58 protein-coding genes and 1 pseudogene (1 of these 59 running past the window's edge) are annotated in these 54119 nt (G+C 73.0%); 24 read left to right on the forward strand and 35 right to left on the reverse strand.

Features of this window, described 5'->3' with window-relative positions; genetic code table 11:
- Positions 1-324: 324 nt before the first annotated feature.
- Complete coding sequence (locus ACF1ED_RS10690; RefSeq protein ID WP_391758777.1) at positions 325-987, reverse strand: DNA-3-methyladenine glycosylase; 663 nt, start codon at positions 985-987, stop codon at positions 325-327.
- Positions 988-1074: 87 nt separating this feature from the next.
- On the opposite strand from ACF1ED_RS10690, the gene ACF1ED_RS10695 reads away from it, so the two are divergent.
- The 3 genes from ACF1ED_RS10695 (at position 1075) to ACF1ED_RS10705 (ending at position 3084) form a co-directional block, all read left to right on the forward strand.
- A complete protein-coding gene (locus ACF1ED_RS10695) occupies positions 1075-1857 on the forward strand; it encodes a sporulation protein (protein ID WP_391758779.1) in 783 nt (260 codons plus the stop codon).
- A gap of 22 nt (positions 1858-1879) precedes the next feature.
- Positions 1880-2419 carry a YbhB/YbcL family Raf kinase inhibitor-like protein gene (locus tag ACF1ED_RS10700; RefSeq protein ID WP_391758781.1) on the forward strand — a complete coding sequence of 180 codons (540 nt, stop codon included), beginning with the start codon at positions 1880-1882 and terminating at the stop codon, positions 2417-2419.
- Positions 2420-2577: 158 nt separating this feature from the next.
- On the forward strand, positions 2578-3084 hold the full coding sequence (locus tag ACF1ED_RS10705) for an HNH endonuclease (RefSeq protein ID WP_391758783.1): 507 nt from the start codon (positions 2578-2580) through the stop codon (positions 3082-3084).
- Between the two features lie 59 nt (positions 3085-3143).
- Here the strand turns inward: ACF1ED_RS10705 and ACF1ED_RS10710 are convergent, their stop codons facing one another.
- The 4 genes from ACF1ED_RS10710 to ACF1ED_RS10725 all read right to left on the reverse strand — a co-directional run bounded on the left by ACF1ED_RS10710 (position 3144) and on the right by ACF1ED_RS10725 (position 6385).
- Positions 3144-3911, reverse strand: a complete 768-nt coding sequence (locus ACF1ED_RS10710) for a sulfite exporter TauE/SafE family protein (RefSeq protein WP_391758785.1) — start codon at positions 3909-3911, stop codon at positions 3144-3146.
- 108 nt (positions 3912-4019) lie between these two features.
- Positions 4020-4967, reverse strand: coding sequence for an SPFH domain-containing protein (locus tag ACF1ED_RS10715; protein ID WP_391758787.1), 948 nt, complete (start codon positions 4965-4967; stop codon positions 4020-4022).
- 94 nt (positions 4968-5061) lie between these two features.
- Positions 5062-5490, reverse strand: a complete 429-nt coding sequence (locus ACF1ED_RS10720; protein ID WP_391758789.1) for an NfeD family protein — start codon at positions 5488-5490, stop codon at positions 5062-5064.
- A gap of 103 nt (positions 5491-5593) precedes the next feature.
- Positions 5594-6385, reverse strand: coding sequence for an ABC transporter ATP-binding protein (locus tag ACF1ED_RS10725; protein WP_391758791.1), 792 nt, complete (start codon positions 6383-6385; stop codon positions 5594-5596).
- A gap of 144 nt (positions 6386-6529) precedes the next feature.
- Here ACF1ED_RS10725 and ACF1ED_RS10730 point away from each other — a divergent pair, with 144 nt between their 5' ends.
- Complete coding sequence (locus ACF1ED_RS10730) at positions 6530-7312, forward strand: hypothetical protein (protein ID WP_391758793.1); 783 nt, start codon at positions 6530-6532, stop codon at positions 7310-7312.
- A gap of 67 nt (positions 7313-7379) precedes the next feature.
- Here the strand turns inward: ACF1ED_RS10730 and ACF1ED_RS10735 are convergent, their stop codons facing one another.
- The 3 genes from ACF1ED_RS10735 to ACF1ED_RS10745 form a co-directional block, all read right to left on the reverse strand.
- Positions 7380-7622, reverse strand: a complete 243-nt coding sequence (locus ACF1ED_RS10735; RefSeq protein ID WP_043219578.1) for a chaplin — start codon at positions 7620-7622, stop codon at positions 7380-7382.
- A 154-nt stretch (positions 7623-7776) separates the two neighbouring features.
- Positions 7777-8421 (reverse strand): response regulator, encoded by a 645-nt coding sequence (locus tag ACF1ED_RS10740; RefSeq protein ID WP_391758795.1) that lies wholly within the window; start codon positions 8419-8421, stop codon positions 7777-7779.
- Positions 8414-9559 (reverse strand): GAF domain-containing sensor histidine kinase, encoded by a 1146-nt coding sequence (locus ACF1ED_RS10745; RefSeq protein ID WP_391758797.1) that lies wholly within the window; start codon positions 9557-9559, stop codon positions 8414-8416. The genes ACF1ED_RS10740 and ACF1ED_RS10745 overlap by 8 nt, the downstream gene beginning before the upstream one ends.
- 603 nt (positions 9560-10162) lie before the next feature.
- On the opposite strand from ACF1ED_RS10745, the gene ACF1ED_RS10750 reads away from it, so the two are divergent.
- Entirely contained in the window at positions 10163-10945 is a 783-nt protein-coding gene (locus tag ACF1ED_RS10750) for a transglycosylase SLT domain-containing protein (RefSeq protein WP_391758799.1), read from the forward strand.
- 72 nt (positions 10946-11017) lie between these two features.
- Here ACF1ED_RS10750 and ACF1ED_RS10755 read toward each other — a convergent pair whose 3' ends face one another.
- Positions 11018-13609, reverse strand: a complete 2592-nt coding sequence (locus ACF1ED_RS10755) for an FHA domain-containing protein (protein WP_391758801.1) — start codon at positions 13607-13609, stop codon at positions 11018-11020.
- A 217-nt stretch (positions 13610-13826) separates the two neighbouring features.
- On the opposite strand from ACF1ED_RS10755, the gene serB reads away from it, so the two are divergent.
- The gene (serB, locus tag ACF1ED_RS10760; RefSeq protein ID WP_391758803.1) at positions 13827-15068 is read left to right on the forward strand and encodes a phosphoserine phosphatase SerB; all 1242 of its coding nucleotides are present in this window, start codon (positions 13827-13829) and stop codon (positions 15066-15068) included.
- Between the two features lie 115 nt (positions 15069-15183).
- Here the strand turns inward: serB and ACF1ED_RS10765 are convergent, their stop codons facing one another.
- From ACF1ED_RS10765 to ACF1ED_RS10780, 4 genes are all read right to left on the reverse strand, one after another.
- Positions 15184-15702, reverse strand: coding sequence for a SixA phosphatase family protein (locus ACF1ED_RS10765; RefSeq protein ID WP_391758805.1), 519 nt, complete (start codon positions 15700-15702; stop codon positions 15184-15186).
- Between the two features lie 35 nt (positions 15703-15737).
- A complete protein-coding gene (locus tag ACF1ED_RS10770; RefSeq protein ID WP_391758807.1) occupies positions 15738-15941 on the reverse strand; it encodes a hypothetical protein in 204 nt (67 codons plus the stop codon).
- A 192-nt stretch (positions 15942-16133) separates the two neighbouring features.
- Positions 16134-16250 (reverse strand): SGM_5486 family transporter-associated protein, encoded by a 117-nt coding sequence (locus tag ACF1ED_RS10775; RefSeq protein WP_391758809.1) that lies wholly within the window; start codon positions 16248-16250, stop codon positions 16134-16136.
- A gap of 17 nt (positions 16251-16267) precedes the next feature.
- Positions 16268-17641: a CynX/NimT family MFS transporter gene (locus tag ACF1ED_RS10780; protein ID WP_391758811.1), complete on the reverse strand. Its 1374-nt coding sequence runs from the start codon at positions 17639-17641 to the stop codon at positions 16268-16270.
- 88 nt (positions 17642-17729) lie between these two features.
- Between ACF1ED_RS10780 and ACF1ED_RS10785 the strand changes: the two genes are divergently transcribed.
- The gene (locus ACF1ED_RS10785; RefSeq protein ID WP_391758813.1) at positions 17730-18431 is read left to right on the forward strand and encodes a FadR/GntR family transcriptional regulator; all 702 of its coding nucleotides are present in this window, start codon (positions 17730-17732) and stop codon (positions 18429-18431) included.
- Here the strand turns inward: ACF1ED_RS10785 and ACF1ED_RS10790 are convergent.
- The 3 genes from ACF1ED_RS10790 to fabG form a co-directional block, all read right to left on the reverse strand.
- Positions 18379-18783 (reverse strand): hypothetical protein, encoded by a 405-nt coding sequence (locus tag ACF1ED_RS10790; protein WP_391758815.1) that lies wholly within the window; start codon positions 18781-18783, stop codon positions 18379-18381. The genes ACF1ED_RS10785 and ACF1ED_RS10790 overlap by 53 nt on opposite strands.
- A 189-nt stretch (positions 18784-18972) precedes the next feature.
- Positions 18973-19749, reverse strand: a complete 777-nt coding sequence (gene fabI / locus ACF1ED_RS10795; protein ID WP_391758817.1) for an enoyl-ACP reductase FabI — start codon at positions 19747-19749, stop codon at positions 18973-18975.
- A 5-nt stretch (positions 19750-19754) separates the two neighbouring features.
- A complete protein-coding gene (fabG, locus tag ACF1ED_RS10800; RefSeq protein ID WP_391758819.1) occupies positions 19755-20474 on the reverse strand; it encodes a 3-oxoacyl-[acyl-carrier-protein] reductase in 720 nt (239 codons plus the stop codon).
- 207 nt (positions 20475-20681) lie between these two features.
- Here fabG and ACF1ED_RS10805 point away from each other — a divergent pair, with 207 nt between their 5' ends.
- The 3 genes from ACF1ED_RS10805 (at position 20682) to tyrS (ending at position 24993) form a co-directional block, all read left to right on the forward strand.
- Positions 20682-22193: a TldD/PmbA family protein gene (locus tag ACF1ED_RS10805; protein WP_391759750.1), complete on the forward strand. Its 1512-nt coding sequence runs from the start codon at positions 20682-20684 to the stop codon at positions 22191-22193.
- A gap of 91 nt (positions 22194-22284) precedes the next feature.
- The gene (locus ACF1ED_RS10810; RefSeq protein ID WP_043219552.1) at positions 22285-23676 is read left to right on the forward strand and encodes a metallopeptidase TldD-related protein; all 1392 of its coding nucleotides are present in this window, start codon (positions 22285-22287) and stop codon (positions 23674-23676) included.
- A 51-nt stretch (positions 23677-23727) separates the two neighbouring features.
- The gene (gene tyrS / locus ACF1ED_RS10815) at positions 23728-24993 is read left to right on the forward strand and encodes a tyrosine--tRNA ligase (RefSeq protein ID WP_391758821.1); all 1266 of its coding nucleotides are present in this window, start codon (positions 23728-23730) and stop codon (positions 24991-24993) included.
- 76 nt (positions 24994-25069) lie between these two features.
- Here the strand turns inward: tyrS and ACF1ED_RS10820 are convergent, their stop codons facing one another.
- Positions 25070-25345 carry a GlsB/YeaQ/YmgE family stress response membrane protein gene (locus ACF1ED_RS10820; protein WP_391758823.1) on the reverse strand — a complete coding sequence of 92 codons (276 nt, stop codon included), beginning with the start codon at positions 25343-25345 and terminating at the stop codon, positions 25070-25072.
- Between the two features lie 169 nt (positions 25346-25514).
- Here ACF1ED_RS10820 and ACF1ED_RS10825 point away from each other — a divergent pair, with 169 nt between their 5' ends.
- Positions 25515-25859: a DUF3099 domain-containing protein gene (locus ACF1ED_RS10825; protein WP_391758825.1), complete on the forward strand. Its 345-nt coding sequence runs from the start codon at positions 25515-25517 to the stop codon at positions 25857-25859.
- A gap of 227 nt (positions 25860-26086) precedes the next feature.
- Positions 26087-26317, forward strand: coding sequence for a hypothetical protein (locus ACF1ED_RS10830; RefSeq protein WP_391758827.1), 231 nt, complete (start codon positions 26087-26089; stop codon positions 26315-26317).
- Here ACF1ED_RS10830 and moaA read toward each other — a convergent pair.
- The 3 genes from moaA to ACF1ED_RS10845 form a co-directional block, all read right to left on the reverse strand.
- A complete protein-coding gene (gene moaA / locus ACF1ED_RS10835; RefSeq protein ID WP_391758829.1) occupies positions 26300-27289 on the reverse strand; it encodes a GTP 3',8-cyclase MoaA in 990 nt (329 codons plus the stop codon). The two genes, ACF1ED_RS10830 and moaA, sit on opposite strands and share 18 nt — an antisense overlap.
- Positions 27290-27454: 165 nt before the next feature.
- On the reverse strand, positions 27455-29107 hold the full coding sequence (locus ACF1ED_RS10840) for a cation acetate symporter (protein WP_391758831.1): 1653 nt from the start codon (positions 29105-29107) through the stop codon (positions 27455-27457).
- Positions 29104-29478 carry a DUF485 domain-containing protein gene (locus ACF1ED_RS10845; RefSeq protein ID WP_391758833.1) on the reverse strand — a complete coding sequence of 125 codons (375 nt, stop codon included), beginning with the start codon at positions 29476-29478 and terminating at the stop codon, positions 29104-29106. The genes ACF1ED_RS10840 and ACF1ED_RS10845 overlap by 4 nt, the downstream gene beginning before the upstream one ends.
- Before the next feature lie 275 nt (positions 29479-29753).
- Between ACF1ED_RS10845 and ACF1ED_RS10850 the strand changes: the two genes are divergently transcribed.
- Together ACF1ED_RS10850 and ACF1ED_RS10855 are read left to right on the forward strand one after the other, a co-directional pair.
- Positions 29754-31298 (forward strand): S8 family serine peptidase, encoded by a 1545-nt coding sequence (locus ACF1ED_RS10850; protein WP_391758835.1) that lies wholly within the window; start codon positions 29754-29756, stop codon positions 31296-31298.
- An 89-nt stretch (positions 31299-31387) separates the two neighbouring features.
- Complete coding sequence (locus ACF1ED_RS10855; RefSeq protein WP_391758837.1) at positions 31388-32686, forward strand: CoA transferase; 1299 nt, start codon at positions 31388-31390, stop codon at positions 32684-32686.
- On the opposite strand, the gene ACF1ED_RS10860 is transcribed toward ACF1ED_RS10855, so the two are convergent.
- From ACF1ED_RS10860 to ACF1ED_RS10880, 5 genes and pseudogenes are all read right to left on the reverse strand, one after another.
- Positions 32676-33719 (reverse strand): zinc-dependent alcohol dehydrogenase family protein, encoded by a 1044-nt coding sequence (locus ACF1ED_RS10860; RefSeq protein WP_391758839.1) that lies wholly within the window; start codon positions 33717-33719, stop codon positions 32676-32678. The two genes, ACF1ED_RS10855 and ACF1ED_RS10860, sit on opposite strands and share 11 nt — an antisense overlap.
- Positions 33720-33734: 15 nt before the next feature.
- Positions 33735-34367, reverse strand: a complete 633-nt coding sequence (locus ACF1ED_RS10865) for a lysoplasmalogenase (RefSeq protein WP_391758841.1) — start codon at positions 34365-34367, stop codon at positions 33735-33737.
- On the reverse strand, positions 34364-35242 hold the full coding sequence (locus tag ACF1ED_RS10870; RefSeq protein ID WP_391758843.1) for a sterol desaturase family protein: 879 nt from the start codon (positions 35240-35242) through the stop codon (positions 34364-34366). The genes ACF1ED_RS10865 and ACF1ED_RS10870 overlap by 4 nt, the downstream gene beginning before the upstream one ends.
- A gap of 112 nt (positions 35243-35354) precedes the next feature.
- On the reverse strand, positions 35355-36065 hold the full coding sequence (locus ACF1ED_RS10875) for a VIT family protein (protein WP_391758845.1): 711 nt from the start codon (positions 36063-36065) through the stop codon (positions 35355-35357).
- Positions 36066-36168: 103 nt separating this feature from the next.
- Positions 36169-36792: pseudogene (locus ACF1ED_RS10880) on the reverse strand (amidohydrolase family protein); the annotation flags it as partial.
- Here ACF1ED_RS10880 and ACF1ED_RS10885 point away from each other — a divergent pair.
- From ACF1ED_RS10885 to ACF1ED_RS10910, 6 genes are all read left to right on the forward strand, one after another.
- Entirely contained in the window at positions 36739-37032 is a 294-nt protein-coding gene (locus ACF1ED_RS10885; RefSeq protein WP_391758847.1) for a hypothetical protein, read from the forward strand. The pseudogene ACF1ED_RS10880 and the gene ACF1ED_RS10885 overlap by 54 nt on opposite strands.
- A complete protein-coding gene (locus ACF1ED_RS10890) occupies positions 37029-38003 on the forward strand; it encodes a DEDDh family exonuclease (protein ID WP_391758849.1) in 975 nt (324 codons plus the stop codon). The genes ACF1ED_RS10885 and ACF1ED_RS10890 overlap by 4 nt, the downstream gene beginning before the upstream one ends.
- A 64-nt stretch (positions 38004-38067) precedes the next feature.
- Positions 38068-38301, forward strand: coding sequence for a hypothetical protein (locus tag ACF1ED_RS10895; protein ID WP_051787423.1), 234 nt, complete (start codon positions 38068-38070; stop codon positions 38299-38301).
- 122 nt (positions 38302-38423) lie between these two features.
- Positions 38424-39290, forward strand: coding sequence for an SURF1 family protein (locus tag ACF1ED_RS10900; protein ID WP_391758851.1), 867 nt, complete (start codon positions 38424-38426; stop codon positions 39288-39290).
- 34 nt (positions 39291-39324) lie between these two features.
- Positions 39325-41109, forward strand: a complete 1785-nt coding sequence (locus tag ACF1ED_RS10905; RefSeq protein WP_391758853.1) for a glycoside hydrolase family 15 protein — start codon at positions 39325-39327, stop codon at positions 41107-41109.
- Between the two features lie 4 nt (positions 41110-41113).
- Positions 41114-41869: an SDR family oxidoreductase gene (locus ACF1ED_RS10910; RefSeq protein WP_391758855.1), complete on the forward strand. Its 756-nt coding sequence runs from the start codon at positions 41114-41116 to the stop codon at positions 41867-41869.
- A gap of 12 nt (positions 41870-41881) precedes the next feature.
- Here the strand turns inward: ACF1ED_RS10910 and amaP are convergent, their stop codons facing one another.
- From amaP to ACF1ED_RS10935, 5 genes are read right to left on the reverse strand one after another with little or no spacing between them, the layout of a single operon-like run.
- The gene (amaP, locus tag ACF1ED_RS10915; RefSeq protein WP_391758857.1) at positions 41882-42481 is read right to left on the reverse strand and encodes an alkaline shock response membrane anchor protein AmaP; all 600 of its coding nucleotides are present in this window, start codon (positions 42479-42481) and stop codon (positions 41882-41884) included.
- Positions 42482-42486: 5 nt separating this feature from the next.
- Complete coding sequence (locus ACF1ED_RS10920) at positions 42487-43149, reverse strand: DUF6286 domain-containing protein (RefSeq protein ID WP_391758859.1); 663 nt, start codon at positions 43147-43149, stop codon at positions 42487-42489.
- Positions 43146-43505 (reverse strand): hypothetical protein, encoded by a 360-nt coding sequence (locus ACF1ED_RS10925; protein WP_391758861.1) that lies wholly within the window; start codon positions 43503-43505, stop codon positions 43146-43148. Before ACF1ED_RS10925 ends, ACF1ED_RS10920 begins: the two co-directional genes overlap by 4 nt.
- A gap of 6 nt (positions 43506-43511) precedes the next feature.
- The gene (locus ACF1ED_RS10930) at positions 43512-43703 is read right to left on the reverse strand and encodes a hypothetical protein (protein ID WP_190224429.1); all 192 of its coding nucleotides are present in this window, start codon (positions 43701-43703) and stop codon (positions 43512-43514) included.
- A 48-nt stretch (positions 43704-43751) separates the two neighbouring features.
- Positions 43752-44207 (reverse strand): Asp23/Gls24 family envelope stress response protein, encoded by a 456-nt coding sequence (locus tag ACF1ED_RS10935; protein WP_391758863.1) that lies wholly within the window; start codon positions 44205-44207, stop codon positions 43752-43754.
- Positions 44208-44300: 93 nt separating this feature from the next.
- Here ACF1ED_RS10935 and ACF1ED_RS10940 point away from each other — a divergent pair, with 93 nt between their 5' ends.
- On the forward strand, positions 44301-44972 hold the full coding sequence (locus tag ACF1ED_RS10940) for a hypothetical protein (RefSeq protein WP_391758865.1): 672 nt from the start codon (positions 44301-44303) through the stop codon (positions 44970-44972).
- A gap of 20 nt (positions 44973-44992) precedes the next feature.
- On the opposite strand, the gene ACF1ED_RS10945 is transcribed toward ACF1ED_RS10940, so the two are convergent.
- The 3 genes from ACF1ED_RS10945 to ACF1ED_RS10955 all read right to left on the reverse strand — a co-directional run bounded on the left by ACF1ED_RS10945 (position 44993) and on the right by ACF1ED_RS10955 (position 48067).
- A complete protein-coding gene (locus ACF1ED_RS10945; protein ID WP_391758867.1) occupies positions 44993-45793 on the reverse strand; it encodes an enoyl-CoA hydratase/isomerase family protein in 801 nt (266 codons plus the stop codon).
- Positions 45794-45925: 132 nt separating this feature from the next.
- A complete protein-coding gene (locus tag ACF1ED_RS10950; protein ID WP_006123601.1) occupies positions 45926-46147 on the reverse strand; it encodes a helix-turn-helix domain-containing protein in 222 nt (73 codons plus the stop codon).
- 321 nt (positions 46148-46468) lie between these two features.
- Entirely contained in the window at positions 46469-48067 is a 1599-nt protein-coding gene (locus ACF1ED_RS10955; RefSeq protein ID WP_391758869.1) for an ABC-F family ATP-binding cassette domain-containing protein, read from the reverse strand.
- 279 nt (positions 48068-48346) lie between these two features.
- Between ACF1ED_RS10955 and ACF1ED_RS10960 the strand changes: the two genes are divergently transcribed.
- Together ACF1ED_RS10960 and ACF1ED_RS10965 are read left to right on the forward strand one after the other, a co-directional pair.
- A complete protein-coding gene (locus ACF1ED_RS10960) occupies positions 48347-49240 on the forward strand; it encodes a neutral zinc metallopeptidase (protein WP_391758871.1) in 894 nt (297 codons plus the stop codon).
- A gap of 67 nt (positions 49241-49307) precedes the next feature.
- Positions 49308-49709, forward strand: a complete 402-nt coding sequence (locus ACF1ED_RS10965) for a VOC family protein (protein ID WP_391758873.1) — start codon at positions 49308-49310, stop codon at positions 49707-49709.
- A 36-nt stretch (positions 49710-49745) separates the two neighbouring features.
- On the opposite strand, the gene ACF1ED_RS10970 is transcribed toward ACF1ED_RS10965, so the two are convergent.
- Both ACF1ED_RS10970 and ACF1ED_RS10975 read right to left on the reverse strand, forming a co-directional pair.
- Complete coding sequence (locus ACF1ED_RS10970) at positions 49746-51194, reverse strand: hypothetical protein (RefSeq protein ID WP_391758875.1); 1449 nt, start codon at positions 51192-51194, stop codon at positions 49746-49748.
- Between the two features lie 133 nt (positions 51195-51327).
- A complete protein-coding gene (locus ACF1ED_RS10975) occupies positions 51328-52437 on the reverse strand; it encodes an alpha/beta hydrolase (protein WP_391758877.1) in 1110 nt (369 codons plus the stop codon).
- A gap of 450 nt (positions 52438-52887) precedes the next feature.
- Here ACF1ED_RS10975 and ACF1ED_RS10980 point away from each other — a divergent pair, with 450 nt between their 5' ends.
- On the forward strand, positions 52888-54119 hold the 5' portion of the coding sequence (locus ACF1ED_RS10980) for an anion permease (RefSeq protein WP_391758879.1). The gene runs 49 nt beyond the window's last position; the window shows 1232 of its 1281 coding nt (coding positions 1-1232); the start codon lies at positions 52888-52890; its stop codon lies beyond the right edge, outside the window.

Here is a 54119-nt window from a genome sequence, read left to right on the forward strand (position 1 = left end):
TTTTGGCACGCTGTTGAGTTCTCAAGGTGCGGACGCTTCCTTCGTTCCCGTTTCCGGGCCCTCCGGGCGCTTCCTTCGTTTCCGACTCTATCAGATCTTTCCGACCCGATTTCCTCGGTGCTTTCCGGTCCCGAATTTGTTTTCCTCGGGGCCTTCCGGCGTGTCCACTACTTTAGCCGATTTCCCTGGTGACTCATAATCGAGCCATTTGGAATCTATTTCGGCATGCCGAAATAGGCCCCGTAGGGATTCGTCGCTGTGAAGTGGATGGCCGCTCTCGGGGTGCTTGAACAAGCACCACCGTCTCAAGCGGCTCGGGCCACGTTACGCCTCCGTTCGGGCCGGGTCAAGTCGGCGTTTCCGGGGCGTGTGGGGACGGTACGGACTGACGGTGGGGTCCTCGGCGATCCAGAAGCGCCAGGGGTGCGGGGCGCCGTCGCCGCCGACGCCGGTGCGCGGGCCCGTACGGATGCGGGACGGGGCCGGCGGGGTGCCGGTGAGGACGGCGAGGGGGGCGTCCGGGCCGGCGCAGACGTCGGTGCCGTTCAGGGAGCCGGGTACGTCGAGGGCGGTGGCGAGGCGGGCCGGGCCCTTCGCCAGTTCGGCGTCCTTGCGGGCCGAGCGGCGGCGGGGGCGGGCCAGCTCCGCGCCACGCAGGATTTCGCCCGCGCGGAGCAGTACGCCGCTCGCCTCGCCCTCGGGGCCGCACACCAGGTTCAGGCAGTGCCACATGCCGTAGGTGAAGTAGACGTACGCGTGGCCGGGCGGGCCGAACATGGAGGCGTTGCGGGGCGTGCGGCCCCGGAAGGCGTGCGAGCCGGGGTCGATCGCTCCGGCGTACGCCTCCACCTCGGTGAGTCTCAGTTCGATGCGGCCCTCGTCGGTCGTCCGCACCAGGGTGCGGCCGAGGAGGTCGGGGGCGACCTCCAGGACGGGGCGGTCGAAGAAGCTCCTCGGGAGCGGCGTACGGTCGGGGCTCTCGCTCATGGCGTCCGAGCGTAACGGGGAGCGCGGTGGAACCCGCTACGGTCGTCGCGCGTATGTAGGGGACAGGAACGAGAAGGAGAGAGTGGCATGGGATTCAAGAAGCTGCTGGCCAGCCTGGGTGCCGGTGGGGCGACCGTCGAGACGGTGCTCACCGAGGAGAACGTCGTCCCGGGCGGTGTCGTCCAGGGTGAGGTCAGGATCCAGGGCGGCAGCGTCGACCAGCAGATCGAGGGCCTGTCCGTCGGTCTCCAGGCGCGCGTGGAGGTCGAGGGCGGCGACCAGGAGCACAAGCAGGACGTCGTGTTCGTGAAGACCCGGCTCGGCGGTGCGTTCGAGGTGAAGGCCGGCGCGGTGCACGTGGTGCCCTTCGGCCTGGAGATCCCGTGGGAGACCCCGGTCAACACGATCGGCGGGCAGCGTCTGCACGGCATGGAGATCGGCGTCAGCACCGAGCTGGAGATCGCCCGCGCGGTGGACTCGGGCGACCTCGACCCGATCAACGTGCACCCGCTGCCGGCGCAGCAGGCGATCCTCGACGCCTTCATCCAGCTGGGCTTCCGCTTCAAGAGCGCGGACATGGAGCGCGGGCACATCCGGGGCACCCGCCAGCGGCTCCCCTTCTACCAGGAGATCGAGTTCTTCGCGCCGCAGCAGTACCGCGGCCTGAACCAGGTCGAGGTCAGCTTCGTCGCCGACGACCGCGAGATGGACGTCGTCCTGGAGATGGACAAGAAGCCGGGGCTGTTCACCGAGGGCAGCGACTCCTTCCGGGCGTTCAAGGTGGGTCTGAACGACTACCAGGGCACCGACTGGAACGCTTACCTCAACCAGTGGCTCGCCGAGGTCGGCGGCCGTCGCAACTGGATGTAGCAGGACGAAGCGGAGGTACGACATGTCCGAGGGCCAGAGGGCACCGCTCCCCCACGCCTTCCACCCGCCGGTGGCGGAGTTCGCGGTGACGAGCGACGACGTGGCGCCCGGCGGGGTGCTGAAGGACGCCCAGGTGTACGCGGAGGGGAACCTCTCTCCTCAGCTGCGGTGGGACGGGTTCCCGGCGGAGACCAAGAGCTTCGCCGTGACCTGCTTCGATCCGGACGCGCCGACGGGCAGCGGGTTCTGGCACTGGGTGCTCTTCGACATCCCGGCGTCGGTCACCGAGCTTCCCGCGGGCGCCGGCTCGGGCGGTTTCGAGGGGCTGCCGGCCGGTGCGGTGCACGCGCGGAACGACTACGGGTCGAAGGACTTCGGCGGGGCCGCCCCGCCGGCCGGGGACCCGGCGCACCGCTACGTGTTCACGGTCTACGCGGTGGACACGGAGAAGCTGGGGCCGGACGCGGACGCCTCGCCGGCCGTGGTCGGGTTCAATCTGCGCTTCCACACGCTGGGCCGGGCCCAGTTGACGGGTGAGTACGCGGCTCCCGCGGAAGGCTGATCGTTCGTTTGTTGTTTGCCCGCTTCTGGTCTTGGAGAGATCAGAAGCGGGCATCTTTTGTTGCGCAGGAAATTGCGTTGTCCGACCCCGGCCTGCCCGGCCATCGTTTGATCCAAGCTCACCAGGGGGGTGGGCCGGCACAACGGGAGGTGGGCACAATGCGGGACACGCTGGTACTGAACGCGAGCTTCGAGCCGCTGTCGACGGTGACACTCAACCGTGCGGTGGTGCTTGTCCTGCAGGACAAGGCCGTCGTGGAGCAGTCCCACCCCGACCTGCGGGTGCGTGCCGCCGCCGTCGACCTTCCGGTGCCGCGGGTGATCAGGCTCTGCCGTTTCGTCCGGGTGCCGTTCCGAAGACAGGCTCCGTGGTCGAGGAGGGGGGTGCTGGTCAGGGACCAGCACCGGTGCGCGTACTGCGGGAGGCGCGCGACGACCGTGGACCACGTGGTGCCGCGGGCGCAGGGTGGTGGGGACAGTTGGCTGAATACGGTCGCTTCCTGCGCGGAGGACAACCACAGGAAGGCCGACCGGACGCCGGAGCAGGCGGGGATGCCCTTGCTCTTCGAGCCGTTCGAGCCGACGCCGGCGGACGCGATGCTGCTGGCGATGCGGGCGGGTGAGCGCTCGCAGCTGCCGGAGTGGCTGGCCCGTAGCGCCGCCTGATCCGTACGGACGTGGAGGGCCCGGCCCTGTCGGGGGCGGGCCCTCACGTCATGCCGGGGTCACTTCAGGGTGAGCTGGAGGATGGCGACGACGCCGACGGCGATGATCACGCCGCGCAGGACGGCGGGCTTGAGGCGGCGGCCGACCTTGGCGCCGATCTGGCCGCCGAGGGTGGAGCCGACGGCGATGAGGAGGACGGCGGTCCAGTCGAAGTCTGCGACGAAGAGGAAGAAGACGGCGGCGACGCCGTTGACGAGGGCGCCGAGGACGTTCTTGACCGCGTTGATCCGCTGGAGGTCGTCGTCGAGGAGGAGGCCCATCAGGGAGAGGTAGAGGACTCCCTGGGCGGCGCCGAAGTAGCCGCCGTACATGCTGGCGAGGGTGAGGCCGGTGAGGAGGACGGGGCCGCCGTCGGGGTGGGACTCGCTGCCGGTCCGCTCGCGGCGGCGCTGGACGGCGGCGGCGATGCGGGGCTGGAGGAGGACGAGGAGGAGCGCCAGTCCGATGAGGACGGGGACGATCGCGTCGAACGCCTCGGTGGGCAGGGCGAGCAGCAGGATCGCGCCGATCAGGCCGCCGACGAGGGCGGCGGCGCCGAGGCGGAGCACCCGGCGGGTCTGGCCCTTGAGTTCGCGGCGGTAGCCGATGGCGCCGCTGATGGAGCCGGGGACGAGGCCGAGGGCGTTGGAGACGTTCGCGGTGATCGGAGGGAGTCCGGTCGCGAGGAGGACCGGGAACGTGATGAGCGTCCCCGATCCGACGATGGTGTTGATGGCGCCGGCGCCGATGCCGGCGGCGAAGACCGCCAGGGCTTCCCAGATGGACAAAGCCGTTTCCTCACATGGTCAGTGGCTCGCCTCCCCGCCCTGCGTGCGGCAGGGTCGAGGGGCTCGCACCGATCATGCACGGAGTTACGTGTACGTGTCAGCAATCGGTCAGTCGACGGTGGGTTCTTCTCGCCTGGCGGACGGGACGTCCTTGGAGAAGGAGGGGGCGGGGGCGCCGCCCTGGCCCAGGCCGCCGCCGAGGGCGCCGGAGAGGCCCTTGAGGGCGTCGCCGATCTCGCTGGGCACGATCCAGAGCTTGTTGGCGTCGCCCTCGGCGATCTTCGGGAGCATCTGGAGGTACTGGTACGAGAGGAGCTTCTGGTCCGGGTCGCCGGCGTGGATGGCCTCGAAGACGGTGCGGACGGCCTGGGCCTCGCCCTCCGCCCTGAGGGCCGCGGCCTGGGACTCGCCCTCGGCGCGGAGGATCGCGGACTGCTTCTCGCCCTCGGCGCGGAGGATCTCGGACTGTCGGACGCCCTCGGCCTGGAGGATGGCGGCGCGCTTGTCGCGGTCGGCGCGCATCTGCTTCTCCATCGAGTCCTGGATGGAGGTCGGCGGCTCGATGGCCTTGAGCTCGACGCGGTTGACGCGGATGCCCCACTTGCCGGTGGCCTCGTCGAGGACGCCGCGGAGGGCGGCGTTGATGTCCTCGCGGGAGGTGAGGGTCCGCTCCAGGTCCATGCCGCCGATGATGTTGCGCAGGGTGGTGACGGTGAGCTGCTCGATGGCCTGGATGTAGCTGGCGACCTCGTAGGTCGCGGCCCGCGCGTCGGTCACCTGGTAGTAGATGACGGTGTCGATGTTGACGACCAGGTTGTCCTGGGTGATCACCGGCTGGGGCGGGAAGGGGACGACCTGCTCGCGGAGGTCGATGCGGTTGCGGATCGTGTCGATGAACGGGACGACGATGTTGAGGCCGGCGTTGAGGGTGCGGGTGTAGCGGCCGAAGCGCTCCACGATCGCGGCGCTGGCCTGCGGGATGACCTGGATCGTCTTGATCAGGGCGATGAAGACGAGCACCACCAGAATGATCAGGACGATGATGACTGCTGACATCGTGTTCCCCGTGCCCTTCGCTGCCGGTTGTCTGCCGGGTTTCTTCCGATGATCGAGTTTCCCACGCCGCCGGGGCGCCGGGGGCGGGCTTCGGTCAGATGACGACCGCGGTCGCTCCTTCGATCTCGACGACGTCGACCTCGTCGCCCGGCTCGAAGACGCGGCCGGCGTCGAGGGAGCGGGCCGACCAGATCTCTCCGGCGAGCTTGATGCGGCCGCCCTCGGCGTCGACCCGTTCCAGAACCCGGGCCTGACGGCCCTTCAGGGCGTCGATGCCGGTGGCGTGGGCGGGGGTGCCGGTGCGGTGCCGGACCGCGATGGGGCGCACCACGGCGACGAGCGCGACGGAGACGATCACGAAGACGATCACCTGTGCGGTGACGTCGAAGCCGAGGGCGGCGGTGACCGCTCCGGCGACCGCGCCGACGGCGAACATGCCGAACTCCGGCATGGCGGTGAGGACCAGGGGAATGCCGAGCCCCACCGCGCCGATCAGCCACCAGATCCATGCGTCGATGTCCACAGGGTCATGGTAGGGCGGGTGGGGCCGGATCGGACAGGGCGCGGTGCGGTACCGGTGCCGTGGCTGTGCGGGTCACGGCGGGTCACGGCCCTGTCGGGCGGGGCTACTTGAGGGGTAGGCCCTGGGCGGTCCAGCGGTCGCCGACGCGCTCGACGACGAGCGGGAGGCCGAAACAGCGGGAGAGGTTGCGGGAGTTGAGCTCGTCCTCCATGGGTCCCGCGGCGAGCACCTTGCCCTGACGGATCATCAGGACGTGGGTGAAGCCGGGGGCGATCTCCTCGACGTGGTGGGTGACCATGATCATGGAGGGGGCGTACGGATCCCTGGCCAGGCGGCCGAGGCGGCGGACCAGGTCCTCGCGGCCGCCGAGGTCGAGACCGGCGGCGGGCTCGTCGAGGAGGAGGAGCTCCGGGTCGGTCATCATCGCGCGGGCGATCAGGGTCCGCTTGCGCTCGCCCTCGGAGAGGGTGCCGAACCTCCGGTCCAGGTAGTCGTTCATGCCGAGGCGGTCGAGGAAGGCGCGGGCGCGGGCCTCGTCGACCGGGTCGTAGTCCTCGTGCCAGGTGGCGGTCATGCCGTACGCGGCGGTGAGGACGGTCTGCAGGACGGTCTGGCGCTTGGGGAGCTTCTCCGCCATGGCGATGCCGGCCATGCCGATGCGGGGGCGCAGCTCGAAGACGTCGACGCCGCCGAGGCGCTCGCCGAGGATGGTGGCGGTGCCGGAGGTGGGGTAGAGGTAGCTGGAGGCGAGGTTGAGGAGGGTGGTCTTGCCGGCGCCGTTCGGGCCGAGGATGACCCAGCGCTCCCCTTCCTTGACCGACCAGGAGACCCCGTCCACCAGAGCGCGTCCGTCGCGGACCACGGATACGTCCACCAGCTCCAGTACATCGCTCATGAGCGCGTTGTCTCCCCTTGCCGTCGAGTCGCGTGGGCTCGTGTCGTCGCCTTGGGCCGCGGGCGCGGCGTCCACGGGAAAACCTACGTCATCGGCGGGGCGGGCCGGTCCCTAGGGCGTCGTTCGGGTCCTTACTCTGGGGGGATGCTTTCGGAACCACGTTCAGGACGCCTGGCCGCCTGGGGCAACGCCCTGCTGGCCGGGGAGGTGTCGCCGGACGACGCGGCGCTTGCGATTGTCGGGGAGGACGCGGTGCACCGCGTGGCGGGGCTGCCGGGCGAGACGGGCCCGGTGGGGCTGACGCTGGCGCTGGGGCGGCTGCGGCGGCTCGGGGTGACCGGGTGGCGGGTGGCGCTGCCGGCGCCGGGGCATCCGCTGGGGCTGAGCGGTCCGCCGGACTTCAACGCGCGCGCGTTGGAGGCGGAGGAGGCGGTGGTCGGGTACGGCGCGCCGTACGGGCTGGTGCCCGAGGTCTCGGAGGCGGGGCCGCGCGGGGACGTGCACGTCGAGGTGGTGTGGCACTGCCTGGCGGTACGGGAGGCCCCGCCGGCCGACGTGCCGTCGCTGGGCGAGGCGGAGCGGGAGCTGGCGGAGGCGCTGCGGGACGCGACGGCGGCGCTGACCCGGCTGGACGTGGCGGCGTCGGGGCCGGCGGCGGAGGCGGCGCGGGACGCGTACCGGGCGCGGGCGGAGGCCGGCCGCGAGGTCCTGGCCCCCGGCTACCCGCCGCGGGCGGTCCGGGTCCTGGAGCTGGCGCAGCGCGTCGGGCTGATGGTCGGCCTGGCGTACGGGAACGGGCACGGGGGCGCGGTGAGCGCGTCGGAGATGGCGGCGCGGGGTGCCGCGCTGGCTCCGGTGGAGCGGGTGGCTCGGCGGGCGCAGGTCGCGGCGTACAACGCGTGGGTGGAGGAGCGGGAGCGGGGCTGAGGGGTGCGGGCCGCGAACGAGGGGACGGCCCCCGGAAGGGGTCTCCGGGGGCCGTGGGTGGAGCTGGTCAGCCGTTGAGGGCGTGGTTGCCGAAGGCCGGGTTGAGCAGGCCGATCACGTTGACCGTGTTGCCGGAGACGTTCACGGGGACGTGGACCGGGACCTGCACCAGGTTGCCGGAGGCGACGCCCGGGGAGTTGAGGGCCTTGCCGTCGGCCTCGGCGCCGTGGGCGGAGGCGACACCGGCACCGGCGGCGACGATGCCACCGGCGACCATGGTGAGGGCAGCGGCCTTCTTGAGGTTCTTCACTTGGTACTTCCTCCTGGTCATCGCTGCGGCCGGTCCGCCGCAGCACGCCCTGGAGAACGTCCGCGTCCTCGCGGGGTTGCGCCGAATGGGGGATGTGCACCCGGGGGGATGACCTTCTGAACGGGCGTGCGCCCCGGCGCGTGGACGGAGCGTTTCAGGTGGTGAGGCCGTGGCGGACCGCCCAGAGCGCCGCCTGGGTGCGGTCGGCCAGGTCCAGTTTCATGAGGATGTTCGAGACGTGGGTCTTCACCGTCTTCTCGGAGAGGACCAGGGCGCGGGCGATCTCGCGGTTGGAGCGCCCGTCGGCGATGAGGCCGAGGACCTCGCGCTCGCGCTCGGTGAGGGTGGTGCCCCGGCCCGTACCGCCCTGGGGGTCGTCCTGGGCGAGGAGGGCGCCGGCCACCTCGGGCTGGAGCAGGATGTGGCCGGCGTGGACGGAGCGGATGGCGCCGGCCAGGGCGTCGGGGTCGACGTCCTTGTAGACGTACCCGGAGGCGCCGGCGCGCAGGGCGGGGACGACGGTGCGCTGCTCGGTGAAGCTGGTGACGATGAGGACCTTCGCCGGGTTGGCGAGGGCCCGCAGCCGCTTGAGGGCCTCGATGCCGTCGGTGCCGGGCATCTTGACGTCCATGAGGACGACGTCGGGGCGGAGCTCCTCCGCGCGGGCGACGCCCTCGGCGCCGTCGGCGGCCTCGCCGACGACCTCTATGTCGTCCTGGACCTCCAGGAAGGTGCGCAGGCCGCGGCGGACGACCTGGTGGTCGTCGACCAGGAGCACGCGGATGGGCTTGTCAGCCACCGGGGACCTCCATCTCGATGGTGGTGCCCCGGCCGGGGGCCGAGGTCACGGTGAGGGCGCCGCCGACTCCGGCGGAGCGGTCGCGCATGGACACCAGGCCGAGGTGGCGGCCGGCGCTGCGGACCGTCCTCGGGTCGAAGCCGCGGCCGTCGTCCGTGACGGTGAGCCGGGCGCCCTGGCCGTGCCGGGTGAGGGCGACGGTGACCAGGGCGGCGTCGGCGTGCCGCAGCGCGTTGTGCAGGGCCTCCTGGGCGACCCGCAGGACGGCCTCCTCCTGGGCGGCGGGCAGGGCGCGGATGCCGGGGCTGTCGAAGACGACCGTGGCCGTGTGGGCGCGGTCGAGGACCTGGACCTGGGTGCGCAGGGTGTGGACGAGGCCGTCCTCGTCGAGGGCGGCGGGGCGGAGCTCCACGACGGCGGCGCGCAGCTCGTCGGCGGCCTCGGCGGCGAGCGCGGCGACCTGCTGGAGCTCGACCTTGGCCCGGGCCGGGTCGCGGTCGACGAGGGCGGCGGCGGCCTGGGCGGTGAGCCGGAGGGAGAAGAGCTTCTGGCTGACGGCGTCGTGCAGCTCGTGGGCGAGCCGGGAGCGCTCCTCGGCGATGGTGAGCTCGCGGCTGCGCTCGTACAGCCGGGCGTTGGTGAGGGCGATGGCGGCGTGCTGGGCGAGGATGCCGAGCAGCTCCTCGTCCTCGGCGGTGAAGCCGCAGCCGCCCTCGGGCCTGGGGCAGCGCTTGTTGGCGAGGAAGAGGGCGCCCAGGGTCTCGTCGCCGTCGCGGACGGGAAGGCCGAGGAAGTCGGAGAGCTCGGGGTGGGCGTCGGGCCAGCCGCCGAAGCGGGGGTCCTCGCGGACGTCGGCGAGCCGCTCGGGCTCGGCCTTGTGGAGCATCGCGGCGAGGACGCCGTGCTGCCGGGGCAGCGGGCCGATGGCCTTCCACTGTTCGTCGGAGACGCCGTCGACGACGAACTGGGCGAAGCCCCCGTGGTCGTCGGGGACGCCCAGGGCCGCGTACTCGGCGTCGAGGAGCTCGCGGGCGGAGGCGACGATCGTCTTGAGGACGTCGCGGACCTCCATCTGCCGGCTCATCGCCAGGAGTGCGGTGCTCACGGCGGCGAGGCCGGAGCTCGGTCGGTGGCTCATGGCTTCACCGTACCGGCGGGGCGTGACGGTCCGTATGGGGCCGTGGACGGCGCCGGAGGGGTCTCGGGACCTAGGTCGAAGTGCCCCCGCCCCCCCGACCCCGGGGGCGGGGGCTCGGGCCTCCGGAGCGTGGGGCCCCGGGGTCCCTGGTGCGGTCCGGGGCGTCGGGGTGGAAGGGGAAGGGGAGCACGCGCGCGCGTGCGTGAGGGGGCGGGCGCGTACGCCGTGGTGGGGAGGGGGTTCTCCGTCGGGAGGAGTCCGGGGGCGGGCGTCTCCTCCTTGCGGCGGAGGAGGCTCACCGTGTGCATTGCTTGAGCAACCCCGAGTGAGTTCGTCACGCCGCCCATGTGAGCCCTCGCATAGGACGCAGGTCACTTACGAAGCTCCCTAGTGGAGCGGTCTGGGGTGGTTTGGTGCGGGACGAACCGGCCCAGAAGGCCGGTCTCGGGCACGTACACGAGTCCCTGATCCACTACCCGGGATCGTACGTCACACCTTTGCCACCGGATTTTGCTGCCGCTAAGAATTGCCCCCGTCGCCGCCGAGCAGGCGCAGCGCCGCCCCGGCCCAGCGACCCCCAGCGATTCGAAGAGGTAGTCCTGCATGTCTCAGAACACCCCTGGCCACAGTCGTGGTCTGAAGAAGACCCACAAGGCCACGATCGCCGGTGTCGCCGCCCTGGGCGCTGCCGCGCTCACCCTCTCCCTCGTGCCGGGCAACGGCTCCACGGAGACCGAGCCGCAGGCGCTGAACACGAGCCAGCGGGTCGCGTGGTCCTATGACGCCGCCAGCCCGCAGGCCAAGGCGCTGGCCGCGAGCGTGACCGACCAGCACACCACCATCGGCCTGCAGGCCAAGCTGGACGCCGCGGCGAAGGCCAAGGCCCAGGCCGCGGCCAAGGCGAAGGCCGCGAAGGCGAAGGCCGCCGCCAAGGCGAAGGCCGATGCCGCCGCGAAGAAGCGGGCCGCCGAGGCGAAGGCCGCGGCGAAGGCGAAGGCCGCCGCGAAGAAGCGCGCCGCGACGAAGACGGCCGCGAGCCGGTCCGTCACCCGGACCCCGGTCTTCGCGAACAACCTCGACGGCTGGATCCGCGAGGCGCTGTACATCATGGACAAGCACGACATCCCGGGCTCGTACCACGGCCTGCACAAGAACATCATGCGCGAGTCCAGCGGCAACCCGTACGCGATCAACAACTGGGACATCAACGCCATCAACGGCGTCCCGTCCAAGGGCCTGCTCCAGGTCATCTACCCGACCTTCAAGGCGTACCACGTCAAGGGCACGAAGTTCGACCAGTACGACCCGGTCGCCAACATCGTCGCCGCCGCCAACTACGCGGCCGACCGGTACGGCTCGATCGACAACGTCAACAGCGCGTACTGAGCCGCCGACGCGAACGCCGGAGGGCGGCACCCCTGTGCGGGGTGCCGCCCTCCGGCGCGTGCGCGCGGGTCGTTACTTGCGCATGACCTCGGGCTCGTGGCGGCGCAGCAGGCGGGCGACGAGGACGCCGAGGACGACGGTCATGAACAGCAGCACGCCGATGTTGAAGCTCCACTGGCCGACGCTGTGCTCCCACAGGGGGTCCAGGTCGGTGGGGTTCTTCGGGTCCCACGGCGCCATCAGGTGGGCCAGGTCGAGCGTGGTGCCGGCGCCGGCGATGGCCCAGCGGGAGGGCATGAGCCAGGCGAACTGCTCCAGGCCGGGCGAGCCGAAGACCTTGAAGAGGATGCCGGTGAAGACGACCTGGACGATCGCGAACATGACGAGCAGCGGCATGGTCTTCTCGGCGGTCTTCACCAGCGCGGAGATGACCAGGCCGACCATCATCGAGGTGAGGCCGAGCGCGATGACGGTGAGGCAGAGCTCGACGGCCGGCGGCATGAGCAGGCCCTCGGCGGGCAGGTCGCGGATGGCGAAGCCGATGCCACAGAGGATGACGCCCTGGAAGGCGGTGATGACGCCGAGGACGATCACCTTGGACATCAGGTAGGCCGAGCGGGACAGGCCGGTGGCGCGCTCCCGCTCGTAGATGACCCGTTCCTTGATCAGCTCTCGGACCGAGTTGGCCGCGCCGGAGAAGCACATGCCGACCGTGAGGATCAGCATGATGATGCCGGCGTCGCCGTTGAAGCGGGACGGCGGCGTGGGCGGGGCCAGGCCGAAGTCGGACGGGATGACGACGGAGACCGAGCCGATGACCGCGGGGAGCATCACCATCAGGGCGAGGAAGCCCTTGTCGGAGGCGATCACCGAGGTGTAGCGGCGGATCAGGGTCCACAGCTGGGAGCCCCAGCCCTGCGGCTTGGGCGGGCGGGACATCGCCTGCTGCGGCATGTGGACGGGCTGGGCGGCGACGGCGTCGATGTCGGCGGCGTACAGCTGGTAGTGCTGCGAGCCCTTCCAGCGGCCGGCCCAGTCGTAGTCGCGGTAGTTCTCGAAGGCCGAGAAGACGTCGGCCCAGGAGGTGTAGCCGAAGAAGTTCAGCGCCTCGTCCGGCGGGCCGAAGTACGCCACGGAGCCGCCGGGCGCCATCACCAGGAGCTTGTCGCACAGGGCGAGCTCGGCGACGGAGTGGGTGACGACGAGGACCGTGCGGCCGTCGTCGGCGAGGCCGCGGAGCAGCTGCATGACGTCGCGGTCCATGCCCGGGTCGAGGCCGGAGGTCGGCTCGTCCAGGAAGATCAGCGAGGGCTTGGTCAGCAGCTCCAGGGCGACCGAGACGCGCTTGCGCTGGCCGCCGGAGAGGGAGGTGACCTTCTTCTCCTTGTGGATGTCGAGCTTGAGCTCGCGCAGCACCTCGTCGATGCGGGCCTCGCGCTCGGCGGTCGCGGTGTCGCCGGGGAAGCGGAGCTTGGCGGCGTAGCGGAGGGCCTTCTGGACGGTCAGCTCCTTGTGCAGGATGTCGTCCTGCGGGACCAGACCGATGCGCTGGCGCAGCTCGGCGAACTGCTTGTAGAGGCTGCGGTTGTCGTAGAGGACGTCGCCCTCGTTGGCGGGCCGGTAGCCGGTGAGCGCCTTGAGGAGGGTGGACTTGCCGGAGCCGGAGGGGCCGATGACGCCGATGAGCGACTTCTCGGGGACGCCGAAGGAGACGTCCTTGAGGATCTGCTTGCCGCCGTCGACGGTGACCGTGAGGTGGCGGGCCGAGAAGGAGACCGAGCCGGTGTCGACGAACTCTTCCAGCTGGCCGCCGACGATCCGGAAGGTGGAGTGGCCGACGCCGACGATGTCCTGCGGGCCGAGGAGGGCGGTGCCGCCCTTGGGGATCGGCTGGCCGTTGACGTAGGTGCCGTTGTGCGAGCCGAGGTCGCGGATCTCCATGCGGCCGTCGGGCGTGGCGTGGAACTCGGCGTGGTGGCGCGAGACCTGGAGGTCGGAGACGACCAGTTCGTTCTCGAGCGCGCGGCCGATGCGCATCACGTGCCCGAGGGCGAGCTGGTGGAAGGTGGTCGGGCTGCGGTCGGAGTAGGCCGACGACGCCCCCGCGGCGCCGTTGGTCTTCTGGGCCGGCTGCTCGACCGGACCGCCCCCCTGGTGGGGCACCTGCGGCGGGACGTGACCGCCGTGCTGCTGTCCGCCGTGCTGCTGGGGGGCGGGCTGCTGCCAGCCCCCGTGCTGGGGCGGCGGGGCGTCGTGGGTGGCCCACTCGGCCTGCGGCGCGGCCGGTTGCTGCTGCGCGGGCGGGACCGGGGCGGCGCCCTGCTGTCCCGCGTGGGCCGGCTGTCCGGCGTGCGCGGCCTGTCCGGCGGACAGGTTCAGGCGCGGGCCGTCCGTCGGGTTGCCGAGGTGCACGGCGGTCCCGGGGCCGATCTCCAGCTGCTGGATCCGCTGCCCGGCGACGAAGGTGCCGTTGGTGGAGCCGTGGTCCTCGATGGCCCAGCTCCGGCCGTTCCAGCTGATCGTGGCGTGCCGCCACGAGACCCTGGCGTCGTCGATGGCCAGGTCCCCCTGCGGGTCGCGGCCCAGGGTGTACGACCGGGACGGCTCCAGCGTCCAGGTCCTGCCGTTGAGTTCGAGTACGAGTTCTGGCACTCCATGCCCCACTGTGTGTCCCCCGATGCGCCCCCGTCGCGGGGGGCCTAGGGATGGCGAATCATCCTGGGGAACTATTTCAGGCCGGGTCCCCGATCCGAAAGTCGGGCGGCGTGAAGAGCCGGGGGAGGGCCGCCGGGCCCGCCGGGGCGGTGATCGGCCGGCCGGGTGTCCGCTACGCGGGACGGGGCGCCGGACGGCGTCGGGCGCCCGATACGGTGGGAGCACCATGAGCGCATCGCAGACACCGGACGTTCCCGCCGTTCCCGCCGCGGACGTGCCCACGCTTCTCGTCAAGATCTTCGGGAAGGACCGGCCCGGAATCACCGCCGGTCTCTTCGACACCCTGGCCGCCTTCTCCGTGGACGTCGTCGACATCGAGCAGGTCGTCTCGCGGGGCCGGCTCGTGCTGTGCGCGCTGGTCACCGAGCCGACCGTCGCCTCCCAGGGCGAGCTGCGCGCCACCGTGCACAGCTGGGCGGAGTCGCTGAAGCTCCAGGCCGAGATCATCTCGGGCACCGGCGACAACCGTCCGCGCGGCGAGGGCCGCTCGCACGTGACGGTGCTGGGGCACCCGCTGACGGCCGAGCAGACGGCGGCCATAGCGGCCAGGATCGCCGGTTCGGGCGGCAACATCGACCGCATCTTCCGGCTGGCGAAGTACCCGGTGACGGCGGTCGAGTTCGCGGTCTCCGGCTGTGCGACGGAGGCGCTGCGGACGGCGCTGGCCATCGAGGCGCACACCATCGGCGTGGACGTGGCCGTGGTCTCGGCCGGGCTGCACCGGCGAGCGCAGCGGCTGGTCGTCATGGACGTGGACTCGACGCTGATCCAGGACGAGGTCATCGAGCTCTTCGCGGCGCACGCGGGGTGCGAGGAGAAGGTCGCCGAGGTGACGGCGGCGGCGATGCGCGGCGAGCTGGACTTCGAGCAGTCGCTGCACGCGCGGGTGGCGCTCCTGGAGGGCCTGGACGCGTCGGTGGTGGACAAGGTGCGGGCCGAGGTGCGGCTCACGCCGGGCGCGCGGACCCTGATCCGCACCCTCAAGCGGCTCGGCTACCAGGTGGGTGTGGTCTCGGGCGGCTTCACGCAGGTCACCGACGATCTGAAGGAGCGGCTCGGGCTGGACTTCGCCCAGGCCAACACCCTGGAGATCGTGGACGGGAAGCTCACGGGCCGGGTGACGGGCGAGATCGTGGACCGGGCGGGCAAGGCGCGGCTGCTGCGCCGGTTCGCGGCGGAGGCCGGGGTGCCGCTGGCGCAGACGGTGGCGATCGGCGACGGCGCCAACGACCTGGACATGCTGAACGCGGCCGGGCTCGGGGTGGCCTTCAACGCCAAGCCGGTGGTGCGCGAGGCGGCCCACACGGCGGTGAACGTGCCGTTCCTCGACACGGTCCTGTACCTGCTGGGGATCACCCGCGAGGAGGTCGAGGCGGCGGACGACGGCGCGGAGGAGTCGCTCCACTGAGCCGTGGGTCCGTGCGCCCGGAAGGACGTACGGGTACGGGAAGGGGCCCGGCCGTCGGGAGGACGGCCGGGCCCCTTCGCGTACGCCCGCGCGGGCGGTCGCTCGGGTGCGCGGGTCAGTCGTGGGGGGTCCAGAACTCGACGAGGCGGGCGGCGCCGTGCTCGACGGACTTCCAGGTGCCGGTGAAGGTGAGGACGGCGTAGGCGGCGGTCGGGTAGCCGCTGCGGGTCATCCGGGCGAGGGCGTCGCCCTCGGCCTCGCCGGCCAGCACGTCGGCCAGGCCGTGGATGCCGGGGTTGTGGCCGATGACGAGGACGTCGTCCACGTCCTCCGGGACCTCGTTGAGCAGGGCGATGAGCTCGCCGGGGGACGCCTCGTAGATCCGCTCCTCGTAGACCGTCCGGGGCCGCTCGGCCAGTTCGTGGACGGCGAGCTTCCACGTCTCGCGGGTGCGCGCCGCGGTCGAGCAGAGGGCCAGGTCGAAGTCGATGCCGGACTGGGCGAGCCGGCGGCCCGCCATGGGTGCGTCCTGACGGCCGCGCTCGGTCAGCGGCCGCTCGTGGTCGGTCTCCTGGCCCCAGTCTGCCTTCGCGTGCCGGAGCAGCACGATCCTGCGGATTGTTTCGACGCTCATGGTCCACAGCTTGGCACGGATCGGCCCGTCCTGACTCAGAGAGCGAGGGTTTGCCCGATGCGCTGGAGGAGGTGTCCCATCCCGCCGTCCCCGCCCGCCGCAGCGGCCTCACCGGGCCCGGTGACCAGCAGCAGGAGGACGGTGAAGGCGGCCACCGGGAGGGCGAGGGCCCACCAGGGCAGCCGGGTGTCGACGCCGGCGGGGGTGGTCCGGCCGCCGGTGCGGGTGAGGGCCGTCATGACCGCCTCCGTGGGGGGGGTGCCCCGGGACGCGGTCCTCGGGGGAGGGTGGACACCGCGGGAACCGCGGCGTGTCTCCACGGTAGGGAGCGCGGGGGCCGCGGCCCATCCGGTGATCCACCTACTCACCCCTGAGACTTCCCCCTAGGGGATGCGGGGGTTGTCCCTACCCCCCTTCCTCCGGGGGCGGGGTCACGGGGAGGCGATCGAGGCGATGACGGCGATGACGACCGTGATGCCGATCATCGCGCCGAAAACGAGGAGCAGCTTCTTCTGGCCGCCCTGGGGATTGGGTTCGAGAACGGGCATGGGCACAGTCTCGCATCTCAGGATTCGTCCTCGACCGTCCGGTCCCGTCCGGCGAGGACGCCCACGATCATCTGCGGCACCATCAGGCCGCCCATGAGGGCGATCGGCACGCCCCAGCCGCCGCTGTGCTGGTAGAGCACGCCGACGAGCAGGGGGCCGGGGATGGAGATGAGGTAGCCGACGCTCTGGGCGAAGGCGGAGAGGCGGACGACCCCGGCACCGGTGCGCGAGCGCATGCCGATCATGGTGAGGGCGAGCGGGAAGGAGCAGTTGGAGATGCCGAGGAGCACGGCCCAGACCCAGGCGCCCCCGGCCGGGGCGAGGAACAGGCCGGTGTAGCCGACGAGGCCGCAGGTGCCGAGGGCGACGGCGATCGGGCCCTGCTGCCGCATCCGGGTGGCGAGGCGCGGGATGACGAAGGCGAGCGGGACGCCCATGACCATGGTGACCGCGAGCAGGACCCCCGCGGTGGAGGCGGGGACGCCGGAGTCGCGGAAGATCTGCGGCATCCAGCCCATGGTGATGTACGCGCCGGTGGCCTGGAGGCCGAAGAAGCAGGCCAGGGCCCAGGCGGTGCGGCTGCGGTGGATCGGCCGGGGCGCGGTCCCGGCGGAGGGCGTGGCGGAGGCGGGCGCCGCCGGGGCGGCGGGGGCGGAGGAGGCCGCGGGCGCCGGGGCGGCGGGGGCGGTCCTCGCGGTGGCGCGGGGCGTGGCGCCCGGTTCCGTGCGGGCGGCGCCGGTGCGGTCCTTGACGAGCGGGAGCCAGGGCAGGACGGCGAGGGCCGCGAGGACCGCCCAGACGCCGAGGCCGAGGCGCCAGTCGCCGCCGAGGGCGTCGGTCATCGGGACGGTGAGGGCGGCGGCGAGCGAGGTGCCGAGCGCGAGGGCCATGGAGTACAGGCCGGTCATGGAGCCGATGCGGTCGGGGAAGTACCGCTTGACGATCACCGGCATCAGGACGTTGCTGACCGCGATGCCCATGAGGGCGAGGGCGCTGGCGGCGAGGAAGCCGGCGGTGCCGGTCGCGAAGGGGCGCAGCAGCAGGCCCGCGAAGATGGCGGCCATGCCGGCGCAGACGACGGCGGCGGGGCCGAAGCGGCGGGCCAGGCGCGGGGCGGTGATGCCGAAGACCGCGAAGCAGAGCGGGGGCACGGAGGTGAGGACGCCGGCGACGGTGCCGCTCATGTGCAGGCCGGCGCTGACCTCTTCGAGGAGGGCCCCGAGGCTGGTGATCGCGGGGCGCAGGTTGAGCGCGGCGAGGACGAGGCCGACGGAGACGAGGCCGAGGGTCCAGCGGGCGCCGCGGCCGGTCTCCGGGGTGGATGTCGGGTCCCGCGGGGCGGAGGAGGGCCGTACGGGGGCGGCGTCGAGGGTCTTCGGCTCGTCTGACATGAAGCCATCATAGAATCATGGGATGATTGGTTGTCCAATCATGAACGATCCCGTCTCCGACGATCACGCACGTGAAGGCGAGTCCCCCATGGCCCTCGGGCACCCCCGGCGCACCGGTCTGACCGACCAGGTGATCGCCGAGCTGCGGAACCAGATCACCTCCGGCGAGTGGCCGGTCGGCTCCCGCATCCCGACCGAGCCCGAGCTGGTCGAGCAGCTCGGCGTGGCCCGCAACACCGTCCGCGAGGCGGTCCGCGCCCTCGCCCACAACGGGCTCCTCGACATCCGGCAGGGCTCCGGCACCTATGTGGCGGCCACGAGCGAGCTGGCCGGGGTGATGCACCGGCGGTTCGCGGACTCCGACCCGCGGCACGTGGCCGAGCTGCGCTCCACCCTGGAGTCGGCCGCCGCGCGGTTCGCGGCGGGGCGGCGCTCCGAGCGGGACCTGGGGCAGCTGGACGCGCTGCTGGTCCGGCGCGAGGAGGCGTGGGAGTCGGGGGACGCGGAGCGGTTCGTGACGGTGGACGCGGCCTTCCACCACGCCGTGGTGGCGGCGTCCGGCAACGACGTGCTCACGGAGCTCTACGCGGACCTGGGCGACCTCCTGCGCCAGTGGCTGCGCGACGACGTGGGGCAGGAGCTGCGGCCGGAGAACCACATGGACCACGCGCGTCTGGTGGAGGCGATCCGGGCCGGGGACGCGGAGCGGGCCGCCGAGGAGGCGGCGGGCTATCCGTTCATGTGCCTGGGCGGGCGGAAGGAGCAGGATCCGCCGCCGGTTCGTGGGTGACCCAGGCGGAGCGGACCTCCTTCCAGCAGCGGGCGGTGAGCGTCGCGTAGTCGGCGGGCGCGACGTCCACGGGCGCGCTGTCGGTGTCCAGGTCCCACCAGGGGTCGCACTCGACGTGGAGCCGTATGCGGTCGGTCCGCGGGTAGGGGTTCCGGCAGTGCGCGGTGACCCGGGTGCCCTCGACGACCGTGTGACAGGAGGAGCCGAAGTCCCCGGGGCCCTCGGCGGCCGGGACGGAGGCGACGGGTTCGGCGGGGGCGGGGGCCGCGTGGACCTCCGCGGCGACGGCGGTCCCGAGGAGCAGGGCGGCGACCGAGGCGTGGGCGGCGAAGCCGCGGTGGAGCGCGCGCATGCCCGTACCTCCTCCCCGTGAGTAGCCGGAACGACACGCTCCGACCAGTCTGCGGCGATCGGCCGGACTTTTCGACTCGGGGCGGTGGACCCCCCGGAGGGCACGGAAACGGCCGGGGCCGGGTGCGGTCCCCGGGAGGACGCGCACCCGGCCCCGGCCGGCGTACGGAAGGAAGGCGGTGCGGAGCGGTCAGGCGCCGATCGCGTGCAGGCCGCCGTCGACGTGGACGATCTCGCCCGTGGTCTTCGGGAACCAGTCGGAGAGCAGGGCCACGATGGCGCGGCCGGCCGGCTCCGGGTCGGACAGGTTCCACTCCAGCGGGGAGCGGCTGTCCCAGACGCTCGCCAGCTCGGAGAAGCCCGGGATGGACTTCGCGGCCATCGAGCCCAGCGGGCCGGCGGAGACCAGGTTGCAGCGGATGTTCTGCTTGCCCAGGTCACGCGCCATGTAGCGGCTGGTGGCCTCCAGGGCGGCCTTGGCCGGGCCCATCCAGTCGTACTGCGGCCAGGCGAACTTCGCGTCGAAGGTGAGGCCGACGACCGCGCCGCCCTCGCTCATCAGCGGCAGCAGCGCCATGGTCAGGGACTTCAGGGAGAAGGCCGAGACGTGCATGGCGGTGGCGACGGACTCGAACGGCGTGTTGAGGAAGTTGCCGCCGAGCGCGTCCTGCGGGGCGAAGCCGATGGAGTGCACGACGCCGTCGAGGCGGTCGCCCAGGTGCTCGCGGACCTGGCCCTCCAGGCGGGCGAGGTGCTCGTCGTTGGAGACGTCGAGCTCCAGGACCTTTACCTTCTCCGGGTGGGGGAGCTTCTTGGCGATGCGCTCGGTCAGCGTCGGCCGGGGCCAGGCGGTGAGGATGATCTCCGCGCCCTGCTCCTGGGCCAGCTTCGCGGCGTGGAAGGCGATGGAGGACTCCATCAGCACACCGGTGATGAGGATCTTCTTGCCCTCGAGGATTCCAGCCATGGTGATCAGTGACCCATTCCCAGTCCGCCGTCAACCGGAATGACGGCTCCAGTGATGTACGAGGCGTCGTCGGAGGCGAGGAACCTCACGGCCGCGGCGATCTCCTCCGGCTGCGCGTAGCGGCCGAGCGGGACCTGGGACACGATGCCCGCGCGCTGCTCGTCGGTGAGCACGGAGGTCATGTCGGTGTCCACGAAACCGGGCGCGACGACGTTGAAGGTGATGTTCCGCGAGCCGAGCTCACGGGCGAGCGAGCGGGCGAAGCCGACCAGACCGGCCTTGGAGGCGGCGTAGTTGGCCTGGCCCGCGGAGCCCAGCAGGCCGACGACCGAGGAGATCAGGACGACGCGGCCCTTCTTGGCGCGGAGCATGCCGCGGTTGGCGCGCTTCACGACCCGGAAGGTGCCGGTGAGGTTGGTGTCGACGACGGAGGTGAAGTCCTCCTCCGACATGCGCATCAGGAGCTGGTCGCGGGTCACGCCGGCGTTGGCCACCAGGACCTCGACCGGGCCGTGCTTCTCCTCGATCTCCTTGTACGCCTGCTCCACCTGCTCGGCGTCGGTGATGTCGCACTTGACGGCCAGGCAGCCCAGCTCGGTCAGCGCGGCCGGCGGCTCGCCGGAGCGGTACGTGAACGCGACCTGGTCGCCGGCCTCGGCGAACGCGCGGGCGATGGCGAGGCCGATGCCCCGGTTTCCTCCGGTGACGAGAACCGAGCGGCTCAACGGATCACCCTTTCGATCAGCGGTCTGGTACGTCGAAAACCTATCGGTCCGTTCCTCGATCCGCGGAATCGGGCCCTGACAGTGGCGTACGGATGTCACTGTCGGGTCCCTACAGAAATCCCTGGGCATTCCGGCCCGAAGCGCGACATGATCGGGACGACCGGTCGCACACGACAGGAGACAGCTGTGCCATCTGAGGCCCATTCCATCGATCCGGCCTTCACGGCCCTGCCGCTGAGGGCGCTCGCCGACGCGGCGCTCGCGCGGGCGCGGGCGCTCGGCGCCGAGCACGCGGACTTCCGGCTCGAAAGGGTGCGCAGCGCCGCGTGGCGGCTGCGGGACGCCAAGCCCGCCGGGTCCTCGGACACCACCGACCTCGGGTACGCGGTGCGGGTGGTGCACGGCGGGGCCTGGGGCTTCGCCTCCGGGGTCGACCTGACCATGGACGGGGCGGCGAGGGTCGCCTCGCAGGCCGTGGCCATGGCGCAGCTGTCGGCGCGGGTCATCGCCGCGGCCGGCTCCGACGAGCGGGTCGAGCTGGCGCCGGAGCCGGTGCACGCGGACAAGGTGTGGATCTCCTCGTACGAGATCGACCCGTTCTCCGTGCCGGCCGAGGAGAAGAGCGCGCTGCTCGCCGACTGGTCCGGGCGGCTGCTGCGGGCCGACGGGGTGGCGCACGTGGACGCCTCGCTGCTCACGGTCTTCGAGAACAAGTTCTACGCCGACACGGCGGGCACCGTCACCACCCAGCAGCGGGTGCGGCTCCACCCGCAGCTCACCGCGACCGCCGTGGACGGCACGACCGGCGAGTTCGACTCGATGCGGACGATCGCGCCGCCGGTCGGCCGGGGCTGGGAGTACCTGACCGGGACCGGCTGGGACTGGGACAAGGAGCTGGAGGAGATCCCGGAGCTGCTCGCGGAGAAGATGCGGGCGCCGAGCGTCGAGGCCGGCCGGTACGACCTGGTCGTCGACCCGTCGAACCTGTGGCTGACGATCCACGAGTCCATCGGCCACGCCACCGAGCTGGACCGGGCGCTGGGCTACGAGGCGGCGTACGCGGGCACCTCCTTCGCCACCTTCGACCAGCTGGGCAAGCTGGCGTACGGCTCCTCGGTGATGAACGTGACCGGTGACCGCACGGCCGAGCACGGCCTGGCCACCATCGGGTACGACGACGAGGGCGTCGAGGCGCAGTCCTGGGACCTGGTGAAGGACGGCACGCTCGTCGGCTACCAGCTGGACCGGCGGATCGCGAAGCTCACGGACCTGGGGCGGTCCAACGGCTGCGCGTTCGCGGACTCCCCCGCGCACGTGCCGGTGCAGCGGATGGCGAACGTGTCGCTCCGGCCCGACCCGGGCGGCCTGTCCACGGAGGACCTGATCGGCGGCGTCGAGCGGGGCATCTACGTGGTCGGCGACCGGTCCTGGTCGATCGACATGCAGCGGTACAACTTCCAGTTCACCGGCCAGCGCTTCTTCCGCATCGAGAACGGCCGGCTGGCCGGGCAGCTGCGGGACGTGGCGTACCAGGCCACCACCACCGACTTCTGGGGCTCGATGGAGCAGGTCGGCGGCCCGCAGACCTACGTCCTCGGCGGCGCCTTCAACTGCGGCAAGGCCCAGCCGGGCCAGGTCGCCGCCGTCTCGCACGGCTGCCCCTCCGCCCTCTTCCGGGGCGTCAACATTCTGAACACGACGCAGGAGGCCGGTCGATGACCGCGACCACGATGGACGGGACCCTCTGCTGGGGGTCCGGGGGTCGCCCCCCGGGAAAGCACAGCCTGAACACGACGCAGGAGGCCGGTCGATGAGCCGCGTCAGCAAGCCGTACGAGATCGTCGAGCGGGCGCTGGAGCTGTCCCGGGCCGACGGGTGCGTCGTCATCGCGGACGAGGAGTCCTCGGCCAACCTGCGCTGGGCGGGCAACGCGCTCACCACGAACGGCGTGACCCGGGGCCGTACGCTCACCGTGATCGCCACCGTGGACGGCGCCGAGGGCACCGCCTCGGGGGTCGTGTCGCGCTCCGCGGTGACCGCGGAGGACCTGGAGCCGCTGGTGCGGGCCGCCGAGGCGGCGGCGCGGGCGGCCGGGCCCGCCGAGGACGCGCAGCCGCTGGTCGAGGGCGTGCCCTCCTCCCCCGACTTCACCGACGCGCCCGCCGAGACCTCCTCCGCCGTCTTCGCGGACTTCGCGCCGGCGCTCGGCGAGGCCTTCGCCCGCGCGCGGGCCGGCGGCCGGGAGCTGTACGGCTTCGCGAACCACGAACTGACCTCCACCTACCTGGGGACGTCCACGGGGCTGCGGCTGCGGCACGACCAGCCCAACGGCACCCTGGAGCTCAACGCCAAGTCGCCCGACCGCACCCGCTCCGCGTGGGCCGGGCGCTCCACCCGCGACTTCAAGGACGTCGACCCGGCCGCGCTCGACGCCGAGCTCGCGGTGCGGCTGGGCTGGGCCGAGCGGCGTATCGAGCTGCCGGCCGGGCGGTACGAGACGCTGCTGCCGCCGACCGCCGTGGCCGACCTGCTGATCTACCAGCTGTGGTCGTCGATGGCGCGGGACGCGGTGGAGGGCCGTACGGTCTTCTCCCGGCCCGGCGGCGGCACCCGGCTCGGCGAGACCCTCTCGCCGCTGCCGCTGACCCTGCGCAGCGATCCGAACGAGCCGGGCCTGGAGTCCGCGCCCTTCGTGATCGCGCACTCCTCGGGCGACGACGAGTCGGTCTTCGACAACGGCCTGCCGGTCGCCCCGGTGGAGTGGATGCGGGCCGGCGTGCTCGACCGGCTGATCACCACCCGGCACACGGCGGGCCTCACCGGCCTGCCGGTGGCGCCGGGGGCGGGGAACCTGATCCTGGACGGCGGCGGGGAGCGCTCCCTGGAGGAGATGGTGGCCGCCACCGAGCGCGGGCTGCTGCTGACCTGCCTGTGGTACATCCGCGAGGTCGACCCGGCGACGCTGCTGCTCACCGGTCTGACCCGGGACGGCGTCTACCTCGTCGAGAACGGCGAGGTCGTCGGCGAGGTCAACAACTTCCGGTTCAACGAGTCCCCGGTGGACCTGCTGTCGCGGGCCACCGAGGCGGGCCGGACGGAGCGGACCCTGCCGCGCGAGTGGAGCGACTGGTTCACCCGGGCCGCGATGCCCGCGCTGCGGGTGCCCGACTTCAACATGAGCTCGGTCAGCAAGGGCGTCTGACCCGCCTAGACTGGGCTGTCACCCCGTAACCATCCAAGGAGACTGACGACCGTGACGGACATCGTCGACGAGCTGAAGTGGCGCGGGCTGTTCGCCCAGTCCACCGACGAGGACGCCCTGCGCAAGGCGCTCGCGGACGGCCCCGTCACGTTCTATTGCGGTTTCGACCCGACCGCGGCCAGTCTCCACGTCGGCCACCTGGTCCAGGTGCTCACCGTCCGCCGGCTCCAGCAGGCCGGTCACCGGCCGCTGGCGCTGGTCGGCGGGGCCACCGGCCAGATCGGCGACCCCCGCCCGACCGCCGAGCGCACCCTGAACGACCCGGAGACGGTCGCGAACTGGGTGACCCGGCTGCGTTCCCAGATCGAGCCCTTCCTCTCCTTCGAGGGGGAGAACGCGGCGGTCATGGTGAACAACCTGGACTGGACCGCCGGCCTGTCGGCGATCGAGTTCCTGCGGGACATCGGCAAGCACTTCCGGGTCAACAAGATGCTGACCAAGGACTCCGTGGCCCGCCGCCTGGAGTCCGAGCAGGGCATCAGCTACACCGAGTTCAGCTACCAGCTGCTCCAGGGCATGGACTTCCTGGAGCTGTACCGGCGGTACGGCTGCACGCTCCAGCAGGGCGGCTCGGACCAGTGGGGCAACCTGGTGGCCGGGCTCGACCTGATCCACCGGCTGGAGCCGGGGGCGCAGGCGCACGCGCTGGCGACCCCGCTGATGGTCAAGGCGGACGGCACCAAGTTCGGCAAGACCGAGAGCGGCGCCGTCTGGCTGGACCCGGAGATGACCACGCCGTACGCGTTCTACCAGTTCTGGCTGAACGTGGATGACCGGGACATCTCGACGTACATGCGGATCCTCTCCTTCAGGTCCCGCGAGGAGCTGGAGGAGCTGGAGGCGCAGACCGCCGAGCGGCCGCAGGCGCGGGCCGCGCAGCGGGCGCTCGCCGAGGAGCTGACCACGCTGGTGCACGGCGCCGAGCAGTGCGCGGCCGTCATCGACGCCTCCAAGGCGCTGTTCGGGCAGGGCGACCTGGCCGGGCTGGACGAGCCGACGCTGGCCGCCGCGCTCTCCGAGCTGCCGCACGCCCGGGTGACCGGGCTGGGCCAGGTCGTGGACCTGTTCGCCGAGGTCGGTCTGGTGGCGAGCAAGTCGGCCGCGCGGCGCACGGTGAAGGAGGGCGGCGCCTACGTGAACAACGTGAAGGTGACCGCCGAGGACGCCGTCGTCGAGGCCGGCGAGCTGCTGCACGGCCGCTGGCTGGTGCTGCGGCGCGGCAAGAAGAACCTGGCGGCGATCGAGTACACCGGCTGATCCACCGGGCACACATACCGGGAGGCCCGGTACGGCGACCGACCGCCGTACCGGGCCTCCTGGGTCTCCGGGCGGGTCAGGCGCGCTGTCTGTTGCCCTTGATCGAAGCCCAGACCATGTCACCGAGGCCGACCACGACCACGGCGCCGATGAGCTGGAGCAGGTGCCGGATCCAGTCGATGCCCTTGGTGTCCTCGACGCCGATCCAGCCGGCGACCGCGTTGCCCAGGATGCTGCCCAGGATGCCGCAGATCGTCGTCAGCCAGAGCGGGATCTGCTGCTTGCCCGGCAGGATGGCCTTCGCGATCAGGCCCAGGACGAATCCGACGATGATCGCCCACAACCAACTCATAGTCGCCTCCTCGTACGCATGTGGCCCCAGTCTCGGCCCACCGGTCATACGGCGCATGTCGGACGCCTCCATACGTGCCCCGGTCTCGTCGGCCCCGGCCCGGGGGCGTACGGTGGTCGGAGGTCCGGACCGGGGAGGGTCCGGCGCGAGCGGCGGGTGGTGGAACGCGATGCGGAAGCGCGGCGGACCCGAGGTATTCCGGATCACCGGGGCCCGGCAGGGGCTCGCGGACGACGTCCGGGGCAGGCAGCGGCGGTACGTCATCTCCATGGGCGTCCGGACGCTCTCCGTGATCGCGGCCGCGGCGCTGTGGAACGTGGAACGGCACGTGGCGGTCGTCGCGCTGGCGCTCGGCGTGCTGCTGCCGTACGTCGCGGTGGTGATCGCGAACGCGGGCCGCGAGTCGGCGCCCGCGCTGCCGTCGGCGTACCTGCCGGCACCGGTGCGGCCGGCGCTCGGCGCGGGCGACGGCGGAGCGGAATCCGGAGCGGAACGCCCGTACGGGCAGGGCTGATCGGGGCTGGTCCGCCCCGGTCACGGAACGTGGCGGGAAAGCGTCGGGAACCTCAAGAAAAGCTCAGATCAATCGTGAAGTTCCGGTGCACCGCACCCGGGGTGCCGTGACATACTGCGTACGCGCTCCGCATCCCCCGTCGGAGCGACGGACCGATGCCGGGCAGCTCCCCCCGTGGCTGCTCGGCATCGCCCTTGCTGGACAATGTTCCGGTGATCAATGGTCCCGTGAGTGACGAGAAGCCGATCTGCTCCGCGAAGGGCTGCCGGGCCGACGCCGTCTGGGTGCTCGCCTGGAACAACCCCAAGGTCCACACGCCGGAGCGGCGCAAGACCTGGCTCGCCTGCGAGGAGCACCGCGAGCACCTCTCCCAGTTCCTGGGCGTGCGGGGCTTCCTGAAGGACGTCGTGCCGTTCGCCGAGTGGGACGCGGACGGGGAGTCAGCCGCCGATCGCTGACATCGGGCGGTCCGGCTGGAGGAAGCTCGGGTCGTCCAGGCCCGAGCCGGCCTTCTTCCCCCACATCGCCTTCTTCCACAGCTCCGCGACGTCCGCGTCCGGCGCGTCCGAGCGGAGCGCGGCCCGCAGGTCCGTCTCCTCGGTGGCGAAGAGGCAGGTGCGGATCTGGCCGTCGGCGGTGAGCCGGGTGCGGTCGCAGGCCCGGCAGAACGGGCGGGTGACGGAGGCGATGACGCCGACCGTGTGGGGGCCGCCGTCGACGACCCAGCGCTCGGCCGGGGCGGAGCCGCGCTCCTCCGAGCCCTCGGGGGCGAGGGTGAAGCGGGTGCGCAGCGACTCCAGGATGTCCCCGGCGGTGATCATGCCGTCGCGCTTCCAGCCGTGCTGGGCGTCGAGCGGCATCTGCTCGATGAAGCGGAGCTCGTACCCCTCCTCGATCGCCCAGGCGAGCAGGTCGGGGGCCTCGTCGTCGTTGAGCCCCGGCATCAGGACCGCGTTGACCTTCACCGGGGTGAGGCCGGCCTCGCGGGCGGCGGCCATGCCGTCGAGGACGTCGTGGTGGCGGTCGCGGCGGGTGAGGGTCTTGAAGACCTCGGCCCGCAGGGTGTCCAGCGAGACGTTGACCCGGTCCAGGCCCGCCGCCTTGAGGGCGGTGGCGGTGCGCTTGAGCCCGATGCCGTTGGTCGTCAGGGACATCCGGGGGCGGGGCTCCAGGGCGGCGCAGCGCTCGACGATCCCGACGAGGCCGGGGCGGAGCAGCGGCTCGCCGCCGGTGAAGCGGACCTCGGTGACGCCGAGGTCGGTGACCGCGATCCGGATCAGCCGGACGATCTCGTCGTCGGTGAGCAGGTCGGGCTTGGCCAGCCACTGCAGGCCCTCTTCCGGCATGCAGTAGGTGCAGCGCAGATTGCACCGATCCGTGAGGGAAACGCGCAGGTCAGTGGCGACTCGGCCGTATGTGTCGAGGAGCACCGGTCCCCCTCCCCTTCTCCAGGTTCGCTTCTCTTCCGAGCCTACGTGACCGTGCGGACATCGGGCACGGCCCGATTGTCACGAGGACGGCACCGGCCGCGTCGTAGAACTCTACGACGCGGCCGGGGAATCGCTGCGGAACGTATACGAGCGGATGCGCCGGGGTCAGTGCTCGACCGCGGCGGCGGTGCCGACGCCGGTGAGGGACTTGACCTCCAGCTCGGCGTACTTGCCCTTGTCCGGCTCCTCCTTGGAGAGGAGGGAGCCGAGCCAGCCGAGGAGGAAGCCGAGCGGGATGGAGATCAGGCCCGGGTTCTCCAGCGGGAACCAGTGGAAGTCGACGCCCTTGAACATGGAGGTCGGCGCGCCGGAGACGACCGGGGAGAAGAGGACGAGGACGACGGAGGAGATCAGGCCGCCGTAGATCGACCAGAGCGCGCCCTGGGTGGTGAACCGCTTCCAGAAGAGCGAGTAGAGGATCGTCGGCAGGTTGGCCGAGGCGGCGACCGCGAAGGCGAGGGCCACCAGTCCGGCGACGTTCAGGTCGCGGGCGAGGGCGCCGAGGCCGATCGAGACGATGCCGATGAGGACGGTGGACCAGCGGGCGGCCCGCATCTCCTGCTTCTCGGTGGCCTTCCCGCGCTTGATCACGTTGGCGTAGATGTCGTGCGCGAAGGACGAGGAGGAGGCGAGGGTCAGGCCGGCGACGACGGCCAGGATGGTGGCGAAGGCGACGGCGGAGATGACGGCGAGGAGGATCGCGCCGGCGGTGGAGTCGGCGCCGCCGCCGACTTCCAGGGCGGTGAGCGGGGCCGCCGTGTTGCCCGCCTTGTTGGACGCCTTGATGGTGTCGCCGCTGAGCAGGGCGGCGGCGCCGAAGCCGAGGACGATCGTCATCAGGTAGAAGGCGCCGATGATGCCGATGGCCCAGTTGACCGACTTGCGGGCGGCCTTGGCGGTCGGCACCGTGTAGAAGCGGATCAGGATGTGCGGCAGGCCGGCGGTGCCGAGGACGAGGGCGATGCCGAGGGAGAGGAAGTCGAGCTTCGAGGTGGCGCTGACGCCGTACTTGAGGCCGGGCTCCAGGAACGCCTCGCCCTTGCCGCTGTTGGTGGCGGCGGCGCCGAGCAGGTCGGAGAGGTTGAAGTCGAACTTCAGCAGGATGAGGAAGGTGATGAGGAGGGTGCCCGCGATGAGCAGCACCGCCTTCACCATCTGCACCCAGGTGGTGCCCTTCATGCCGCCGATGGTCACGTAGACGATCATCAGGACGCCGACCAGGGCGACGATCGCGATCTTGCCGCCGTCGCTGGTGATGCCGAGCAGCAGCGAGACCAGCACGCCCGCGCCCGCCATCTGCGCGAGCAGGTAGAAGATCGAGACGACGATGGTGGAGGTGCCGGCGGCGGTGCGGACCGGGCGCTGGCGCATCCGGTAGGCGAGGACGTCGCCCATGGTGAAGCGGCCGGAGTTGCGCAGCGGTTCGGCGACCAGGAGGAGGGCGACGAGCCAGGCGACCAGGAAGCCGATCGAGTACAGGAAGCCGTCGTAGCCGTAGAGGGCGATGGCGCCGCTGATGCCGAGGAAGGACGCGGCGGACATGTAGTCGCCGGAGATCGCGAGGCCGTTCTGGAAGCCGGTGAACTGGCCGCCGCCGGCGTAGAAGTCGGCGGCGCTGCGGGTCTGCCGGCCGGCCCAGACCGTGATGGCCAGGGTGGCGATCACGAAGGCGCCGAAGAGGGCGATGATCAGCGGCCGGTGCTCGGTGGTGGCGCTGTCCGCGGCGAGCAGGACCGGGGCGGTGGCGAGGGTGCTCATGCGTCGCCCTCCATACGGGCCTTGATGGCCTCGCCCTTGGGGTCGAGACGGAGCGCGGCGTGGCGGGAGTAGAGCCAGGCGATGAGGAAGGTGGTGGCGAACTGGCCGAGGCCCAGGACGAGCGCCATGTTGATGTTGCCGAACAGGCGGATGCCCATGAAGCCGCCCGCGTAGTTCGAGAGCAGGACGTAGAGCAGGTACCAGGTGATGAAGGCGACCGTCAGGGGGAAGGCGAAGGAGCGGTAGGTGCGGCGGAGCTCGCCGAACTCCTCGCCCTGCTGGACCTCGACGAACTGCTCCGTGGTGGGCCGGGCGGGACCGGTGTCGGTCTCGGTGCCCTTTCTCGGCGGCGGCGGTGCTTCGGTAGCCACGGAATCTCCTCGTGACGCGGGGACGGACGGCATGGTCAAGGGGGCCTCACCTGGGGGTGCGGGAACGGGGGCGCCTGCCGGAGCCCCTCCCCTGCTCAACGGCACGGAGCCCGATGCGAAGTGGTTCAGCGGAGGGGAATTCTTCGGGGGAATCTTCATCAAGTCTTCTCAACTCATTGATGAGCGGGGAAGATCAGCGATAGCTTCACTCGTCATGCACCTGCCTACGCGCAACCCCGCGCGCGGGCAGTACATACGGATGATGTGGAGAACCCATGGCTCATCTGGGATCGAGGCGCGGCAGGGTACTCGCTCTGCCTGCTGGTCTCGCGCTCACCGCTTCGCTCGGCTTCCTTCCCTCCGGCGCCGCCTCCGCCGCGGAACTGAGCGATGCTCCGGCGGCCGCCACCGTCGCGGCGACGGGCGAGAAGCTCTCGTACGTCGTCAACATCGAGGGGGGCCGCTGGACGGCCTCCTCGGTGAAGAAGGCGATAGCCGCCGCCGGCGGCGAGGTCGTCATCGCGTACGACCAGATAGGCGTCATAGTCGTCCACTCGCAGAACCCCGCGTTCGCGGAGACGATCCGCAAGGCCCGCGGTGTGGTGTCGGCGGGTGCGACCCGCACCGCCCCGCTGACCGTGCAGGGCGACGACTCGGTCGGCGGCGCCACCGAGGAGCTGACCGCGGCCGAGGCCACCGCCGCCGCGGCGACCGCCTCCGGCGAGCAGGACCCGCTGGAGCCGCTGCAGTGGGACCTCCCGGCCATCAAGGCCGACAAGGCGCACCAGAAGACCCTCGGCAGCAGCCGGGTCACCGTCGGCGTCATCGACACCGGCGTGGACGACACCCACCCGGACCTGGCGCCGAACTTCGACGCCGGGGCGTCCGCCAACTGCGTCTCCGGCAAGCCGGACACCACCCCCGGTTCGTGGCGCCCCAACCCGGGCGAGTCGGACCACGGCACCCACGTGGCCGGCACGATCGCCGCCGCGAAGAACGGCGTCGGCATCACCGGTGTCGCGCCGGGCGTGAAGGTCTCCGGCATCAAGGTGTCCACCCCGGACGGCTTCTTCTACACCGAGGCCGTGGTCTGCGGCTTCGTGTGGGCGGCCGAGCACGGCGTCGACATCACGAACAACAGCTACTACACCGACCCGTGGATGTTCGCCTGCAAGACGGACGAGGACCAGAAGGCCCTCGTCGAGGCGGTCACCCGCGCGACCCGGTACGCGGAGAAGAAGGGCACGGTCAACGTGGCCGCGGCCGGCAACTCCAAGTTCGACCTCGCCGCCGACGAGATCGTGGACAACTCCAGCCCGAACGACACCACGCCGGGCGACCGGGTCATCGACCCGAGCGAGTGCTTCGACTACCCGGCCCAGCTGCCGGGCGTCGTGACGGTCTCCGCGACCGGCGCGAAGGACCTGAAGGCGTCCTACTCGAACTACGGTCTCGGCGTCATCGACATCGCCGCCCCCGGCGGCGACCGCACCGAGTACCAGACCCCGGACGCCCCGGCGGTCAACGGCCGCATCCTGTCGACCACGGTCAACGGCGGCTACAACTACAAGGCCGGCACGTCGATGGCGTCCCCGCACGCCGCCGGTGTGCTCGCGCTGCTGAAGTCGACGCACCCGAAGGCGAGCCCGGCCGCGCTCAAGGCGCTGCTGTACGCGCAGGCCGACGAGCGCTCCTGCACCAACCCCTACGACATCGAGGGCGACGGCAAGGTCGACGCCGTCTGCGAGGGCGGCGAGCAGAAGAACGGCTTCTACGGAGCCGGTCTGGTGGACGCGCTGGACGCGGTCCGCAAGCACTGACGCCCTGGCGTCCGCGGGGCCCCGGTGTGGTGCGCCACACCGGGGCCCTTCGCGTGTCCGGGGGTGGCACCCAGTGCCATAGTGCGGGCATGGACAGCACGGTTCGGAGCGGTACGGAAGCACTGTGGTCGGTCCTCGGCGGCGATCCCGCCCTGACCGGCCGGGTGGAGTACACCGGGGTCTCGGGGCTGCTGCCGGCGCGGCTGCCGGTGATGGACCTGGCCCGGGCGGCGGTCGCCGTCTGCGGGCTGGCGGCCGTGGAGCACGCCCGCGCGGCGGGGCCGGTGCGGGTGGACGACGGGGCGGTGGCCACCGCGTTCGTGAGCGAGCGTCACCTGCGGGTGGACGGGCGGGCGCCGGTGAGCTTCGCGCCGCTGTCGCGGTTCTGGCGGGCGGCCGACGGGTGGGTCCGCACCCACGCCAACTACCCGCACCACAGGGCCGCGCTGCTCGCGGCGCTGGGCGCGGCCGACTCGGTGGAGGCGGTGGCGGAGGCGATCGGCGCGCGGAGGGCCGTCGACGTGGAGTCGGCGGTGTACGGCTCCGGGGGCCTCGCGGTGGCGCTGCGGACGCCCGCGGAGTGGGCCGCCCATCCGCAGGGCCGGGAGGTGGCGGCGCGGCCGGTGCTGAGCCGGGAGCGGCTCGACGAGGCCCCGCCCCGGCGCCGCACCGGGCCGCCGCGGGTGCTCGACCTGACCCGGGTGATCGCGGGGCCGGTGGCCACCCGGACGCTGGCGCTGCTCGGCGCGGACGTGCTGCGGATCGACCCGCCGGGCAGTCCGGAGCTGGCGGACCAGCACGCGGACGCGGACGTCGGCAAGCGGACGGCGGCCCTGGACCTGGACCGGCGCGCGGACCGGCGGACCTTCGACGAGCTGCTCGACGCGGCGGACGTCCTGGTGACCGGCTACCGGCCGGGGTCCCTCGACCGGTACGGCCTGGAGCGGCCGGGCCTGGTGACGGCGCGGCTGTCGGCGTGGGGCGACTACGGGCCCTGGGGCGGGCGGCGCGGCTTCGACAGCCTGGTGCAGGCGGCCACCGGGCTCGCGGTCACGGAGGGGTCGGCCGCGGAGCCGGGGGCGCTGCCGGCGCAGGCCCTGGACCACGGCACGGGCTATCTGCTGGCGGCGGCGGTGCTGCGGTCGCTGACGGAGCGGGAGCGGGACGGCGGCGGCCGCCTCGTGCGGCTCGCGCTGGCGCAGACGGGGCACTGGCTGGCGCACGGGCTGCCCCGGTACGACCCGGAGCGGTACCTCGCGGAGTCGGAGGGGCCGCTGGGGCGGCTGCGGCACGCGGTGTCGCCGGTGGCGTACGAGGGCGGCCCGGCGGGCTGGTCGCGCCCGCCGGGCGTGTGGGGCGGGGACTCCCCCGCCTGGCTCACGGGGTGACGAGGACCTTGAGGGCGGTGCGCTCGTCCATGGCCTTGTAGCCGCCGGGGACGCCGTCGAGGCCCACGGTCAGGTCGAAGACCGGGGAGGGGTCGATGCGGCCGTCCAGGACGTCGGCGAGCAGCTCCGGGATGTAGGCGCGGACCGGGGCGACGCCGCCGCGCAGGGCGATGTTCCGGTCGAACATGACGGAGAGGTCCAGGCCGGTGCCGGAGCCGTGCGGGACGCCGACGTAGCCGATGGAGCCGCCGTCGCGGGTGATGTTCACGGCGGTGCGCATGGACTGCTCGGTGCCGACCGCCTCGATGACGCCGTGGGCGCCCTGGCCGCCGGTGAGCTCGCGGACGGCGGCCTCGGCGGCCTCGCCGCGCTCGGCGACGACGTCGGTGGCGCCGAAGGTCCGGGCGAGGTCGGTGCGGGCGGTGTGGCGGCCGAGCGCGATGATCCGCTCGGCGCCGAGCCGCTTGGCCGCGAGGACGCCGCAGAGGCCGACGGCGCCGTCGCCGACGACGGCGACGGTGGAGCCGGGGCGGACGCCGGCGCCGAGGGCGGCGTGGTGGCCGGTGCCCATGACGTCGGAGAGGGCGAGCAGGGCGGTGAGCAGCCGGTCGTCGGAGGCGGCGTCGGCGGGGAGCTTGACGAGGGTGCCGTCGCCGAAGGGGACGCGGACGGCCTCTCCCTGGCCGCCGTCGGAGCCCGCGGAGCCCCAGAAGCCGCCGCGGGGGCAGGAGGTCTGGAGGCCCTCGGCGCAGTAGTCGCAGGTGCCGTCGGACCAGACGAAGGGGGCGACGACGAGGTCGCCGGCCCGGAAGCCGCGGACCTCGGAGCCGGCCGCCTCGACGATGCCGAGGAACTCGTGGCCGATGCGCTGGCCGGGCTGCCGGGCGGACTCGCCGCGGTAGGCCCACAGGTCGCTGCCGCAGATGCAGGCGCGCAGGACCCGCACGACGACGTCCGTGGGGTCCTGCACGACCGGGTCGGGCACCTCCTCCACGCGCATGTCGAAGGGGGCGTGGATGGTGGTGGCGCGCATGGTTCCTCGTCCGGGTCAGCTGGTTGTACGACGTTCACCGTACATCGCCTGGAGGGCGCCCGTGGTCAGCAGGTACTGGGCGGCGATGTAGGTCAGCATGACCCAGAAGTCGGGAGCCGGCAGCTGGGGCCAGTCGGCGATGCCGGTGGCGATGAGGGTGTCGGAGAGCAGGAAGAGCGCGCCGCCGGTGCCGGCCAGGACCCCGAGCGAAGAGGCGCGGTACGCCATCGCGGTGAGCAGCAGCGAGTAGCCGGCGACGGGGATCCGCAGGTCGGCCGGGAGGTCGGGCCAGAGGGCGACGACGGTGCCGGTGAGGGCGAGGGCGTAGAGCGCGCCGAGGGCCGGGGAGGTGCGGCGCCTGCCGAAGAGGGTGAGGTAGCAGACGTGGCCGAGGGCGAAGGAGCCCATGCCGACGAGGAAGGCCCAGTCGGCGTCGAACAGCAGGAAGACGTCGCCGCCCCAGCCGAGGAGGAGGGCGGCGATCAGCAGCTTCGGGGCGCCGCGGGTGGCGGCGTGGGCGGCGAGCAGCGGCATCAGGAGCGGCTTGGCGACCAGGTGGCCGGTGTCCGCGCCGGCGAGCAGCGAGCCGAGGTCGGCGACGGCGGCGAGGACGAAGGCGCCGAGCAGGGCCCGGGACGGGGTGTTCACGCGGCGGGCTCCGGGGCGGTCTGGTCGGGCTGCGGGGCGGTGCGGGCCGGCGGCTGCCAGCCGGGGCCGCGGAAGACGCGTCCGGCGCGCTCGCGCCAGTCGCCGGCGGCGCGGACGTCGCGGGCGATGGCGGCGTACTCGTGGGTGGCGACGCGGAGCGGGTTGTAGGTCTCGATGTTCTTGGTGAGGCCGTAGACGGGCCGCTCGGTCTCGCCGGTCCAGGAGCCGAACATCCGGTCCCAGACGATCAGGATCCCGCCGAAGTTGCGGTCCAGGTAGCCGCCCTGGGAGGCGTGGTGGACGCGGTGGTGGGAGGGGGTGTTGAGGACGTACTCGAAGGGCCGGGGCAGCTTGCCGACGCGCTCGGTGTGGATCCAGAACTGGTAGACGAGGTTGATCGAGTAGCAGAAGGCGACGGCGGCCGGGTGCACGCCGAGGGCGATCAGCGGCAGGTAGAAGGGCCAGCCGGTGACGCTGGTCCAGGGCTGGCGCAGCGCGGTGGTGAGGTTGAACCTGCGGCTGCTGTGGTGGACGACGTGGCAGGCCCAGAGGACCCGGATGACGTGGTGGCCGCGGTGCTGCCAGTAGTAGAGGAAGTCCTGCGCGAGCAGCATCAGCGGGACCGTCCACCACAGCACGGGCACCCGCAGCGGCGTCAGCTCGTAGACCGCGGTGTAGATCGCGACGATCGGGATCTTCCACAGGGCGTCGAAGGCGAGGCTGCCGAGCCCCATGCCGACGCTGGTGACGGCGTCCTTCGTCTCGTAGCCGGCGGCGTCCTCGTCGGGACGCAGCCGGACGCTGATCACCTCCACGACGGTGAGCAGCACGAACGCCGGTATGGACCAGAGCACGACATCGGGCAGGTTGGGCATGCGGTCGACGGTAGGGCTCCGCCGCGCCGCCCGGCTAGACGTTGTTACCAACAAGTATGCGAGACGACTTGTCAGCAGCCTTTGGCGGCTTCCGACAATCGGCTCCCCCCGGTCACACCCCCGCCGCGTCCAGGAGGGAGCCCGCGGCGTAGGTGACGGCCATGGCCAGGGCGCCGCCCGCGACGGTGCGGAGGGTGGCCCGGGGCGCGGGGGCGGCGGCGAGGCGCGCGGACCACCAGCCGGTGAGGGCGAGCGCGGCGAGGACCGAGCCGACGGTGACCCAGAGGCGGACGGAGGCGGGCGGCAGGACGATCGCGAGGAGCGGGAGCAGGGCGCCGGCGGTGAAGGCGAGGAAGCTGGCCCAGGCGGCGTGCCAGGGGTTGGTGAGGTCGTCGGGGTCGATGCCCAGCTCCACGCGCGCGTGGGCCCTGAGGGCGTCGCGTTCGGTGAGCTGCACGGCGGCCTCGCGGGCCACGTCCGGGGTGAGGCCGCGGGCGGTGAGGAGGTGGGTGAGCTCGTCGAGTTCGTCCTCGGGGCTCTCGTGGAGCTCGCGCTTCTCGGTGGCGAGGGCGGCGGTCTCGGAGTCGCGCTGGACGGAGACCGAGACGTACTCCCCGACCGCCATGGAGAGGGAGCCCGCGAGGAGGCCGGAGAGGCCGGCCGTGAGGAGGGCGGCCTGGGACTCGGTGGCGCCGGCGACGCCGACGACCAGGCCGGCGGTGGAGACGATGCCGTCGTTGGCCCCGAGGACGGCGGCGCGGAGCCAGTTGAGACGGGACCCGAGGGCCCCGCCGTGGGCCTCGGGTACGGGGGGTGCGGTCACCCTCAGGAGGGTCGCACCCCCCGGGTCGCCAGACGCGGACCGACCCGCCCGGGGCGAACGCCGGGCTGGTGGCCCCCTCCGGGACCTTCTCCAGGGGGGTGGCGACCTCCGCGACGGACGGGCCGTGGACGGCCGCGAGCCGGTCGAGGAGGGTGAGGTCGAAGCCGTAGACGCGGGCCGCGTTGCCGCCGACCATCGCCGCCACCTCCGCGCGCGGCAGGCCCGCGCAGGCCGCGCGGAGCCCTTCGCGGGAGTACGGGGCGGTGCCCTCGTCGTGGGGGTAGTCGCTGCCCCACATGATCTTGTCGAGGCCGGTCTCGTACCGCTGCGCCAGCTCGCGCCGCTTGGTGTTGGTGGCGCAGACGAAGACCTGCCGGTCCAGGTACTCGCTCGACGGCCGCCGCAGCTCGGCGAAGGGCGAGAGCTTCTTGCCGCCGTGGGCGCCGAGGCAGAGCCGGTCCATGAACCACAGCAGGTTCGGCAGCCCCGGGTGGCGCTCGAAGACCCCGGACCAGAGCAGGAACCACAGCGGCCGGGCCGGCCACCAGGTGACCTCGGAGACGTAGATGCCGAGGTGGTCGCCGTACTCCTCGCGGGGCGGGGCGCCGGAGTGGGTGACGACGGGCATCCCGGTCTCGGCGGCGGCCGCCCACACCGGGTCGTAGCGCCGGTCGTGGTAGGGCGCCTTGTCGACCCACATGGACGGGATCATCAGGGCGCCGGGGCCGACGGCGCCGACCCGCTCCTCGCCCGCGCCCTGGCGGCCCCGCCCGAGCCGGAGCGGCTCTTCGCGCTCTCCGCCCGCGCCCTGGCGGCCCCGCCCGAGCCGGAGCGGCTCTTCGCGCTCTCCGTCCGCGCCCTGGTCGAGGGCCTCCTGGCGGGCCCTCCGGCCCCCGCGGCGATGGACATCACGGACATAGAGGGCACCGAGGGCGGTGCTGTCGGTCGCGGGCCGTATTCTCAATGACCATGCTCGACGACCGCACGACTGCAGCGACGTGGCCGGCCGCCTACCCCCGGGGGTACGCGGTGGTCGACGTGGAGACCACCGGTCTCGCCCGCGACGACCGGATCGTGTCCGCCGCCGTCTACCGCCTCGACGCGCAGGGGGACGTGGAGGACCACTGGTACACGCTGGTGAACCCGGAGCGGGACCCCGGCCCGGTCTGGATCCACGGCCTCACCAGCGACGTCCTCGAAGGCGCGCCGCTCTTCGCGCAGATCGCCGAGGAGTTCTCGGCCCGCCTCGACGGCCGCGTCCTCGTCGCGCACAACGCCATGTTCGACTGGCAGATGATCGCCCGCGAGTACGCGCGCGCCGAGCGGACCGCGCCGGTGCGGCAGCGGCTCTGCACCATCGCGCTCTCCAAGGAACTGGCACTGCCGCTGCCCAACCACAAGCTGGCCTCCCTCGCCGCCCACTTCGGCGTGGTCCAGGAGCGGGCGCACGACGCGCTCGACGACGCGCGCGTGCTCGCCGAGGCCTTCCGCCCCAGCCTCCACGCGGCGGCGGAGCGGGGCGTGCGGCTGCCGCTCCTGGAGTGCCGTCCGCTCACCGAGTGGGCGTCGGCGCCGGCCCGCCCGCTGGTCGGCGCCCAGTCCTCGTACCGGGCGGGCGGCTGGCGCCCCGCCCGGAAGCGGCCGGCCTGCCCCTACCCCAACCCCGGCCGCTACGAGAGCGACAAGCCGCTCAAGCAGGGCATGCGCGTGGCCTTCTCCGGCGACACCTCCGTCGACCGCGAGCTCCTGGAGGACCGCACGGTCGAGGCGGGGCTGCACGTCGCCACCTCCGTCTCCCGGCTCACCAGCCTCCTGGTGACCAACGACCCGGACGCCGGCACCTCCAAGACGGCCAAGGCGAGGGCCTTCGGCACCCCGGTCGTCGACGAGGCCGCCTACGCCCACCTGCTGCGGGACGTGGCCCCGGCAGACGGGTGACACCCCGCCCTCCGGCGGGCGTGCCGCGCGGCGCGGACGGGGCCGGGGCCCCACCCTGTGGCGCATGGCACGTTGTGAGGTCTGCGGAAACGATTACGGCATGTCCTTCGAGGTGCACGCGCAGGGCGCGGTGCACGTCTTCGACTGCTTCGCCTGCGCCATCCACCGCATGGCGCCCATCTGCGAGCACTGCCGGGTCCAGATCATCGGACAGGGCGTCGAGGTCGAGGGCAACTGGTACTGCGGCGCCCACTGCGCCCGCGCCGAGGGGAAGGCGGGCATCGTCGACCGGGTGTGAACCGCCCCCGTACACATCAGAAGAAACGATCCTGGCATCAGAAGAAACGATCCTGGTCGGGTGACGCCGGTCACCCGACCCCCTGTGCGGACGCCCCGCCGACCCGCAGGTACGGTCATGGGGTGTACCGCTTCCTGTTGTCCCGGCAGTGGGTGATCCTCACCCTCATCGGCCTCGTCCTCATCCCCGTGATGATCGAGCTGGGCTTCTGGCAGTTCCACCGGCACGAACGCCGGGTGGCCCAGAACGCCCTGATCGCGGACAACCTGGAGGCCGCGCCGGTACCGGTCGAGGAGCTCAGCTCCCCCGGCCACGTCGTCCCCCGCGCCGACTACTGGCGCCGGGTCACCGCCACCGGCACCTTCGACACCGCCCACGAGGTCGTCGTCCGCCGCCGCACCTCCTCCGACGACCGGGTCGGCGCGCACGTGCTCACCCCCCTGGTGCTCAAGGACGGGCGGATCGTCCTCGTCAACCGCGGCTGGGTGCCCGGCGCGGCGAACCAGCGCGACTACCCCGACGTCCCGCCCGCCCCGAAGGGCGAGGTCACCGTCGTCGGCCGGCTCAAGGCCGACGAGACCACCGGCGCCAGCGGCATCAAGGACCTCAAGGGCCTGCCGGACCGTCAGGTGATGCTCATCAGCAGCCGCCAGCAGGCCGAGCTGATCGGCCGCGAGGTGCTGGGCGGCTACGTCGAGCAGACCGAGCCCGCCGAGCCCGGCGGCTCCCCCGAGCAGATCCCCACGCCCGACCACGACTCGATCGGCGCCCACATGGCGTACGCGGTCCAGTGGTGGCTCTTCGCCGCCGGCGTGCCGGTCGGCTGGTTCGTCCTCGTCCGGCGCGAGAAGCGCGACCGCGAGAACGGCACCACCGACGGCACCACCGCCATCGGAGACGGGGACGGAGACGGCGGCGAGCCGGACGGAGCGGCCCCGGAGGCAACGCGGGAGGACGGCGGCGCGATCCGGGCCGCCTCGCCCCGCTGATTGACCGCCGCCGCTTGCGGGAACAGCCCAGAACGTGACCCGACGCATCGACGACTACGCCCTGATCGGCGATCTCCAGACCGCCGCGCTCGTCGGCCGCGACGGGTCGGTCGACTGGCTCTGCCTGCCCCGCTTCGACTCCGCCGCCTGCTTCGCCGCCCTCCTCGGCGACGAGGACAACGGCCACTGGCGGATCGCCCCCAAGGGCGCGACCGACTGCTCCTCCCGGCGCTACGCCGAGGACTCCCTGGTCCTGGAGACCCTCTGGGAGACCCGCACCGGCACCGTCAAGGTCATCGACTTCATGCCCCAGCGGGACCGCTCGCCGGACGTCGTCCGGATCGTCGAGGGCGTCAGCGGCCGCGTCGAGATGAGCTCCGTGCTCCGCCTCCGCTTCGACTACGGCTCGATCGTGCCGTGGATGCGGCGGTCCGAGGGGCACCGGGTCGCCGTCGCGGGGCCCGACGCCGTCTGGCTGCGCAGCGAGCCGCCCGTGAAGACCTGGGGCCAGCAGTTCTCCACCTGCTCCGCCTTCACCGTGGCCGCCGGGGAGCGCGTCGCCTTCGTCCTCACCTGGCACCCCTCCCACGAGCGGCGGCCCCCGCTCGTCGACCCCTTCGAGGCCCTGGAGCAGTCGCTCGCCGACTGGCGGGAGTGGACCGCCCGGTGCGCCTACCGGGGGCCGTACCGCTCCGCCGTGATGCGCTCCCTCATCACCCTCAAGGCGCTCACCTACGCCCCCACCGGCGGGATCGTCGCCGCCCCCACCACCTCCCTGCCGGAGGAGATCGGCGGGGTGCGGAACTGGGACTACCGGGCCTGCTGGCTGCGCGACTCCTCCCTCACCCTCGGGGCACTGCTCGCCGCCGGATACGCCGACGAGGCCGCCGCCTGGCGCGACTGGCTGCTCCGCTCGGTCGCCGGCGACCCCGCCGACCTCCAGATCATGTACGGGCCGGCCGGCGAACGACGGCTCCCGGAGACCCCGCTGCCCTGGCTGCGCGGCTACGCCGACTCGCGCCCCGTCCGGACCGGGAACGCCGCCGTCGAGCAGTTCCAGCTCGACGTGTACGGCGAGGTGATGGACACCCTGCACCTCGCGAGCGCGGCGGGCATCCCGGCCGAGCGGCACGCCTGGAACCTCCAGCTGAGCCTGCTCGGCTTCCTGGAGTCGCACTGGCGCGAGCCCGACGAGGGCCTGTGGGAGGTCCGCGGCCCGCGCCGCCACTTCACCCACTCCAAGGTGATGGCCTGGGTCGCGGCCGACCGCGCGGTGCGCGCCCTGGAGGCGGACCCCTCGCTGCCCGGGGAGCCGGGCCGCTGGCGGGCGCTGCGGGACGAGATCCACGCGGAGGTGTGCGCCCGGGCGTACGACCCCGGGCGGAACACCTTCACCCAGTCGTACGGCTCGCGGGAGCTCGACGCCGCCACCCTGCTGATCCCCCGGGTGGGCTTCCTGCCGCCGGACGACCCCCGGGTGGTCGGCACGGTCGACGCGGTGCGGGATGGACTGACCCACCGGGGGTTCGTGCGGCGCTACACCCCCGATTCGGGGGCGGTCGACGGGCTGCCGGGCCGGGAGGGCACCTTCCTCGTCTGCTCCTTCTGGCTCGCCGACGCCCTGCGGATGACCGGGCGCGCGGACGAGGCCCGGGCGCTGTTCGAACGGCTCGTGGGGCTGACCAACGACGTGGGGCTGCTCGCGGAGGAGTACGACCCGGCGACGGGCCGGCAGCTCGGCAACTTCCCGCAGGCCTTCAGCCACATCGGCCTGGTCGGGACGGCGCTCGCGCTGGGCGGGGACGAGACGGCAGGATAGGTCCATGGATCTTGGACTGAAGGACCGCGTGTACGTCGTCACGGGCGCGACCCGGGGGCTCGGCCGGGCCTCCGCGGAGGCGCTGCTCGCCGAGGGCGCCCGGGTGGTGGTCACCGGCCGCGAGGAGGCGACCGTCGCCGCCGCGGTCGCGGAGCTGGGCGAGGGGGCGGCGGGGCTCGCCGCGGACAACGACGACCCCGGGACCCCGGCACGGCTGATCGCGGAGGCCCGCGCCCGGTTCGGCGGTTTCGACGGCGTCCTGATCAGCGTCGGCGGGCCGGCCCCGGGCTTCGCGGCGGACAACACCGACGAGCAGTGGGAGGCGGCCTTCAGCACCGTCTTCCTCGGCGCGGTGCGGCTCGCCCGGGCGGCGGCCGAGGCGCTGGGCGAGGGCGGGGTGATCGGCTTCGTCCTGTCGGGGTCGGTGCACGAGCCGATCGCGGGCCTGACGATCTCGAACGGTCTCCGCCCCGGTCTCGCGGGCTTCGCCAAGTCCCTCGCCAACGACCTGGGCCCGCGCGGGATCCGGGTGGTCGGCCTGCTGCCGAACCGGATCGACACCGACCGGGTCCGGCAGCTCGACGCCCTCTCCGGTGACGCGGAGGCCTCCCGCGCGGCCAACGAGCTGGCGATCCCGCTGCGCCGCTACGGCACCCCGGAGGAGTTCGGCCGCACGGCCGCCTTCGTGCTCTCCCCCGCCGCGTCGTACCTGACGGGCCTGATGCTGCCGGTGGACGGCGGCGCCCGCCACGGCTTCTGACGGGACGCCGGCTCAGGTCACCCGGCGGGCCCGGTGCTTGACCGCCCGCAGCCGGGCCTCGGTGGGCAGCGCCGCCAGTCCCGCCGAGGCGCGGGCGCGGTCCAGCGTCTCGCCGCCGAGCCCGGCCAGGGCCTCGCCCGGGGAGGCGTACGGCTCCAGGAGGAGCGCGATGCGGGTGCGGGGCGCGGTGCGGCGGCCGGTGAGGGCGACGCGCGCCTGGGCCACGCCCTCCTGCGCGGTGGCGTCCGCCTCCAGGACGCCCTCCAGGGCCCGGCCGCGCAGCACGGCGGCGTCGCCGTCGCCGGTGTCGACCAGGAGCTCGGCGAGCCGGGCCCGGCGGAACTGGGCGAGCAGCCACCAGAGGCCGAGCAGGACGAGGACCCCGAGCACGGCGATGACGGTCGGCCACCACCAGCCCTCGGCCCGCCAGCGCTGCCGCCGGGCGGCGGACAGGAGCACGTCGCCGGGGCCGGACCAGGGCCACCAGGACGGCACGGGCAGGTCGAGGCCGGCGGCGAGGACGGCACCGCCGGCGAGGACGAGGAGCAGCCCGGCGAGGCCGAGCAGGATGCGGTTGACGCGCCGCAGGACGGCGGTGACCGGTGCGTTCACGGGCTTCACCCCTTCTTGGACGGGCGGTTCACCCGGACGGCCAGCGCGAGGGGGCGGGCGAGCCCGAGGTCCTCGACGCCGTCGGTGAGGACGCGCTCGACGTCGGCGCGGACGTCGTCGAGCGGGCGGAAGTGGGAGACGGCCCGGACGGCGACCTTGGCGCGGCCGACCCGGACCTTCACGGACTGCACGCCCGAGACCTCCATGGCGCGGTCGCGCAGGGCGAGGGCGGCGGCCTCCCGGTCGAGCCCGGCGCGGACGTCGGGGTGCGCGCGGCGCATCGGGAGCACCGAGCGCAGACCGGGGGTGGACGCCAGGACCAGCAGCCAGACGCCGAGCAGGACGGCGAGTCCGGCCGCCGCGAGGGTCAGGGCGTCGTCGAGGGGCCGGGTCGCGAGGTAGTCGGCGAGCTCGCGCCGCCAGCTCATGGCGCTCCGGTCGGCCCGGACCGCGGCCACGTCGTACAGCAGCAGTCCGGTCCCGGCGAGGACGAGGGCGGCGAGCAGTCCGGCGGGGATCCGCCGGACGGACCAGAAGCGCCGGACCCGCCCCGGGGGCGTGCCGGCCCCGGCGAGGACGGGGACGCCGTCGCCCGTTCCCCCCGCCCCTCCCCCGTCGTCGGTCCCGGCGGTCTGCGGGGGGACGGTGGGCCGTTCGGGTGTCGTCATGCCAGACGGCCCTTCCTGGCGGCCGGCGCGGTGCGCGCGGAGTGGAGGCGCTCGACGTGCACGGAGACCTCGTGGACCTCCATGCCGACCAGTTCCTCCACCCGGGCGCGGACCCGGGCGCGGACGGCCCCGCAGCGGCGCCCGACGTCCGTGGGATAGCCGAGTTCGAGACTGATCGAGATGCGGGCGGCGTCCCGGTGGACGACGACCGAGGCGTGCGGCCGGTGGCCGCCCGCCGGCAGGCCGCCCAGGGCTTCCCGGGCGGCTCGCGCGGAGATCTTGGCGACCACCCGGTCGGCGATCGTGGTCGCGCCCCGTTCGCGCACCGGCGGGCGTTCCGTGACGTCGGTGGTCACCCGCCGTCACCGCCGCCGTTCGCCGCGGTCGCGGCCCCGGAGCAGGTCGCCCGGTTCGAGATCGCCGTCGAGGAAGCGCCCGGCTACGAAGCCGACCGCACCCAAGGCCGCGACCAGCAGAAACGCCCCGAAGCCGCCGAAGTATCCGGCGAAGCCGAGACCCATGCCGGCCAGCAGGCCGACCACCGCCATGCTCATGCTGAACCCCTTTCCTGGCCCTGCGGTCCGTGTGTCCGTGTCCGTCGGCTACTGGAGCCGGGACTCGGGCTCGTCTTCCTCCTCGTCGGGCAGCTTCACGTCGCTGACCGCGATGTTGACCTCGACGACCTCCAGGCCCGTCATCCGTTCCACGGCCGCGATCACGTTCTCGCGGACCGCTCCGGCGACGTCGGCGATGGAGACGCCGTAGTCGACGACGATCTCCAGGTCGAGCGCGGTCTGCACCTCGCCGACCTCGGCCTTGACTCCCCGGGTGACGCCCGCCTTGCCGCCGCCCCCGCCGGGGACGCGGTCGCGGACGGCGCCGAGGGTGCGGGAGAGCCCGCTGCCCATGGCGTGGACGCCGACGACGTCACGGGCCGCCATGCCGGCGATCTTCTCCACCACGCCGTCGGCGATGGTGGTCCGGCCCCGGGTGGCGGCCGCGCCGCCGCCCTTCTTGATGGCCGGCATGCTTTCCCCACTGCGTTCACTGTCCGTCATCAGGTTCAGCCCCTTCTGGGATATTTCGGGGTTCTTCGCTCACATTAAGGGCGGTTACCCGATGCCGCTCCAGGGATACGGCAGTCTGGGGCAATGACCATGGGTGACGGTTGGACGGCGGCGGTACGCGACCGCCTGGCGCCGGGCAGGCTGCTGCCGCTCGGCACGGTGGCGGGAGCCTGGCTCGCGGAGCGCGCGGCCCGGGAGGCACTGGGCCGCGCGGCCTCGGGGGTGCGGGGCGTGGTGCCGGGGGCGCTGCGGGTCGGCGCGGCGGCGGAGGCGAGCGTGCCGGATCCGCCGTTCCCGGTGCCGCCGGGCGGGCTGGCGCCGGGGCCGCTGCGGATCGACGCCGCGTTCGCCGTGGTGGCGGCCGGGCGGCCGCTGCCGGAGACGGCGGAGGAGGTGCGGGCGGCGCTCCTCGCGGAGGCGGCGGAGCTGGGCCTGTCGGTGACGGAGGTCGATCTGCGGGTGACGGACCTGCTGGAAGGGGCGCCCGCGCCGGAGCCGCCGCCGGAGCCGTCCGGCCGTGCCGCGCCGGCGACGGACGATCCGGTGGCGCTCGCGGTGCTGCTGGTGCCGGGCGTGGCGGCGGTGACGGACGCGCTGGGCCCGCCGGTGCACCGGGTCCGCGAGGAGGTCCGGGTGGAGTTCGCGGTGGCGGCCGGGCATCCGCCGGCCGAGGTGGCGCGGGCGGCGCACGCGGCGGCGGCCGCGGCGGCCCCCGCGGGCGCCGCGGTCACCGTCCTGGTCACGGAGGTGCGCTGAGGGGCCCTCGCGGGCGGGCGTCAGTCGCCGAGGCCGGCCAGGTCGCGCAGGCGGCGGGCCTGGGCGGCGCGCTCGGCCGTGCGCTGCTCCTCGTAGGAGCGGCCGGCGGCCCCCTGGAGCAGCGCCTTGGTCTCGACGACCGCGTCGCGCGGCGCGGCGAGCAGGGCGGCGGCGAGGTCCCGCACCGCGGCGTCGAGTTCGGCGGCGGGCACGGCGATGTTGGCCAGGCCGATGCGCTCGGCCTCCTCCGCGTGGACGAAACGGCCGGTGGCGCAGATCTCCAGCGCGCGGGCGTAGCCCACGAGGGAGACGAGGGGGTGCGTCCCGGTGAGGTCCGGGACGAGGCCCAGGCTGGTCTCGCGCATCGCGAACTGCACGTCCTCGGCGACGACCCGCAGGTCGCAGGCGAGGGCGAGCTGGAAGCCCGCACCGATGGCGTGGCCCTGGACGGCCGCGACGGACACGAGGTCGCTGCGGCGCCACCAGGTGAACGCCTCCTGGTACTCGGCGATGACCGCGTCGAGGTCCGCGTCGGAACCCCGTGCGAGGTCGAGGAAGGACGGCTCTCCGTCGAAGCCCTCGGGCGTGAAGGCCTGTCGGTCGAGTCCGGCGGAGAAGGACTGGCCCTCACCGCGCAGGACGACGATCCGCACGCTGCCCGGAAGAGACCGGCCGGCTTCCGTCAACGCCCGCCACAGAGCGGGAGACTGGGCGTTGCGCTTCGCCGGGTTGGTCAGGGTCACCGTGGCAACGGCGTCCTCGACGGTGAGCCGTACACCGTCCTTGTCGAAGACGAGCTGGGAGTCGTCGGGCGTGGTCATGGGGCGCCTCCGGTTCCAATGCAGCACTGCATCCGATGCTAAGTGACTGCACAGTAACCACCCGGTCGGTCGCAGGACCGACCGGGTGCCCACCGGGAGGGTCCCGGTGGACCGGTCGAGCCGCCCCCGGCGTCAGGCCGAGGCTGCCTTCTTGCCCCGCGTCGCTCCGCCGCGACCACGCAGCGTGACTCCGGATTCACTGAGCATCCGGTGGACGAATCCGTAGGAGCGGCCCGTTTCCTCGGCCAGCGCCCGGATGCTCGCACCGGAGTCGTACTTCTTCTTCAGGTCTGCCGCGAGCTTGTCGCGCGCGGCGCCGGTCACCCGGCTGCCCTTCTTCAGAGTCTCGGCCACCCGTGCCTCCTCATGGGAAGTGCGCTCTGGACTTCTCATGATCACCCCTCCCCGTCTTCCTGGCCACCCATTCGACAAGGTCCGTCCTGCCGGGTTTGCGGACGAGTACGGCGTCCTCACGATCGGAAGCCGACATTCCGCACGGCTGGAACCCGCCCCCCGAAGGAGTGGATCAAGGGACCGCCAGGTCAGCGACGTCGAGGGAACAAACGTGCGACGCGGGCCCTGCCGGAAGGATTCGGCAGTGGCCCGCGCCGTGGGTACGAGACCTTCTCACTCAGATGACGGATCCGGCGATGAGCCGAATGATCCAGCCGGGGCTCAGGCCAGGGCGACCAGGTCCGCGTAGTCCGGGCCCCACAGGTCCTCCACGCCGTCCGGGAGCAGGATGATCCGCTCCGGGTCGAGCGCCTCGACGGCGCCCTCGTCGTGGGTGACCAGGACGACCGCGCCCTTGTAGGTGCGCAGCGCGCCGAGGATCTCCTCGCGGCTTGCGGGGTCGAGGTTGTTGGTGGGCTCGTCGAGCAGGAGCACGTTGGCCGAGGAGACGACCAGGGTCGCGAGCGCCAGACGGGTCTTCTCGCCGCCGGAGAGCACCCCGGCCGGCTTGTCGACGTCGTCGCCGGAGAAGAGGAAGGTGCCGAGCGTCTTGCGGACCTCGACCAGGTCGAGGTCGGGCGCGGCGGAGCGCATGTTCTCCAGGACCGTGCGCTCCGGGTCCAGGGTCTCGTGCTCCTGGGCGTAGTAGCCGAGCTTGAGGCCGTGGCCGGGGGTGACCTCGCCGGTGTCGGGCTGCTCGACCCCGCCGAGGAGGCGGAGCAGGGTGGTCTTGCCGGCGCCGTTGAGGCCGAGGATGACGACCCGGGAGCCCTTGTCGATGGCCAGGTCGACGTCGGTGAAGATCTCCAGGGAGCCGTACGACTTGGACAGGCCCTCCGCGGTGAGCGGGGTCTTGCCGCAGGGCGCGGGCTCCGGGAAGCGCAGCTTGGCGACCTTGTCGGAGGCGCGGACCGCCTCCAGGCCGGAGAGCAGGCGCTCGGCGCGCTTGGCCATGTTCTGCGCGGCGACCGTCTTGGTGGCCTTGGCGCGCATCTTGTCGGCCTGCGAGTTGAGGGCGGCGGCCTTCTTCTCGGCGTTCTGGCGCTCGCGCTTGCGGCGCTTCTCGTCGGCCTCGCGCTGCTGCTGGTAGAGCTTCCAGCCCATGTTGTAGACGTCGATCGTGGAGCGGTTGGCGTCCAGGTAGAAGACCTTGTTGACGACGGTCTCGACCAGGTCGACGTCGTGGGAGATGACGATGAAGCCGCCGCGGTAGCTCTTCAGGTAGTCGCGCAGCCAGACGATCGAGTCGGCGTCGAGGTGGTTCGTCGGCTCGTCGAGGAGGAGCGTGTCGGCGTCCGAGAAGAGGATCCGGGCCAGCTCGATCCGGCGGCGCTGACCGCCGGAGAGGGTGTGCAGCGGCTGGCCGAGGACCCGGTCGGGCAGTCCGAGGGCGGCCGCGATGGTGGCGGCCTCGGCCTCGGCGGCGTACCCGCCCTTGGTGAGGAACTCGGTCTCCTGGCGCTCGTACTGCTTGAGGGCCTTCTCCCGGGTGGCGCCGGAGCCGGTCGCGATCCGCTCCTCGTTCATCCGCATCTTGCGCAGGAGGACGTCGAGGCCGCGGGCCGAGAGGACGCGGTCGCGGGCGAGGATGTCGAGGTCGCCGGTGCGCGGGTCCTGCGGGAGGTAGCCGACCTCGCCGGAGCGGGCGATGGTGCCGCCGGCGGGCTGGCCCTCACCGGCCAGGCACTTGGTGAGCGTGGTCTTGCCCGCTCCGTTGCGGCCGACGAGGCCGATGCGGTCGCCCTTGGCGACGCGGAAGGACGTGTTCTCGATGAGGATGCGGGCGCCGGCGCGCAGCTCGATGCCGGAAGCGGTGATCACGGACGGACTCCAGGGCGATGGGAAGACGGCGGATGACGACAGGTGACGGGCTGCGACGCCGCTAATGCACCCAGGGGAGGATGTCCCAGGGGAGAATGTCCATGCGGCCATTCTATCGGGCGTCTGCAACTGGTTTTCGGCCACACGGGCGACGCGGACGGCATCGGGATGTTTCTCTCAGTGCGCGACAGAGGGAACAAAAGGGGCGGGGCACCGGAGACCGGCTGATACTCGGCGGAGGGCGGCGGTCGGGCCGTCGCGGTGACGCGGAGGTGGACCGTGCAGTTCGACGACGACGCCCGTCTGGACACCTCCGAGGTGAAGGACGTCCGGGGCAGCCGCGTCCCGGGCGGGAAGGCGACCGTCGGCGGCGGGATCATCGGCTTCATCGCCCTGATCCTCGGCGTCTTCTTCGGGGTCGGACCCGACCAGCTCGGGCTCTCCTCCGGCGGTGAGGACGAGCCCGCCGTCGGCGCGTCCTCCGCGGCCCAGCTGGACCAGGCCTGCCGGACCGGCGCGGACGCCAACAGCCGCCAGGACTGCCGGACCGTGGCCGTGGTCAACAGCCTCCAGGACTACTGGCGCGGCGAGTACGCCCGCCGGGGCGGCACCTACACCGACGCCTCCACCGTGCTGTTCAGCCGGCAGGTGAACACCGCCTGCGGCGCGGCGAGCTCCGCCGTCGGCCCCTTCTACTGCCCCGGCGACCGGAAGGTCTACCTGGACCTCGGCTTCTTCGACGAGCTGCGGACCAAGTTCGGCGCGGGCGGCGGCCCCTTCGCCCAGGCGTACGTGGTGGCCCACGAGTACGGGCACCACGTGCAGAACCTGATGGGGACGCTCGGCCGGGCCCAGGACGGGCGGACCGGGGCGGACTCCAACGCCGTCCGCGTCGAGCTCCAGGCGGACTGCTACGCGGGCGTGTGGGCCCGGCACGCCACGACCACCCCGGACGACGCCACCGGCCGGCCGCTGCTCACCCGGCTCGACGACGCCGACATCCGGGACGGCCTGGACGCGGCGGCGGCGGTGGGCGACGACCGGATCCAGGAGCGCTTCCAGGGCCGGGTGACGCCGGAGAGCTGGACGCACGGCTCGGCCGAGCAGCGCCGGCAGTGGTTCTCCACGGGCTACCGGACGGGCGACATGGCCCGGTGCAACACCTTCCGCTGATTGTCGGCGCCCCCTGCGAGACTGTGTCCCAGATCACATCCTGACCGACCGAGAGGGAGTGAGCGGGATGTCCGAGGCACCCGACATCTGTCCGGCACTGAGGTACCGGGACGCGAAGGCGGCGATCACGCTGCTCACCGAGGCCTTCGGGTTCACCGCCACCGCGGTGTACGAGGGCGAGGACGGCCTGGTCGCGCACGCCGAGCTGGCGTACGGGAACGGGACGGTGATGCTCGGCAGCAGCGGCACCGGCAGCGTCTTCGACAAGGCGATGGGCGCGGGCGGCCCGGTGGGGATCTACGTCCGCGTCCGGGACGTGGACGAGCACCACGCCCGGGCCGTCGCGCACGGCGCGGAGATCGTGATGCCGCCCACCGACCAGGAGTACGGCTCCCGGGACTACATGGCGAAGGACTCCGAGGGCAACGTGTGGAGCTTCGGCACCTACGCCCCGGGCCCCGCGGACTGACGCGGCGGGCCCGGAGCGGGCGGGACGGGGCCGGGGTCAGGCGCCGCCGGTGTGGACCTGGAAGGCGGCCCGCCGGACGGCCTTCGCCAGCGCCGGGTCCGGGTGGGCGGCGGCCAGCGCGACCAGCACCTGCACCGTCCTCGGATGGCCGACGGCCCTGACCTCGTCCAGCAGCGCGGGCACGGTCCCCTGCACGGCCGAGTCCAGGTGCCGCACCAGCAGTTCGCTCTCGCCGTGGTCGGCGACGGCGGCCGCGGTGTCCACCCAGAGCCAGGTCGCCTCCTCGCGGGTGAGGACCTCGGGCGCGTCGTCGGGGTCGGTGCCCTCGTACTCGGCGAGCCACAGCAGCGCGTAGGGCCGCAGCGAGGGCTCGGCGACCGCGGCGCGGACCTCCGCCTCGGCGGGGGCGCCGACCACCCGCAGCGCCTCGAAGGCGAGGCCGCGCAGCAGGGCGTCCTCGCCGCGCGCGGCGGCGAGCAGCTCGGCGACCGCGCCGGCCAGCGTGCGGGCGGCGAGCCACGCGCGGTACTCGTCACGGGCCGGGCCCGGGGTGAGCCGGGCGCAGCCGCGGAGCATGTCGGCGGCGGACTGCTCGATGTTCCCGGCGGGGCTCTGCGCGGCCACGCAGATCTGCTCCAGCTTGACCCACACCGCCCAGTTGCCGAGCGGAGTCAGGGTCGCGTGACGTCCCTCCGGGCCGGTCCCCCCGTCCAGGGTGAGCGCGCCGACCTCGGCGAGGCCCTCCAGGGCCCAGTCGAGGAGCGAGGGCAGGCGCTCGGCGGGGGTGGGGGGCTGCGCGGGGGCGCCGTCGCCGGGCACCTCGCAGCGCTCCTCGCGGAGTTCGTCGACGCGCTGCCCCAGGAGGTCGAGCAGGACGGGGACGAGGACCGGGCCCTGGGAGAGCTGGAGCAGCGACAGGACCTGCGGCACGGCCTCCACGACCTCGGCGACCGCGCCGGGCGCCACGCCCTCGGGGGCGGGGTGGACCAGCGACCAGGCGTCGAGGAGCGCGACCCAGCCGCGGAGGACCGCGGAGTCGTCGCGGTCCCACGCCTGGAGCCGCCAGCCGGGGCGGACGGTGGCGCCGTGCAGCTCGACCAGGCCGGCGAGGCGGGCCCGGTCCCAGCCGGCGCGGACCCGAGCGGCCGTCAGGCCGAGCTCGGCGGCGGCCCGTTCGACGGCGGCCGGGCCGTCGAGCGGAGCGGAAGCGGAAGCGGAGGCGGAAGCGGGCCGGTCGGCCGCGCGGGGGCCCTGCCGCGGACCGTGCGGGGTGGCGGCCCAGCGGGCGATCCGTACGGCGTCGGCGAGGACGAGCCTGGCCTGGCGGGCCAGTTCCGCGCGGGGCGGGGTGCCCTCGGGCGGCCTCGGGGCAGGCCGGGTGCGCCGCGTCGTCGCGGCCCGTCGGGCGGTGGCCAGCGACCGCGGACGGACGAGTCGGAGTCTGGAGTTGCGCGCCAATGGTTCATCGGGCTTTCGAGACGTCACGGGGGCAGTCTTCCCGCTGACGGCCCGAAAGCCCAATCGGAATCCCCCGCGCCGTCGTGGCGCGCCCCGGCCCCCGTGCGGGCGGCGCGGCGGCGCGGCGGTCCGGCCGGGCGCGGCCGGCCGGGGAGGGGGGCTACATCAGGGGGGTGAGGTAGCGGCGGAGGGCTTCCTCGTAGCGGAGCGGGTCGGCGTTCCACATGGCGGTGTGGGGGGCCTGGCGGACGGGGAGGAGGGTGACCAGGTCGGGGCGGCGGGCGGCCAGTTCGACGGACGGCTCCCAGGGGGAGATCGTGTCGTCGGGGCCGTGCGCCAGCAGGACCGGGATCCGCAGGTCCGCCGAGTGGTCGGGGTGCGGGCCGGTGCGGCCGAGGGCGGCGCGGACGGCGAGCGGGACCAGCGGGGCGGGTACGCCCCGGGCGGCGGCGAGGTTGCGGACGGTGGCCTCCCAGTCGAGGACCGGGGAGTCGAGGACCAGGCCGGCGATGCGGTCGCGCACGCCGGATTGCGCCGACGCGCGCAGCGCCATCGTGGCGCCGGTGCCCCAGCCGTGCAGGACGATCTTGGAGGCGCCGCGGCGGACCGCGTACCGCAGGACCGCGTCGACGTCGCGCCACTCGGTGTCGCCGAGCTGGGCGAGGCCGTCGGCCGGCTCGGGGGCGCCCCGGTCGCCGCGGTAGGCGGGGACGAGGACGGGGACGCGGCGGCGGGCGTAGAAGGGGACGAGGTTCAGGGCGTGCTCGCGGCCGGCGCCGAGGCCGTGCAGGGCGACGACCCAGGTGGAGCGGGGTCCGGTGACGAGCCAGGCGGGGAGCGGGCCGAGCTCGCCGGGGATCTCGACGTCCTCGTGGGGCAGGCCGAGGGCCGTCTCCGGGGTGCCGGTGTGCAGCTGGGGGGTCAGGCGGACCCGGCTGCCGGGGCCGAGGGCGCCGCGCTCGACGCGTTCGAGGCGGCGCACGACCGTGTCGGCGGTGTGCGGGACGCGGTCGAGGACCGGGCCGGCGACCGCGTGCACCCCGGGCGCCGTCATCCCGTACGTGCCGGGGCGCAGCGAGGCGAGGCTGCGGGTGAGGGTCACCCGCTCGGGTCCGGTGGCGTGCACGGTGAGCTTGGGGTCGCCGGGGAGGGGCCGTCCGGACGCCGCCTTGAGGGCGACGCCGCTGGCGTGGCGGCCGGCCGCCACGGCGGCCGCACCGACACCGATCAGGGTGGTGACGGCCGCTGCCGTCGCTGTAGCCGGGCGCACGCTCCAGTGTCGCCACGGGGGCGGGGAGGCCGCCACCGGACGGGGGCCGGGCGGGTGCCGGGGGCCGGGCGGAGACCGGAGGCCGGGCGGAGACCGGAGGCCGGGCGGGGGCCGGAGGCCGGGCGAATGCGGGGCGGGGCGGAGGCCGGGCGGGTGCCCCGGGAGGGTGACGAGGGTCTCTCCGGGGGGTCCTCGTGCGGATGAATCCGTCCAGGGCGTGAAACGCGCCGATCGGGCGGGGAGGCGGCTTGGGTCCGGTGTGTCCCGTGCGGTCCGGGATTACCCGTGGTTGCGGGGTGACCGGATGGTGGACACGAGGGCGTCCCGGACGCCAAGCGGAATCTCACGGCACCGGTTCGGGACACCGTGATGCCCCGCCCAGTTCACCTTCCGTTCACTCAGGTTGCCTACGTTCGACCAGCCACTGACGTCAAACGATTGCCTGGGTAAATGGAACACATCACGCTGCTGCTCGCCATTGTGGTCGTGACAGCTCTCGTGTTCGATTTCACGAACGGTTTCCACGACACCGCCAACGCGATGGCCACGACCATCTCGACCGGTGCCCTCAAGCCCAAGACGGCGGTGGCCATGTCCGCCGTGCTGAACCTGGTCGGCGCGTTCCTGTCCGTCGAGGTCGCCAAGACGATCTCCGGCGGGATCATCAACGAAGAGGGCATCCGCACGGAAGTGATCTTCGCGGCCCTCGTCGGCGCCATCCTGTGGAATCTGCTGACCTGGCTCCTGGGCCTGCCGTCCAGCTCCTCCCACGCCCTCTTCGGCGGCCTCATCGGCGCCGCGGTCATGTCGGCCGGCTGGTCGGCCGTGAACGGCTCGACCATCGTCACCAAGGTCCTCATCCCGGCCGTGGCGGCCCCCCTGGTCGCCGGTCTCGCCGCGATGGCCGCGACCAAGCTGACGTACAAGATCAAGGCGAACCCGGAGGCCAAGGCGACCGCCAAGGGCTACCGGGCCGGCCAGATCGCCTCCGCCGGTCTCGTCTCCCTCGCCCACGGCACCAACGACGCCCAGAAGACGATGGGCATCATCACCCTCGCCCTGGTCACCCAGGGCGTCGTCGCCCCCGGCTCGAACCCCCCGCTGTGGGTCATCGTCTCGGCCGGCCTGGCGATCGCGCTCGGCACCTACCTCGGCGGCTGGCGCATCATCCGCACCATGGGCAAGGGCCTCACCGACCTCCAGCCGCAGCAGGGCTTCGCCGCCCAGACCAGCGCCGCGACGGTCATCCTGGCCTCCTCGCACCTCGGCTTCTCCCTCTCCACCACCCAGTCCTGCTCGGGTGCCGTGATGGGCGCCGGCCTCGGCCGCAAGGGCGGTGTCGTCCGCTGGTCGACCGCCACCCGGATGTTCGTCGCCTGGGGCCTGACCCTCCCGGCCGCCGGTCTCGTCGGCGCCGCCGCCGAGTTCCTCACCAAGCAGGGCACCTGGGGCATCGCCGTCACCGCGGCCCTCCTGATCGGCGGCTCGGCCGTGATCTGGACGCTCTCCCGCCGCCAGCCGGTCGACCACCACAACGTCACCGCCGACGACCTGGGCGGCGACGACTCCGACTCCGGCACCCCCGGCGTCGTGACCACGGCCATCGCGGCCGTCACCCCGCCGCCGGCCGGCTCCGTCGCCGCCGTCGCGGACGACGGCCTCAAGACGACCATCCACGCGCC

Source organism: Streptomyces sp. NPDC014656 (genome assembly GCF_043084305.1).
GTDB lineage: Bacteria > Actinomycetota > Actinomycetes > Streptomycetales > Streptomycetaceae > Streptomyces.

Excerpts from the sequence above, each read along its gene's own strand:
- ACF1ED_RS10690 (WP_391758777.1), bottom strand. The coding sequence starts at position 987 with ATGAGCGAGAGCCCCGACCGTACGCCGCTCCCGAGGAGCTTCTTCGAC.
- ACF1ED_RS10695 (WP_391758779.1), top strand. The coding sequence starts at position 1,075 with ATGGGATTCAAGAAGCTGCTGGCCAGCCTGGGTGCCGGTGGGGCGACC.
- ACF1ED_RS10700 (WP_391758781.1), top strand. The coding sequence starts at position 1,880 with ATGTCCGAGGGCCAGAGGGCACCGCTCCCCCACGCCTTCCACCCGCCG.
- ACF1ED_RS10705 (WP_391758783.1), top strand. The coding sequence starts at position 2,578 with ATGCGGGACACGCTGGTACTGAACGCGAGCTTCGAGCCGCTGTCGACG.
- ACF1ED_RS10715 (WP_391758787.1), bottom strand. The coding sequence starts at position 4,967 with ATGTCAGCAGTCATCATCGTCCTGATCATTCTGGTGGTGCTCGTCTTC.
- ACF1ED_RS10725 (WP_391758791.1), bottom strand. The coding sequence starts at position 6,385 with ATGAGCGATGTACTGGAGCTGGTGGACGTATCCGTGGTCCGCGACGGA.
- ACF1ED_RS10730 (WP_391758793.1), top strand. The coding sequence starts at position 6,530 with ATGCTTTCGGAACCACGTTCAGGACGCCTGGCCGCCTGGGGCAACGCC.
- ACF1ED_RS10745 (WP_391758797.1), bottom strand. The coding sequence starts at position 9,559 with ATGAGCCACCGACCGAGCTCCGGCCTCGCCGCCGTGAGCACCGCACTC.
- ACF1ED_RS10750 (WP_391758799.1), top strand. The coding sequence starts at position 10,163 with ATGTCTCAGAACACCCCTGGCCACAGTCGTGGTCTGAAGAAGACCCAC.
- serB (WP_391758803.1), top strand. The coding sequence starts at position 13,827 with ATGAGCGCATCGCAGACACCGGACGTTCCCGCCGTTCCCGCCGCGGAC.
- ACF1ED_RS10765 (WP_391758805.1), bottom strand. The coding sequence starts at position 15,702 with ATGAGCGTCGAAACAATCCGCAGGATCGTGCTGCTCCGGCACGCGAAG.
- ACF1ED_RS10770 (WP_391758807.1), bottom strand. The coding sequence starts at position 15,941 with ATGACGGCCCTCACCCGCACCGGCGGCCGGACCACCCCCGCCGGCGTC.
- ACF1ED_RS10775 (WP_391758809.1), bottom strand. The coding sequence starts at position 16,250 with ATGCCCGTTCTCGAACCCAATCCCCAGGGCGGCCAGAAGAAGCTGCTC.
- ACF1ED_RS10780 (WP_391758811.1), bottom strand. The coding sequence starts at position 17,641 with ATGTCAGACGAGCCGAAGACCCTCGACGCCGCCCCCGTACGGCCCTCC.
- ACF1ED_RS10785 (WP_391758813.1), top strand. The coding sequence starts at position 17,730 with ATGGCCCTCGGGCACCCCCGGCGCACCGGTCTGACCGACCAGGTGATC.
- ACF1ED_RS10790 (WP_391758815.1), bottom strand. The coding sequence starts at position 18,783 with ATGCGCGCGCTCCACCGCGGCTTCGCCGCCCACGCCTCGGTCGCCGCC.
- fabI (WP_391758817.1), bottom strand. The coding sequence starts at position 19,749 with ATGGCTGGAATCCTCGAGGGCAAGAAGATCCTCATCACCGGTGTGCTG.
- ACF1ED_RS10810 (WP_043219552.1), top strand. The coding sequence starts at position 22,285 with ATGAGCCGCGTCAGCAAGCCGTACGAGATCGTCGAGCGGGCGCTGGAG.
- ACF1ED_RS10820 (WP_391758823.1), bottom strand. The coding sequence starts at position 25,345 with ATGAGTTGGTTGTGGGCGATCATCGTCGGATTCGTCCTGGGCCTGATC.
- ACF1ED_RS10825 (WP_391758825.1), top strand. The coding sequence starts at position 25,515 with ATGCGGAAGCGCGGCGGACCCGAGGTATTCCGGATCACCGGGGCCCGG.
- ACF1ED_RS10840 (WP_391758831.1), bottom strand. The coding sequence starts at position 29,107 with ATGAGCACCCTCGCCACCGCCCCGGTCCTGCTCGCCGCGGACAGCGCC.
- ACF1ED_RS10850 (WP_391758835.1), top strand. The coding sequence starts at position 29,754 with ATGGCTCATCTGGGATCGAGGCGCGGCAGGGTACTCGCTCTGCCTGCT.
- ACF1ED_RS10855 (WP_391758837.1), top strand. The coding sequence starts at position 31,388 with ATGGACAGCACGGTTCGGAGCGGTACGGAAGCACTGTGGTCGGTCCTC.
- ACF1ED_RS10860 (WP_391758839.1), bottom strand. The coding sequence starts at position 33,719 with ATGCGCGCCACCACCATCCACGCCCCCTTCGACATGCGCGTGGAGGAG.
- ACF1ED_RS10870 (WP_391758843.1), bottom strand. The coding sequence starts at position 35,242 with ATGCCCAACCTGCCCGATGTCGTGCTCTGGTCCATACCGGCGTTCGTG.
- ACF1ED_RS10890 (WP_391758849.1), top strand. The coding sequence starts at position 37,029 with ATGACCATGCTCGACGACCGCACGACTGCAGCGACGTGGCCGGCCGCC.
- ACF1ED_RS10895 (WP_051787423.1), top strand. The coding sequence starts at position 38,068 with ATGGCACGTTGTGAGGTCTGCGGAAACGATTACGGCATGTCCTTCGAG.
- ACF1ED_RS10910 (WP_391758855.1), top strand. The coding sequence starts at position 41,114 with ATGGATCTTGGACTGAAGGACCGCGTGTACGTCGTCACGGGCGCGACC.
- ACF1ED_RS10920 (WP_391758859.1), bottom strand. The coding sequence starts at position 43,149 with ATGACGACACCCGAACGGCCCACCGTCCCCCCGCAGACCGCCGGGACC.
- ACF1ED_RS10930 (WP_190224429.1), bottom strand. The coding sequence starts at position 43,703 with ATGAGCATGGCGGTGGTCGGCCTGCTGGCCGGCATGGGTCTCGGCTTC.
- ACF1ED_RS10935 (WP_391758863.1), bottom strand. The coding sequence starts at position 44,207 with ATGACGGACAGTGAACGCAGTGGGGAAAGCATGCCGGCCATCAAGAAG.
- ACF1ED_RS10940 (WP_391758865.1), top strand. The coding sequence starts at position 44,301 with ATGACCATGGGTGACGGTTGGACGGCGGCGGTACGCGACCGCCTGGCG.
- ACF1ED_RS10945 (WP_391758867.1), bottom strand. The coding sequence starts at position 45,793 with ATGACCACGCCCGACGACTCCCAGCTCGTCTTCGACAAGGACGGTGTA.
- ACF1ED_RS10965 (WP_391758873.1), top strand. The coding sequence starts at position 49,308 with ATGTCCGAGGCACCCGACATCTGTCCGGCACTGAGGTACCGGGACGCG.